Origin of the sequence: Dickeya zeae NCPPB 2538, assembly GCF_000406165.1 — a bacterium.
GTDB classification, from domain to species: Bacteria; Pseudomonadota; Gammaproteobacteria; order Enterobacterales; family Enterobacteriaceae; genus Dickeya; species Dickeya zeae.
This window is the reverse complement of sequence record NZ_CM001977.1, coordinates 2,588,486-2,646,156: the sequence shown is the minus strand read 5'-3', so window position 1 is coordinate 2,646,156 and position 57,671 is coordinate 2,588,486. Positions and strand designations below refer to the sequence as shown.

General features: G+C 53.9%; 55 protein-coding genes, 2 tRNA genes and 1 riboswitch (2 of these 58 running past the window's edge). Of the genes, 29 read left to right on the top strand and 28 right to left on the bottom strand.

Going from position 1 to position 57,671, the window contains the following annotated elements; translation table 11 throughout:
• Positions 1–367, top strand: the 3' portion of a protein-coding gene (locus DZE2538_RS11600) for a phage terminase small subunit (protein ID WP_038916407.1). 59 nt of this gene lie to the left of the window's left edge; 367 of the gene's 426 nt are visible here — the last part of the coding sequence; its start codon lies off the left edge, out of view; its stop codon occupies positions 365–367.
• A 48-nt stretch (positions 368–415) separates the two neighbouring features.
• Here DZE2538_RS11600 and DZE2538_RS11595 read toward each other — a convergent pair whose 3' ends face one another.
• Positions 416–1,333 carry a DMT family transporter gene (locus DZE2538_RS11595; RefSeq protein ID WP_038916406.1) on the bottom strand — a complete coding sequence of 306 codons (918 nt, stop codon included), beginning with the start codon at positions 1,331–1,333 and terminating at the stop codon, positions 416–418.
• 289 nt (positions 1,334–1,622) lie between these two features.
• Between DZE2538_RS11595 and DZE2538_RS11590 the strand changes: the two genes are divergently transcribed.
• The 4 genes from DZE2538_RS11590 to DZE2538_RS11575 are packed head-to-tail and all read left to right on the top strand — an operon-like array spanning position 1,623 to position 4,910.
• On the top strand, positions 1,623–2,459 hold the full coding sequence (locus DZE2538_RS11590) for a transporter substrate-binding domain-containing protein (RefSeq protein WP_038916405.1): 837 nt from the start codon (positions 1,623–1,625) through the stop codon (positions 2,457–2,459).
• Between the two features lie 7 nt (positions 2,460–2,466).
• Positions 2,467–3,156, top strand: coding sequence for a 5-oxoprolinase subunit PxpB (gene pxpB, locus DZE2538_RS11585; protein ID WP_019846061.1), 690 nt, complete (start codon positions 2,467–2,469; stop codon positions 3,154–3,156).
• Positions 3,153–4,133 (top strand): 5-oxoprolinase subunit C family protein, encoded by a 981-nt coding sequence (locus DZE2538_RS11580; protein ID WP_019846062.1) that lies wholly within the window; start codon positions 3,153–3,155, stop codon positions 4,131–4,133. Before pxpB ends, DZE2538_RS11580 begins: the two co-directional genes overlap by 4 nt.
• Positions 4,134–4,142: 9 nt before the next feature.
• Entirely contained in the window at positions 4,143–4,910 is a 768-nt protein-coding gene (locus tag DZE2538_RS11575) for a 5-oxoprolinase subunit PxpA (RefSeq protein ID WP_038917169.1), read from the top strand.
• A gap of 281 nt (positions 4,911–5,191) precedes the next feature.
• Here DZE2538_RS11575 and DZE2538_RS11570 read toward each other — a convergent pair whose 3' ends face one another.
• Positions 5,192–6,394, bottom strand: a complete 1,203-nt coding sequence (locus tag DZE2538_RS11570; protein WP_019846064.1) for a pyridoxal phosphate-dependent aminotransferase — start codon at positions 6,392–6,394, stop codon at positions 5,192–5,194.
• A gap of 343 nt (positions 6,395–6,737) precedes the next feature.
• Here DZE2538_RS11570 and nac point away from each other — a divergent pair, with 343 nt between their 5' ends.
• From nac to DZE2538_RS11540, 6 genes are all read left to right on the top strand, one after another.
• Positions 6,738–7,661, top strand: coding sequence for a nitrogen assimilation transcriptional regulator NAC (gene nac / locus DZE2538_RS11565; RefSeq protein ID WP_038916404.1), 924 nt, complete (start codon positions 6,738–6,740; stop codon positions 7,659–7,661).
• A 108-nt stretch (positions 7,662–7,769) separates the two neighbouring features.
• Positions 7,770–8,198, top strand: coding sequence for an acetyl-CoA carboxylase biotin carboxyl carrier protein (locus DZE2538_RS11560; RefSeq protein WP_038916403.1), 429 nt, complete (start codon positions 7,770–7,772; stop codon positions 8,196–8,198).
• Between the two features lie 125 nt (positions 8,199–8,323).
• Positions 8,324–9,076, top strand: a complete 753-nt coding sequence (locus DZE2538_RS11555; RefSeq protein ID WP_019846067.1) for an SDR family oxidoreductase — start codon at positions 8,324–8,326, stop codon at positions 9,074–9,076.
• Between the two features lie 22 nt (positions 9,077–9,098).
• A complete protein-coding gene (locus tag DZE2538_RS11550; protein WP_026358059.1) occupies positions 9,099–9,794 on the top strand; it encodes an amino acid ABC transporter permease in 696 nt (231 codons plus the stop codon).
• A 5-nt stretch (positions 9,795–9,799) separates the two neighbouring features.
• Positions 9,800–10,570, top strand: coding sequence for an amino acid ABC transporter permease (locus tag DZE2538_RS11545; protein WP_019846069.1), 771 nt, complete (start codon positions 9,800–9,802; stop codon positions 10,568–10,570).
• Positions 10,567–11,301 carry an amino acid ABC transporter ATP-binding protein gene (locus DZE2538_RS11540; protein WP_012770276.1) on the top strand — a complete coding sequence of 245 codons (735 nt, stop codon included), beginning with the start codon at positions 10,567–10,569 and terminating at the stop codon, positions 11,299–11,301. The genes DZE2538_RS11545 and DZE2538_RS11540 overlap by 4 nt, the downstream gene beginning before the upstream one ends.
• 422 nt (positions 11,302–11,723) lie before the next feature.
• On the opposite strand, the gene DZE2538_RS11535 is transcribed toward DZE2538_RS11540, so the two are convergent.
• Positions 11,724–12,710 (bottom strand): NAD-dependent epimerase/dehydratase family protein, encoded by a 987-nt coding sequence (locus tag DZE2538_RS11535; protein ID WP_038916402.1) that lies wholly within the window; start codon positions 12,708–12,710, stop codon positions 11,724–11,726.
• 96 nt (positions 12,711–12,806) lie between these two features.
• Between DZE2538_RS11535 and DZE2538_RS11530 the strand changes: the two genes are divergently transcribed.
• Positions 12,807–13,718 carry a LysR family transcriptional regulator gene (locus tag DZE2538_RS11530; RefSeq protein WP_038916401.1) on the top strand — a complete coding sequence of 304 codons (912 nt, stop codon included), beginning with the start codon at positions 12,807–12,809 and terminating at the stop codon, positions 13,716–13,718.
• Positions 13,719–13,761: 43 nt separating this feature from the next.
• Here the strand turns inward: DZE2538_RS11530 and DZE2538_RS11525 are convergent, their stop codons facing one another.
• The 3 genes from DZE2538_RS11525 to DZE2538_RS11515 are packed head-to-tail and all read right to left on the bottom strand — an operon-like array spanning position 13,762 to position 16,653.
• Positions 13,762–15,054, bottom strand: coding sequence for an NAD(P)/FAD-dependent oxidoreductase (locus DZE2538_RS11525; protein WP_038916400.1), 1,293 nt, complete (start codon positions 15,052–15,054; stop codon positions 13,762–13,764).
• A gap of 21 nt (positions 15,055–15,075) precedes the next feature.
• Positions 15,076–15,498, bottom strand: a complete 423-nt coding sequence (locus DZE2538_RS11520) for a RidA family protein (protein ID WP_038916399.1) — start codon at positions 15,496–15,498, stop codon at positions 15,076–15,078.
• Positions 15,499–15,513: 15 nt separating this feature from the next.
• Complete coding sequence (locus DZE2538_RS11515; RefSeq protein ID WP_019846074.1) at positions 15,514–16,653, bottom strand: tyramine oxidase subunit B; 1,140 nt, start codon at positions 16,651–16,653, stop codon at positions 15,514–15,516.
• A gap of 178 nt (positions 16,654–16,831) precedes the next feature.
• Between DZE2538_RS11515 and DZE2538_RS11510 the strand changes: the two genes are divergently transcribed.
• On the top strand, positions 16,832–17,665 hold the full coding sequence (locus DZE2538_RS11510; protein WP_038916398.1) for a helix-turn-helix domain-containing protein: 834 nt from the start codon (positions 16,832–16,834) through the stop codon (positions 17,663–17,665).
• A gap of 144 nt (positions 17,666–17,809) precedes the next feature.
• On the top strand, positions 17,810–19,192 hold the full coding sequence (locus DZE2538_RS11505) for an APC family permease (protein WP_038916397.1): 1,383 nt from the start codon (positions 17,810–17,812) through the stop codon (positions 19,190–19,192).
• A 95-nt stretch (positions 19,193–19,287) separates the two neighbouring features.
• Here DZE2538_RS11505 and DZE2538_RS11500 read toward each other — a convergent pair whose 3' ends face one another.
• The 3 genes from DZE2538_RS11500 to mtfA form a co-directional block, all read right to left on the bottom strand.
• On the bottom strand, positions 19,288–19,653 hold the full coding sequence (locus DZE2538_RS11500; RefSeq protein ID WP_236616962.1) for an amidase family protein: 366 nt from the start codon (positions 19,651–19,653) through the stop codon (positions 19,288–19,290).
• Between the two features lie 157 nt (positions 19,654–19,810).
• Positions 19,811–19,886: transfer RNA gene (locus DZE2538_RS11495), tRNA-Asn, on the bottom strand.
• Between the two features lie 124 nt (positions 19,887–20,010).
• Positions 20,011–20,787: a DgsA anti-repressor MtfA gene (mtfA, locus tag DZE2538_RS11490; RefSeq protein ID WP_038916395.1), complete on the bottom strand. Its 777-nt coding sequence runs from the start codon at positions 20,785–20,787 to the stop codon at positions 20,011–20,013.
• A 94-nt stretch (positions 20,788–20,881) separates the two neighbouring features.
• Between mtfA and DZE2538_RS11485 the strand changes: the two genes are divergently transcribed.
• The 3 genes from DZE2538_RS11485 (at position 20,882) to DZE2538_RS11475 (ending at position 23,883) form a co-directional block, all read left to right on the top strand.
• Positions 20,882–20,971: transfer RNA gene (locus DZE2538_RS11485), tRNA-Ser, on the top strand.
• Positions 20,972–21,360: 389 nt separating this feature from the next.
• Positions 21,361–21,708: a DUF3168 domain-containing protein gene (locus tag DZE2538_RS11480; protein ID WP_012885165.1), complete on the top strand. Its 348-nt coding sequence runs from the start codon at positions 21,361–21,363 to the stop codon at positions 21,706–21,708.
• A gap of 87 nt (positions 21,709–21,795) precedes the next feature.
• Entirely contained in the window at positions 21,796–23,883 is a 2,088-nt protein-coding gene (locus DZE2538_RS11475; RefSeq protein ID WP_038916394.1) for a discoidin domain-containing protein, read from the top strand.
• Positions 23,884–24,022: 139 nt separating this feature from the next.
• Here DZE2538_RS11475 and DZE2538_RS11470 read toward each other — a convergent pair whose 3' ends face one another.
• The 18 genes from DZE2538_RS11470 to bioA all read right to left on the bottom strand — a co-directional run bounded on the left by DZE2538_RS11470 (position 24,023) and on the right by bioA (position 44,147).
• Positions 24,023–24,577: a flavodoxin family protein gene (locus DZE2538_RS11470; RefSeq protein ID WP_012885163.1), complete on the bottom strand. Its 555-nt coding sequence runs from the start codon at positions 24,575–24,577 to the stop codon at positions 24,023–24,025.
• 262 nt (positions 24,578–24,839) lie between these two features.
• Positions 24,840–25,892 carry a glycosyltransferase gene (locus DZE2538_RS11465; protein WP_012885162.1) on the bottom strand — a complete coding sequence of 351 codons (1,053 nt, stop codon included), beginning with the start codon at positions 25,890–25,892 and terminating at the stop codon, positions 24,840–24,842.
• 109 nt (positions 25,893–26,001) lie between these two features.
• Positions 26,002–26,397, bottom strand: a complete 396-nt coding sequence (locus DZE2538_RS11460; protein ID WP_038916393.1) for an acyl-CoA thioesterase — start codon at positions 26,395–26,397, stop codon at positions 26,002–26,004.
• A 194-nt stretch (positions 26,398–26,591) separates the two neighbouring features.
• Positions 26,592–27,350 carry a molybdopterin-synthase adenylyltransferase MoeB gene (moeB, locus tag DZE2538_RS11455; RefSeq protein WP_038916392.1) on the bottom strand — a complete coding sequence of 253 codons (759 nt, stop codon included), beginning with the start codon at positions 27,348–27,350 and terminating at the stop codon, positions 26,592–26,594.
• Entirely contained in the window at positions 27,350–28,585 is a 1,236-nt protein-coding gene (gene moeA / locus DZE2538_RS11450) for a molybdopterin molybdotransferase MoeA (protein ID WP_038916391.1), read from the bottom strand. Before moeA ends, moeB begins: the two co-directional genes overlap by 1 nt.
• A gap of 200 nt (positions 28,586–28,785) precedes the next feature.
• Positions 28,786–30,483: an NAD-dependent malic enzyme gene (locus tag DZE2538_RS11445; protein ID WP_038916390.1), complete on the bottom strand. Its 1,698-nt coding sequence runs from the start codon at positions 30,481–30,483 to the stop codon at positions 28,786–28,788.
• Positions 30,484–30,735: 252 nt separating this feature from the next.
• Positions 30,736–31,623: a cytidine deaminase gene (gene cdd, locus DZE2538_RS11440; protein WP_038916389.1), complete on the bottom strand. Its 888-nt coding sequence runs from the start codon at positions 31,621–31,623 to the stop codon at positions 30,736–30,738.
• A gap of 178 nt (positions 31,624–31,801) precedes the next feature.
• Complete coding sequence (locus tag DZE2538_RS11435; RefSeq protein WP_023639972.1) at positions 31,802–32,500, bottom strand: CidB/LrgB family autolysis modulator; 699 nt, start codon at positions 32,498–32,500, stop codon at positions 31,802–31,804.
• Complete coding sequence (locus DZE2538_RS11430; RefSeq protein ID WP_023639971.1) at positions 32,500–32,910, bottom strand: CidA/LrgA family protein; 411 nt, start codon at positions 32,908–32,910, stop codon at positions 32,500–32,502. Before DZE2538_RS11430 ends, DZE2538_RS11435 begins: the two co-directional genes overlap by 1 nt.
• A 297-nt stretch (positions 32,911–33,207) precedes the next feature.
• Positions 33,208–35,172: a glycoside hydrolase family 3 protein gene (locus DZE2538_RS11425; RefSeq protein ID WP_038916388.1), complete on the bottom strand. Its 1,965-nt coding sequence runs from the start codon at positions 35,170–35,172 to the stop codon at positions 33,208–33,210.
• A 311-nt stretch (positions 35,173–35,483) separates the two neighbouring features.
• Entirely contained in the window at positions 35,484–35,969 is a 486-nt protein-coding gene (locus DZE2538_RS11420; protein WP_019845659.1) for a hypothetical protein, read from the bottom strand.
• Positions 35,970–36,181: 212 nt separating this feature from the next.
• Positions 36,182–36,961 (bottom strand): helix-turn-helix domain-containing protein, encoded by a 780-nt coding sequence (locus DZE2538_RS11415; protein WP_038916387.1) that lies wholly within the window; start codon positions 36,959–36,961, stop codon positions 36,182–36,184.
• A gap of 29 nt (positions 36,962–36,990) precedes the next feature.
• Complete coding sequence (locus DZE2538_RS11410) at positions 36,991–38,358, bottom strand: MFS transporter (RefSeq protein WP_019845657.1); 1,368 nt, start codon at positions 38,356–38,358, stop codon at positions 36,991–36,993.
• Entirely contained in the window at positions 38,355–39,281 is a 927-nt protein-coding gene (locus tag DZE2538_RS11405; RefSeq protein ID WP_023639967.1) for a hypothetical protein, read from the bottom strand. The genes DZE2538_RS11410 and DZE2538_RS11405 overlap by 4 nt, the downstream gene beginning before the upstream one ends.
• A gap of 57 nt (positions 39,282–39,338) precedes the next feature.
• A complete protein-coding gene (locus DZE2538_RS11400; RefSeq protein ID WP_033581286.1) occupies positions 39,339–40,229 on the bottom strand; it encodes a TauD/TfdA family dioxygenase in 891 nt (296 codons plus the stop codon).
• 11 nt (positions 40,230–40,240) lie between these two features.
• Positions 40,241–41,803: an AMP-binding protein gene (locus tag DZE2538_RS11395; protein ID WP_038916386.1), complete on the bottom strand. Its 1,563-nt coding sequence runs from the start codon at positions 41,801–41,803 to the stop codon at positions 40,241–40,243.
• Positions 41,800–42,471 (bottom strand): thermostable hemolysin, encoded by a 672-nt coding sequence (locus tag DZE2538_RS11390; RefSeq protein ID WP_038916385.1) that lies wholly within the window; start codon positions 42,469–42,471, stop codon positions 41,800–41,802. Before DZE2538_RS11390 ends, DZE2538_RS11395 begins: the two co-directional genes overlap by 4 nt.
• A 383-nt stretch (positions 42,472–42,854) precedes the next feature.
• Positions 42,855–44,147 (bottom strand): adenosylmethionine--8-amino-7-oxononanoate transaminase, encoded by a 1,293-nt coding sequence (gene bioA, locus DZE2538_RS11385; protein ID WP_038916384.1) that lies wholly within the window; start codon positions 44,145–44,147, stop codon positions 42,855–42,857.
• Between the two features lie 89 nt (positions 44,148–44,236).
• Between bioA and bioB the strand changes: the two genes are divergently transcribed.
• The 6 genes from bioB to DZE2538_RS11355 all read left to right on the top strand — a co-directional run bounded on the left by bioB (position 44,237) and on the right by DZE2538_RS11355 (position 51,142).
• Positions 44,237–45,274 carry a biotin synthase BioB gene (gene bioB / locus DZE2538_RS11380; RefSeq protein WP_038916383.1) on the top strand — a complete coding sequence of 346 codons (1,038 nt, stop codon included), beginning with the start codon at positions 44,237–44,239 and terminating at the stop codon, positions 45,272–45,274.
• Complete coding sequence (gene bioF, locus DZE2538_RS11375; RefSeq protein ID WP_038916382.1) at positions 45,275–46,429, top strand: 8-amino-7-oxononanoate synthase; 1,155 nt, start codon at positions 45,275–45,277, stop codon at positions 46,427–46,429.
• Positions 46,416–47,198, top strand: a complete 783-nt coding sequence (bioC, locus tag DZE2538_RS11370; RefSeq protein WP_038916381.1) for a malonyl-ACP O-methyltransferase BioC — start codon at positions 46,416–46,418, stop codon at positions 47,196–47,198. Before bioF ends, bioC begins: the two co-directional genes overlap by 14 nt.
• Complete coding sequence (gene bioD / locus DZE2538_RS11365) at positions 47,191–47,871, top strand: dethiobiotin synthase (RefSeq protein WP_038916379.1); 681 nt, start codon at positions 47,191–47,193, stop codon at positions 47,869–47,871. Before bioC ends, bioD begins: the two co-directional genes overlap by 8 nt.
• A gap of 733 nt (positions 47,872–48,604) precedes the next feature.
• Positions 48,605–50,617, top strand: a complete 2,013-nt coding sequence (gene uvrB / locus DZE2538_RS11360) for an excinuclease ABC subunit UvrB (RefSeq protein ID WP_012885141.1) — start codon at positions 48,605–48,607, stop codon at positions 50,615–50,617.
• A gap of 72 nt (positions 50,618–50,689) precedes the next feature.
• Positions 50,690–51,142, top strand: a complete 453-nt coding sequence (locus DZE2538_RS11355; protein WP_038916378.1) for a VOC family protein — start codon at positions 50,690–50,692, stop codon at positions 51,140–51,142.
• Here the strand turns inward: DZE2538_RS11355 and DZE2538_RS11350 are convergent.
• Positions 51,139–52,059, bottom strand: a complete 921-nt coding sequence (locus DZE2538_RS11350) for a gluconeogenesis factor YvcK family protein (RefSeq protein ID WP_012885139.1) — start codon at positions 52,057–52,059, stop codon at positions 51,139–51,141. The genes DZE2538_RS11355 and DZE2538_RS11350 overlap by 4 nt on opposite strands.
• A gap of 569 nt (positions 52,060–52,628) precedes the next feature.
• Here DZE2538_RS11350 and DZE2538_RS11345 point away from each other — a divergent pair.
• The 6 genes from DZE2538_RS11345 to moaC form a co-directional block, all read left to right on the top strand.
• Positions 52,629–54,044, top strand: a complete 1,416-nt coding sequence (locus DZE2538_RS11345; RefSeq protein ID WP_038916377.1) for a cytochrome ubiquinol oxidase subunit I — start codon at positions 52,629–52,631, stop codon at positions 54,042–54,044.
• A 1-nt stretch (position 54,045) separates the two neighbouring features.
• Positions 54,046–55,053, top strand: a complete 1,008-nt coding sequence (gene cydB / locus DZE2538_RS11340; protein WP_038916376.1) for a cytochrome d ubiquinol oxidase subunit II — start codon at positions 54,046–54,048, stop codon at positions 55,051–55,053.
• A complete protein-coding gene (locus DZE2538_RS20380; RefSeq protein ID WP_019845645.1) occupies positions 55,053–55,193 on the top strand; it encodes a DUF2474 domain-containing protein in 141 nt (46 codons plus the stop codon). Before cydB ends, DZE2538_RS20380 begins: the two co-directional genes overlap by 1 nt.
• Positions 55,194–55,513: 320 nt before the next feature.
• Positions 55,514–55,659, top strand: a riboswitch (molybdenum cofactor riboswitch).
• On the top strand, positions 55,647–56,636 hold the full coding sequence (gene moaA / locus DZE2538_RS11335; protein ID WP_038916375.1) for a GTP 3',8-cyclase MoaA: 990 nt from the start codon (positions 55,647–55,649) through the stop codon (positions 56,634–56,636). It overlaps the preceding riboswitch by 13 nt.
• 44 nt (positions 56,637–56,680) lie before the next feature.
• Entirely contained in the window at positions 56,681–57,193 is a 513-nt protein-coding gene (gene moaB, locus DZE2538_RS11330) for a molybdenum cofactor biosynthesis protein B (RefSeq protein ID WP_019845643.1), read from the top strand.
• 6 nt (positions 57,194–57,199) lie between these two features.
• Positions 57,200–57,671, top strand: the 5' portion of a protein-coding gene (gene moaC / locus DZE2538_RS11325; RefSeq protein WP_012885132.1) for a cyclic pyranopterin monophosphate synthase MoaC. The gene runs 11 nt beyond the window's last position; the window shows 472 of its 483 coding nt (coding positions 1–472); it begins with the start codon at positions 57,200–57,202; its stop codon lies off the right edge, out of view.

Below are 57,671 nucleotides of genomic sequence, written 5' to 3'. Positions count from 1 at the left end.
TTTGCCACTGGGGTATCAGGCCATTGCTCATCGGTTTTTTCGCCACACCATTCCATCTGCTTATGAAGTCGAGATGGCGATTGCCACCATTGAAGATGTGCTTCAGGCAACGCCGGCACTACGCCAGGTGGCACAACAGGCTTCATGCGCCGACCCTTACCTTAAAGAGATTGCTCGCATCACGGGTAGCCATGACATGCTGACCCAGCTGCAGATCGAGGATGTGTTCAACCGGGTAGCGGATGTAATTTCTGGCAGCCCCAAACGCGACGGTGAATTCCCGGATGACGTCGGGTTCGTCAGCTATCTGGTCATCATGCGCGAGCTATCACACCATCTTAATATCCGGCAGATCACGCTGATATAGCGCGGCTCGCTCGGTAAAAAGCGCTGTATCAATGACGAGGCATCATGGTTATAGCGCGCGGATTATCGGCCTTTTGCGTTGACGCTGATCGCACCACAGCGTGAAGATCCCGGCCATGACGATAATCGATGCTCCAAGCAAGGTGGCGTTGCCGGGTAAGCTGTCGAGAAACAAATAACCTATCACCATCGACCACACTAGCGTGGTGTAATCAAACGGTGCGAGTAGTGACGCGTCGGCATAGCGCAGGCTGAGCGTGACCAGAATTTGCGCCAGCCCGCCAAATACGCCGCAGCCAATCAGCAACGCCCATTGCCCGCCAACAGGACGTGCCCAGCCCCAAAATGTGGTCGAGAGGCCAATCAGCGTCGTCATCAGCGAAAAATAGAAAACGATCGCCCCCGGCGTTTCGACGCCATTCAGGAAGCGGATTTGTACATTTGATGTGGCGGAGCAGACTGCCGCAAGCAAGGCAAAGAGCGTTCCCAGCGCGGCGTCGTCAAAGGTAAAGCCGGATGCCCATACCCTGTGACCGAGCGTGAGGTTTGACGACAGCATAACCACAATGCCGCTAAAGCCGACCAGAACCGCCAGCCAACGATAAAAGCGTACTGTCTCTTTCAACAATATCGCGGCCATGAGAACGGTAAATAACGGTACGGCGTAACTGATGGCCGTGGCGTCGGCCAGCGAGATATAAATCAGCGCCAGATAGTTGAAATACATGCCGCCAGTACCGGATACACCGCGAATAACATGGCCGAAAATATTGTGCGTTTTGATGCTTGCTGTAATGCTGCCTTGTAGTTTTAACCACAACAACAGTGGAAATAGGGCGACAAATGAGCGGAAAAAAATGACTTCTCCGGTGGGAATGGCGCCGTGTAAGCCTTTGACGCAGGCCAGCATTAATGTCGCACACAGCGCTGACATTATTTTCAGCAATATCCCAAGTTTGGCATTCATTGTCTTACCTTTTACAACCTACCGGTGTAGATGAGTCCTCACCTTAAAACGCCGGTAAAGTGCACTGATAAGATAATTTCCCTCTGTCCGAATAATCTTTTCTTATTACCGATTTCCGCCTGTGGGGCATGATAGTGGTCATATAAATTGTGTATCTCGCGACAGGGTTTCCCTCTTATGCCGTTAATCGCAAAGTCCGTATATTCCAGAGAATACGGGCTGCCGTACTGGGCCGCTCCGGTAATAAAAAGTCGTGTATTCAAAGCATTAACACTTTGGGGGAAACATCATGACAGTAAAAAAATTATCTGCCGTTTTGGCATCGTCAGTTTTATTCACCAGCATTGGCGCGCAGGCGGACCTGCTGGCCGATATGACTACCCGGGGGGAGTTGAAGTGTGCGGTTTATTCTGATGTTCCCCCGTTTTCATCACCGGATGCGAATACACGTCAATTGGTGGGAATGGATGTTGACCTGTGCAATGCGCTGGCGAAGCAAATGGGGCTGAAGCTGACGCTGGTGCCGACATCGGTAGAAGCCCGCATTGCCGTGATTGTTACCGGACGCGCCGATGTGCTGATCGCCAATCTGGCCTACACGAAAACCCGCGGTAACCAAATCCAGTTCAGCGATCCGTACTACGTGGCTAAAGAGATGTTGCTGGTGAAGAAAGAGAATGCAGATAAAACCCTTGAGTATTTCAAAGGCAAACGCATCAGCGCGACAAAAGGAACCACGTCTGAGCAGTCGATCAACCTTAAAGGCGGTAAAGCGGTCACCTTCCAGGATTCAGCGTCCGCATTTCTCGCACTGGAACAAAACAAAGCGGTGGGATTCGTCACCAATATGATGACCGGCATCAAGATGGTCTCACAGGCGAAAAAAGATGGTATTGAACTGGCGATGATCAAAGAACCGATGGCGCTGGAACCGATTGGCGTGGGCATGAAACGTGACGAACCGGCACTGCTGGCAGCCGTCAACACTAGCCTGAAAACCCTGGATGACAACGGAACCATCGACAAAATCTGGGAGAGCTGGATTGGGCCGAACACCGAATACCAAATGGTGCGCGAAGAGCGTGTGCAGCCGTTGTCGAGCCTGAAATTTGAACCGCTGGAATAAGTAAGTTATGGGCTGGTTAGCGCAACACGCGGCTGTTTTTCAGGAGGCGGATGTCACTCTCTCGGCCATGGGGAGCCGGGCCTGGCTGGTGGAAGCGCCTGGGGAGTTTAGCCTGGCTGCCCAGCGGCGTATCTGGTCACTGGCGCAAATACTCGCTCACTGTGATGATGTCGAAACGCTGATTCCCGGTGTCACCAATTTACTGGTATTGCTCAAACGTACCCCGGAAGAGGAGGCGGCTTTCCCGCAGCGGCTGCGTGAATACTGGCGGCAGGTACGGGAAGTGAGTCCGCAAGGACGGCTGATCGAAATTCCGGTTCACTATGGCGGTGTGTTGGCAAGCGATCTGGCAGCGGTTTGCCACCATACCGGTTTGAGCGAAAAAGAGGTCATTCGTCGCCATTATCAGGGGAGCTACACGGTTGTTGCGCTGGGTAGCGCCCCCGGTTTTGGTTATCTGCATGGGTTGGATCCGCAGCTCGCGACGCCGCGTAAAAAAGTACCGTCGCTCAATATGCCCAAGGGCACGGTCACCATTGGCGGAGCACAGACGGGGGTGTCGGTGTTGACCGGTCCCAACGGCTGGAACGCCATCGGCTATGCGGATTTGCAGGTCTTTGACCCTTACGCCGCCAGCCCCGCGTTGATGGCGCCCGGCGATAACATCCGTTTTTTACCCGAAAGGATCGAACTGTGATTGAAATCGAGCGCACGGGTGCGCTGAACACGGTGCAGGATTTGGGGCGCTTCGGCTTTCGTCATCTGGGGGTGTCGGTGAGCGGCGTGATGGACCCACTGGCTCTGCGGGCGGGCAATGCGTTACTGGGTAATGACGATAACGCCGCCGCCGTTGAGGTGCAAATGTTCCCCTTTCGTGTGCGTTTCCAACAAGATATGGCGATCGCCCTGACGGGGGCGGATTGCCGTGCGCGGCTTGATGACGACGACCTGCCGCCCTGGTGGGGCTGCCGGGTTGCCAAAGGGCAGGTGTTGGAGATGCGCTATCCGCGTTCCGGTACGCGTGGTTACCTCTGTGTATCAGGCGGAATTACGGTTCCCGAGGTGTTAGGCTCGCGCAGTACGGCGCTGCGTGGCGGGTTTGGCGGCGTTGACGGACGCCCGCTGCAGGCTGGCGATAGATTACCGACAGGTGTCGGCCGAATCACCTTACCGCCGGGAGGGTTAGGCATTGAACCCCCGGAACTGGCGCTGTGCGACGTGTTCCCGGCGGCGAATCAGGGCGTGGTGCCGGTGCGTGCTATTCCATCCGGTGAGTATGCCCTGTTCGCAACCGATCATGCGCGTTTCTGGCGGCAACCCTGGCAGATTTCCAGACAAAGTAACCGTACCGGTTACCGGCTTTCCGGCGAACCGATTTACCCTTCCCACACCATTGAAATGCGCTCTTATGGCCTGATCCCCGGCATTGTGCAGGTTCCTCCCGCCGGGGAACCGATCATTCAGTTAAGCGATGCCAATACGGCAGGGGGATACCCCAAAATTGCCTGTGTGATTGAGGAGGATTTATGGCGGCTCGGGCAGCTACAGGCCGGGCAGTCGATTCAATTCATGCAAGGCGATGGGAAGCAGGCCATCGCGGCGCGGCGGGCGATTGAGGGCTGGCTGGCGCAACTGCGGGATTTTTCCCGCTGCTTTAACCACATGAACGGATGATGACAGATGATGAAAATAGATGTGAATGCCGATATGGGCGAAGGGTTTGGTGTCTATCAACTGTGCGATGACGCAGCCCTGATGCAAGTGGTTTCATCGGCGAATATCGCCTGTGGCTTTCATGCGGGAGATCCGTCCATCATGACAAAAATGGTTCGGCTGGCAAAACATCGAGGGGTGGGCATCGGTGCACATCCCGGCTTACCAGACAGATTAGGATTCGGGCGTAAAGAGATGGCTTTTAGCCACGATGAGATTTGTCAGCAGGTGATTTATCAGATAGGCGCGCTGCAGGCGATAGCCAGAACTGAGGGCGTAAGCGTGTCGCACGTCAGTTTTCACGCGGCGATGGGCAATATGATTAATCGGGATGAGACACTGGCGCAGCAAGTGATGCTGGCGATTTACCGTCTTGACCCCGCGCTGATCATTTTTTGTCAGGCGGATACTATTATTGAACGGGCAGCCCAACGTGTAGGTTTACCCAGTTTGCCTCTGTTTCTGGCTGACCGTGCCTGCGACGCGACGGGGCGTCTGGTGCCGCGCGGTGCGCCGGGTGCAGTGATTACAGAAGAAGATGCGGTGCGTAGCCGGGTGCGCCAGTTCCTGCAACAAGGCACGATAACCACCGTTGAGGGACACTCGCTTGCCGTGCGCGCCCAGTCCATTCTGGTGCATAGCGATACACCGGGTTCGCTGAGGCTTGCACAGATTGTCCGCAGCGAGATTGAAGCCTGCGGCGCAGTGGTGGCCCCGGCTACCCACGTGTTGCAGTAGCGTGTCTGTGATTTGATTTGTCGGGGAGCGAGGTGACGCTTCCCCGACATGCCGATACGGTTTTCAAAACCATTCTATCCAGACTGAACATGACCTGCGTCAGCATCCTCGGTCGGCGCTCTTATCCGGCTTTTTTCTTCCGTCTTCCATATGCTTAAACCGCGCGACCCCAACATGACGAAGGCGCTCTGAACGGCGTTTAACAGGGCGTGGTAATCTTGCAAGGAGGTGTGGGTGTCGCCCCGGCAGGCACCCGTGCCGTGCTACCGGGGAGAGGGCGTTTACCCGCAGCCTTTGCAAAATGCGGCTAGGCGTTCGCAACCGGTTTGCAGGCGCTCGATACTGGTGGCGTACGAGAGGCGAATATAGGGACTGATACCATAGGCCGCGCCCTGAACAGTCACCACATGCTGCTCTTCAATTAATGCCATCACAAAATCTGTATCGCTGGCAATCAATCGCCCGGCGGCGCTGGTTTTTCCGATAAACGCGGCGATATTCACAAACAGATAAAATGCGCCCTGTGGCTTATGGCACGTCAGCCCTGGAATAGCAGCCAGTTTCTCCAGTACAAAATCGCGGCGCTCTCGATAAATCGCAGCGCGTTCTTTGAGCAAATCCTGAGGGCCATCCAGCACGGCGACAGCTGCCGCCTGCGTCAGCGTCGTAATGCCACCGGCGTTCTGGGTGTTCACATTACTCATCGCTTTGATAAGCGGTGCGGGGCCGCCGCAAAAGCCCAGACGCCAGCCGGTCATGGAATAGGCTTTCGACACACCATTGACGGTCAACACACGGTCGTACAGCCGCGGTTCTACCTGCGCCAGCGTCAGGAATACGCAGTCGTCGTAAATCAGGTGTTCATAGATATCGTCGCTCAGGATCCAGACATGCGGATTATCGAGCATCACATCGGCGATACCCTGTAATTCCTCACGGCTGGCGACGGCTCCGGTGGGATTACTGGGGTAGTTCAGCACCAGCCATTTGGTTTTCGCGGTTACCACCGCGGCGATATCCGCAGGCAGCGGCTTAAAACCATGTTCTTCATGGCAGGGGACGGGGATGGGGGTCGCACCAGCGAATTTTACAATGTCCGCATAGCTAATCCATGACGGCGTGGGGATCACCACTTCATCACCGGGATTCAGCGTTGCCATCATGGCATTGAAGATGATCTGCCGGGCACCGCCTGCGGTGATGATTTGGCTCAGGTCATAATCCAGCCCGTTGTCGCGTTTGAATTTGCGTTGGATGGCCATCCGCAACGCCGGCGTGCCGTCGATGGGGGGATAGCGTGTGTCTCCGGCGAGTGCGGCGGCATGGGCCGCTTCGATCGCATGTACGGGCGTGGGGAAATCCGGTTCGCCGGTGGAAAGCCCAACAACATCAATACCCTGCGCGGCGAGATCCCGCGCCTTTTGCGTCATCGCAACGGACGCTGAAATGGCTATGTTTTTAAGTCGATCGGCAATTTCTGGCATATCACAGGTGTTCCAGTTGGTTCAGCGGGGACCGCGCTTGTGCACGGTGGAGGGTGATGCGTGTTTGAGGATAGGGAACAGCGTTGGGGAGCGGATAATACTGCTTTATTGTGGCGACATAATACAAAGCAATGACAGAGACCTTTGGAGCCCCCGCAACGATGCAATGCGGTGTTGATTTGCACCGCTGCGGTGCGGCGTACCCGTGGTGGAATGCGGGCTGAGTGATAATTGTATAGATTATGAGCGAATTACATCATAAGTAACCGGTGTGGTTTCGCCATCATCATAACTGGCATATCCGTTGCTTAAGTGATGAGAAAGCCCTCACTGGAGAAACGCCATGAATCTACGTCGCCTGAAATATTTTATCAAAATTGTTGATGTGGGCAGCTTAACCCAGGCGGCGGATATTCTGCATATCGCCCAGCCCGCACTCAGCCAGCAACTGGCAACGCTGGAAGGGGAAGTGAATCAGCAACTGTTAATCCGCACCAAGCGCGGGGTGACGCCAACCACCGCTGGCAACATTCTTTATACCCATGCACAGGCGATTTTGCGCCAGTGCGCACAGGCGCAAAGTGCTATCGACCGTTCAGGACTGGAATTATGCGGCAATGTTTCCGTCGGCCTGGCTCCCGGCACGGCAGCACAGCAGCTTGCCATTCCACTGATGAAGGAGGTGCAGCGCCAACATCCCGGCATCGTGCTCTACTTTAACGAAAATTTCGGCACGACCTTAAGTGAGCTGATTATGAACGGGCGGATGGATATGGCGGTGATCTACGATAACCGTGCCATCCACGGGCTGCGCTTTATTCCTTTAATGAGGGAGCACCTGTGTTTTGTCTGTCCGAACAGTCTGGGTACGCCGGTAAAAGAGATAGCGCTTGCTGAGGTGGCGCACTACGACCTGTTCGTGCCGCGCATTTACAACATCATGCGTAAGTGTGTGGATGACGCTTTTGCTAAGAAAGGGTTGGATTACCGGGTCGCTTGTGAAATTGAGTCGCAGACTACGCTCAATGCGGCGCTGGCGGAGGGGCTGGGTTGTACGATCATGCCGGAGTCCGCTGCACGCGCGATGCTGAAGCCATCCAATGCGTGGATGGCGAAAATTATCGAACCGGATGTTCATGCTTCGCTCTCGTTTTGCATCTCCGACCATTTACCGCTCTCGGAACCGGCAGAGGCCGTGAAGTCTATTTTGTTGTCATTGGTGTCGAACCGAACGCCGGATAACCGCCCGCTGATGCTGGTGAGTTAATAAGCCGCCCTTATTACCGTAAAACCAAACCCTCTTACTGGTCAGCCGTGCGTACAGGATAAAGTGAAGACCTTCACTGAAAATAGTTACCGGTAACCGGGTTCGGATATGGGAAAAACGATCACACTGAAGGTGTTACAGCAACTGGCCCGAAGCCTGCGCGCCACGTCGATTTCGCATGTCGCGCTAAAGGGCGAGACATGGTCGATTCGTCTTACCACCGTTCCACACGTTGCATTGCCTGCCGCGCCCGCGAAACCGTTTTGCGTAACGGTGCCGTCAATATCGCTGTGTGCCCCCGCTCCGGGACGCGTGTTACTCCGTCATCCGCTGCTCGACGGCAATTTCGCGGTGCCGGGCGCGATGGTTAACCAACACGAGATGTTGGCGATGCTGAAGGTGGGCTCCCTTTATTTACCTGTCCGAAGCACGGTATCAGGGCGGCTGATTACCTTCACCGTCAGTGATGGCGATGTGGTGGAGTTCGGCCAGGAAATTTTGAAAATTCAAGATGATGTGACTATGGCATCAGAATGATAAGACCCCCTTATCGCCTCAAACCATTTATGTCTTATACCACCGAGGCATAACTGAATAGAGTCAAAAATACGCAATAAATACGCTGCGGCATTGATGACCGCAGTCATGACAGGAGAGGCAAAATGCCATTTTCAGATTACAACGTCGCTCTGGTAACGGGGGCATCCGCCGGTATGGGGGAAGCCATCGTCGAACGTTTATGCCAGGAAGGTCTCACTGTGCATGCGGTTGCCCGCAGGCAGGAACAACTGGCCGTACTGGCTGAACGTACCGGCTGTATTCCCCATACGCTGGACGTAGCTGATCTCGATGCGTTGACCCGCCTGTGCAGTGATTTGCAGGTTGATATTCTGGTGAATAACGCTGGCGTCTCGCACCCCGGTTCTATCCTGAATGCCAGTGAAGAGGTTATTGAAACCCAGTTGAGCGTCAACCTGCGCGCGGTACTGCATTTGTGTCGCCTGCTGGTTCCGGGCATGGTGGCGCGTGACTGCGGCCACGTCATCAACATTACCTCTATCGCCGCTATTTATAACTTTAACGGCAACTCGGTTTATCACGCGACCAAAGCCGGGGTACATGCTTTATCGCGGCAACTGCGTGTTGACTGTTATGGCAAACGTGTTCGCATCACGGAAATTTGTCCGGGGCGGGTCGCGACCGATATTTTCGGCAACGTATCCGGCGATCATGAGGATGCCCGCCGACGGTTTATTGATGGCTTTGAGCTGCCCCAGGCAAAAGATATTGCCGATTGTGTGGCCTTTGCCATTGGCGCGCCGGTGGCGGTGAACATCGGCAATATAGAAATTACGCCGACGCTTCAGGTTCCCGGCGGGCTGTCTACGATGCGGCCCGGCGAAAACGTCGTTTGACCGGGTGTACAGGAGGCTCATTATGGCGCTCGACTTTAGTACTGTATTAACAGGCCATTATGGCGCGATGGTCGTGCAAGGCGCGACTGTTACGCTGGAACTGGCGCTGGGTGCCTGGCTGCTGGCCATGTTTATCGCACTGTTGCTGTTGGTTATCCGTCTGACTGAACACCGCGTCGCCACGTGGCTGGTGGCGGCATACATCTCCTATCACCGCAATGTGCCCACGCTTATCCAATTGATGATGTGGTATTTCGCCATTCCGACGCTGCTGCCGGAATCGGTACAAGGTTGGATCAACGCGTTCAATGCCGAGTTTCTTTTCTCGATGTTCGCATTGGGATTATGTCAGGCGGCCTATTTCTCCGAAGACATTCGCAGCGGCCTGCGCGCCATCCCAGATGGACAAAATGAGGCCGCGCGCGCACTGGGAATGAGTTATATGCGGGCGATGCGAGAGGTGATTTTGCCGCAGGGGATCCGTAATGCGCTGCCTGCGTTGATTAACCACTCGGTGTTGTTGTTTAAAAATACCAGTCTGGCGATGGTCATCGGCGTGGCTGAATTGACGTATGTCACACGCGATATTGAAAATCAGACCTTCCACACCTTCGAAGCGTATGTGATTGGCACGCTGGGATATCTGGCATTTTCACTGTTGTTGATGGGGCTGGGGGCGCTGCTGGGGAGTCACTTTCAACGCGTGTATGCGAGGTAAACGCTATGTTTGACGTTTTCACTATTCTGCACGACCACAGTATGCTGCTTCTGATGGGGCAATATCCGAACGGGCCGCTGGGCGGTGTGCTTTGCACCCTTTTAATCTCGCTGCTGGCCGTGGTGCTCTCCTTTCCGCTTGGCGTGTTGGTCGGGCTCGCGCGTCTGTCGCCGTGGCGCGGATTACGCTGGGCCGCCACCGCGTGGGTCTACACGCTGCGTGGTATTCCGTTAATGATGGTGGTGTTTTGGACGTACTTTTGCGTGCCTATGCTGATTGGGCAGAATATCAGTGGTTTTTCCACCATGCTTTGCACGCTGGTTATCTATGAAAGCGCCTACATCGCCGAGATTGTCCGCGGCGGCATTCAGGCGTTGCCGCATGGCCAGTATGAAGCCTCGCGGGCACTGGGGATGAGTTACCTGAAAACCCTACGATTGGTCGTTTTACCGCAGGCTTTGTTCAATTCTCTGCCAAGCCTGGTGAGCCAACTGGTGTCGATCATCAAAGACAGTACGCTTGGCTACGTCATCAACGTGCCGGAACTGACTTATGCCGCCAATCAGGTGAGTAATCAACTGTTGACCAAACCATTTCAGGTGTTTTCGATTGTCGCCCTGAGTTATTACATCATCTGTTTTAGTCTGACATGGCTGGCGAATAAGCTTGAAAGCTATATTGCCAACAAACGGCGGGGCGAGCTGCCATCACAAGGAGAAGGGCAGAACAGCCCCCTTTTTTTAGCTAACCGCAATCTGAATAAGGAAGCATCATGATCCCGATGATTTTGTTTAATCAGGTTAACAAGTGGTATGGAGACTACCATGCGCTGACTGACCTTAGCGCCGAAGTCAACATGGGGGAAGTGGTGGTGGTTTGCGGCCCATCAGGCTCAGGTAAGTCCACACTGATTCGTACGGTCAACCGCCTTGAACCTATTGAGCAAGGGCAGATTCTGTTTGATGGCATGGATATTCACGGCAGCAGTACGCGATTGAATCAACTACGCACACGGATTGGTTTTGTTTTCCAGAATTTCAATCTGTTCCCGCATGTATCGGTGATGGACAACATCATGATGTCTCCAGTGAAAGTACTGGGGATCAAGCGTTCCGAAGCACGTAAACATGCCGGTGAATTGCTGGAGCGCGTTGGATTGTCGCACAAAGCCAACGCCTATCCGGCGCAGCTTTCAGGTGGCCAGCAACAGCGAGTCGCTATTGCTCGTGCGTTGGCGATGAAGCCGCCGGTCATGTTGTTTGATGAGCCCACATCAGCGCTGGATCCTGAAATGGTGGGCGAGGTGTTAAACGTGATGCGTTCGCTGGCACAGGAAGGCATGACCATGATGTGTGTGACGCATGAGATGCATTTTGCCCGCGATGTGGCCGATACCATCTGGTTTATGGATCAAGGGGAAATTCTCGAAAAGGCCAAGCCGGAACAGTTCTTTAGCGCGCCGCAGCACCCTCGCGCACAGCGTTTCCTGAGTGATTTATTGAATTGATGACAAGACCATCAGTCCGTTTCCACCAGGGTAATCCTGGTGGCGATTATGTCAGAGCAGAGTACCCGCGGTGGGGGGGCGCATCGTGCACTGTCAATTATCGTGCTGCCATCAGGGGGGAAGGATATGCCTGTCAGGATTTTGCATCCTTGTCGATGAGGAGTTCTAAATAGCTTTTCAGATTACCGCTCCACTTTGTGGTTTTTATGGATGATACGCAAACACGTATGGCACTAAAAAAGCAACACACTGATTTTCTGAGAGTGGTGTTCTCAGTAGAACACCATTTTTATATTCATAACTGAGGTGTGAAGTCGTGATGTATTTAATACTTATTAGGCTTGTGATGGTTTTTTATAATTTTCTGGAAAATTAAAGTATTCGGCATAACCGATATATAGCAATTCATTTTTTGGGCGCTATTATGCGCCAACCTCAGATGGCTTATCACCAATGCAACCCAGGCCTCGCAGTGTCATGTGAACCGCTTCATCAAGAGGGGTATGTGGCTCTACACCTAAAAACTTAACGAGTTTGGCATTGTGCAGGCGTACTGGCTGGCGCCACAGGTAGCGCATTTCTAACAGCTCACGCAAGGTCACATTGAAAAGGGCTGCCATATAAATGAACCACCAAGGAAATGGCTGTATTTTGGCAACGCCACCATCGCTGGCGGTGACCCGCTGAATCGCGGTTACCATGTCGGTACCGTCGTGATCCCAATGACCTTGCATGTGGAAGCAGGCAAACGGCTCAAGCTCCGTCCGGCGAGCCAGTAGCGCAGCAATCGTTTCGGCAATATCAGGCAAATAGGCCCACTGATGGCCGATTCCGGGCGAACCGGGATTGTTAATCACATCCGGACGTTTACCCGGCTTGATCAGCCCTTGCGAAAACCAGTTATTACCGGCCTGCGGGCCAAAAAAGTCCCCCGTACGGACGATTAACACCCGTCCACCACGCTGTGAGTAGGCCAGCAGCTCTTTCTCCATTTGAACTCTGATAGCGCCTTTTTTTGTCACCGGCATCTGGCTGTCGTCTTCGCGTAATAGCGGAAAGGCATCAGGTCCATAGTTGTAAACGGAGCCAGGGAGCACAATTAAGGCTCCGTTTTGTTCTGCTGCGTTTATCGTGTTACGCAGCATGGGCAATACCAGATTTTTCCAGTTGCGGTAGCCGGGCGGGTTGACGGCGTGAACGATCACACTGCATCCCGCTGCGGCTGTCGCGACCTGTTGTGCGTCAAGAGCATCCCCCGTCACCCACTGGATGCCATCATTCTGCGTGCTGGCCGGTAAACCACGTTTCAGTGCCCGTACGCTCCACTTTTCCTGAATGAGCCGCCGCGTCACCTCACCGCCAAGGCCGCCAGTCGCCCCCAGTATGAGCACATTGCCTTTGGTTTCCATGTCCTTCGCCTCTTAATCGATTGATGCTTGACAGCGTACTCCTGGTCCATGTCCAATGAAATTGCATATCTTTATTGAGCGACTATACATTTTTGTATGACAACATCTATTCCGTGGGAGTGGTACCGAACATTTCTGGCCGTGCTGAGGGAAGGGTCGTTATCGGGTGCATCACGTACGCTTGATATTACGCAGCCAACGGCGGGGCGCCACGTTGCCGGGCTGGAGTCAGCCCTCGGTCAGGTGTTATTCACACGTTCCCAGACCGGCTTGCTGGCGACTGATGCTGCGCTGGCGCTACAGGCACATGCAGAAACCATGGAGAGCACCGCTAACGCCCTTTTGCGAACCGCGGCCAACCTGAATATAGACAGCGCAGCTACATGTGGGGTGGTGCGCGTTTCTGCCAGTGAAGTGATGGGGGCTGAGGTACTACCGCCACTCATTACCCGGATCAGGCAGGCCTACCCGAAAATAGTGATTGAGTTAGTGCTGTCAAACCGGTTCCAGGATGTTCTTCACCGGGAAGCCGATATTGCTGTACGCATGGCACCACCACTACAGAAGCAGCTTGTCGCACGTCGCCTGGGCAGGATCGAAGTCGGTCTGCACGCGTCTGCGGCATATCTTGCACGACAGGGAATACCCGAAAGTATCGATGATTTGCTGACGCATGCACTGATTGGTTTTGATCAGAGCACACCCCTTATCCGCAAGGCATTAAAACCGTACCCTCAGTTTCAGCGCGATGTTTTTTCTATGCGTACAGACAGCGACCTGGCACAGCTGAATCTGATTCGCGCCAGTGCAGGTATCGGTATCTGTCAGGTACAACTTGCTGATGGGGGGATTCCACTTCAGCGGGTACTCCCTGATTTTTTTTCGCTGCACCTGGATACATGGGTAGTGATGCACGAAGACCTGCGCCATAGCCCGTGCTGCAAACGGGTTTTCGATATGCTGGCAGAGGGATTACAGGAATACATCCATCGGGTGCATAAACGGTAAACTTTTCCTTTAACGGGCAGTGCGCGATAAATCGCGCACGCTGTCAGAAACGAGCAAAGCGATACGGCTTCGGGTCAATCAGCGGCGTATGACCGGATACCAGGTCAGCAGCCAACTGCCCTGCGGCAGGCGATGTACCGAAACCATGGCCGGAGAAACCTGTCGCTAGCGTCAAGCCTTTCAGTGCCGCGACTTCCCCTATCACCGGGTTGGAATCTGGTGTTACATCGATCACGCCAGCCCACGCTTGTGCCACTTCCGCCTGCTCAAATACCGGCCAGGCTGCACGCAGGTTACGCATCGCTTCCTGATTCAGCGCTGTATTCGCGGCAGGATTAAGCGTGCGAATGCGCTCAAACGGTGAGCGATGATCTCTGGGCCAGCGGCGGGCCAACGCCAAATCTTTAACAAAATAGGTGCCAAGTGAAATGCGCAGGTTGTCACGCGCCTGGCGCAGTTGCGGTAGATAACGCATACCAATCAGCAGGTGGTCGAGCGTCAGCGGTGCATCCAGTGCGCCACGCTGGGTAATAATAAAACCGCCATCCTGATGTTGACGAAATGAGAAGTCTGGTGCACCGACAGCGATGGTGGTTGGCCCTTCCAGCGGTTTGGTGCGCATCACCGAACAAATCAGCGGCAGCGTGGGTAACGCAATACCCAGATTACCAAGAAAACGCCGCGACCAGGCACCTGCCGCCAGTAGCACTTGCTCGCAGCGAATTTCACCTCGCTCGGTGACGACACCACTCACCTTGCCACCACTTGTCTCCAGCGTGCGCACGGCACACTGTTCAACGATGATCGCGCCTTTGGCGATAGCTGCACGAGCAATCGCGCTGGCTGCCAGTGTCGGCTCCGCACGGCCATCGGAAGCGGTAAAAATCCCCCCAGCCCATGTACCTTTTCCACCCGGTACTCGCTCAGCAATGTCTGCTTTACTCAGCAGTAGGGTATCCAGCGCAAGCGGTGCGACCGCTTTATACCAACTTTCGTGTAGCGCCATTTGTGCTTCACTGCGGGCAATGAACATAATGCCTGCCTGACGATAACCCACATCGCAGCCAACGCGTGCCGCCATTTCAGCCCACAGGCGGTCAGCGGCCTGCGCCAGTGGAATGTCATCGGCGGCACGACTGGTTTTACGAATCCAGCCTAAATTGCGCGATGACTGCTCACCCGCAATACGTCCTTTCTCTAGCACCACCACTGGAATATTGCGCTCTGCCAGCGTCAGCGCGGCGGTTAAACCGACGATGCCGCCGCCAATAATGACGACAGTGGTGGATTCAGGAAAATCAGATGATGTGGTAACGGGGGTAATTTCTGGTGACATCGTGCGCCTCCTTATTGCGCCTTACGGCGCAACGGTGATTTCCTGAACGTCAGCACTGGCAGCCCCACGGTACGCCGTGACCTCCAATTCCACTTTGTAAACCGTCGAGCCCAACGGTGGACAGGTCACCGTGGTGGCAGGATTGATACCCCGAAACTTATCCCCGATGATGGCCATGACTGTTGGTACATCGTCTGGATCCTGAATAAACACCCGCGAGAACACGACATCTTTCAGCGAGGCATCAATGGCTGCGAGTGCTGCTTCAATGTTGGCGAACACTTGCAACGTCTGTTCACTCACATCAGTTGGGATTTCCTGACTGACCGGATTACGACCCGCGGTATTCGAGACATAAATCCAGTTATCCACCGCGACAAGGCGTGAGTAGCTGCCCACTTCTTCAAATTTCGAGCCAGTTTTTACTTTAATGATACGTGTCATGCTGGTTGCCCTTAATTAGCTCAGTACCGGGGTTTCCCACAGGTTTAATTTCACGCCGATGTCGTTAGCCAGCGCATTGCGATATATCACGGTTCCCCAGGCCACATCTTCCACTGGCATGCCACCCACCGACATGATGATAATTTCGTCGTCGTTCTGACGCCCCGGCGCATCACCGGCCACAATCTTACCGATGTCTTCCAGTTGCTCTGTCGTCAGTTTCCCTTCGGCAATCATGTCCATAAAGCGCACGCCAATCACCGGAATCGTTTTATGTGCAGGTTTGGGGACCTCTTCAAACCAGGCCTGATAGAGGCCGGTGTTATCCAGTACTTTACGCACGTCACTTTGTTCCATTCCGGCGTCGATGTTGCACAGCGCAGGCATAGCAAGGAAGGCACCGGGTTTTACCCATTCGCGTTTCACCAGTGGATAGCTATCAGGCTCGCCGACTTCGCCCGAGCTGCAATAGGTGACAATATCTGAATCGCGCACCACGGCCTCCAGCGTGTCGACGATTTCGATATGCTTGATTTGCGGGTAAGTGGTGTTTACCCAGGTGATGAAGTTATCGAGGCTACGCTGACCACGCCCCTTCACTTTGATGGTGTCAATCTGCGGGCAGACGGCGATAAACGCCGACACGGCCGTTTTCCCCATCACGCCAGGCCCTAGCAAGCCAATCACCCGTGAATCTTTGCGCGCCAGATGACGTGCCCCAACGCCGGGTACCGCACCCGTTCGATAAGCAGAGAGCAGGTTGGCAGACATATGCGCCAACGGTGCGCCGGTATCGGCATCGCTGAGCGTGAACATCAGAATGGAGCGCGGTAACCCCTTTTCGCGGTTGGCGATATTCGAGCCATACCACTTCACCCCGGCGGTGCCAAAACTGCCGCCAAGATAGGCGGGCATCGCCATTAAACGGCGATCGGCCGTCGGTTTCGGCATGGTTGGGAACGGCGAGTTTTCCGGGAAGGTCACCATCGCGCCATGTGAATCGTTATTCGCGCCAGCCATGCGGTAGTCCCCCCGATAAAGCAAACCAAACATCTCCTCCATGGTGTCGACGCAAGCGGGCATGTCGGTAACCCCCGCACGGATCATGTCCTGCTCCGACAGGTAGATAAAATCAATCCGGGTTGAATCAGTCATGGTCTGGCCCCTTTCTGTTTTATTTTCAGTATTGCCGTCGACACAGTGCGACCGGCATGCAGGTGAATGACCATAGAAATACGTGACGGTAGTCGGCCTGTATTGAATATTTGCGACATCGGCGTGGCACAGGGTTTGCATTATCCAGCGATAGGCTTAGTCGATATCGGAGCGTGTTATGTCTGAAAATTCCCTTTGTCGCCCTGCGGGAAGTTTTCTCCCGGAACAGCCGTGGTTTGTGCTCAATGCTGCGCAGCATTACTCGGTGACCGCCTCAGAAAACCCGGCAATTTCACATTTTTACAGCTTCGATGTGGCGCAAACGGCAGAGATGACGCTGGCGGTGCCTGACGGCTGTGTGGATATCGTTTTTGATTGCGATCCGCTCAATCCCAAAGGCCGTGTGTGCGGGACCACGCTGGAAGCACGTGGTGCTGACATGCTGCACAACCATCATTATTTCGGCGTACGTTTCGCGCCGGGCGTCATTCCTGATTTTCTTGATGTGATGGCCGAGGAGGTCGCCAACCGTGAATTCAGCTTTCTTGAGGTGGTGCCAGATGCCCGGTTGGCGTTTGAGCAAATTGTGCAGGAGCGTAATTTTTCGCGGCAAATCTCATTATTTAATGCCCATTTCATGCCAAGGCTGGTGCGTAAGTCCTCATCGGTAACCACCTCAATTATTCGGGCGATGGTGCAGCAGAAAGGGAATATCCGTATCGATCAACTGGAAACGTTGACCGGCTATACGTGCCGGACTATTCAGCGGCAGTTCCGCCAGGACACCGGGTTATCACCGAAAGCATTTAGTCGTATTCTGCGCGGCCAGTCCGCACTGCACCGCATTCACTCACAAGAAGATATTTCCTTTAGCAACCTGGCGTTCGACCTTGGTTTTAGCGACCAGTCGCACTTTCTGCGCGAATTTAAGAAGTTCGTCAGTATCACACCGTGCGATTACCAACGGCACATTGCAGACGATGCGTTACTCCATCGCCTGCGCTACCACTAGGCACCACAACGGTGCAAGCCTGCACCGTTGCCCTGTCCGATTTTTTCTATCCGCGTATACGGGGAAATGATTCAGTGAAGTTACCTGCTTCAGGCAACGCAGATTGTCTGAAAAATTTCACTCTCTTTCACGGAGACGCTAACGATGAATAACGATCATGGTTTACGCAAAAATACGTTGGGCTTATTTTCCCTGGTCTTTTTTGTGGTCGCTGCCGCATCGCCTTTGACTGGCGTGGTCGGTGGCCTGCCGATAGCGATTATTTCCGGCAACGGCGGCGGCATTCCGGTGTTTTATATTCTGTCGTGCATTATTTTGATGACGTTTGCGGTGGGTTTTATCGCCATGAGCCGCTACGTCAATAATGCCGGTGCGTTCTACACCTACATCTCAAAAGGGTTAGGCGACCACTGGGGAGCATCAGCCTCTGTACTGGCGCTGATGGCCTATGCTTCCATCCAGGTGGCGATTGTTGCCATGCTCGGCTTTTTTACCCAGCTGTTTTTGGAAGAGCATGTCAGCCTGCATCTTCCCTGGTGGACGCTGAGCATGGTATTTACGGTGATTGCCTGGGTGCTGGGCATCAAGAGGGTTGAGGTGGGGGGCAAGCTGCTGGGCGTGCTGATGCTGGCTGAAGTGGCCATCGTACTGTTGACTGATGTCATGCTGCTGGTAAAGAAAGCCGGTTCCTACACCGTCGAGTCGTTTGAACCTTCGGTGTTCATGCACGGTAACCTCGGTATCGCCTTTATTTTTACTATTGCCTCCTTTATCGGTTTCGAATCAACAGCCATTTACGCTGAAGAGTGCCGTGACCCGCAGAAAACCGTACCGCGCGCCACCCTCTGTGCCTTGCTGCTGATCACCGCCTTTTTCTGTTTCACCAGTTGGTCACTGGTGCAGGCGTATGGCTTCGATGACATTGTCGCCATTGCCAGCAAAGACCCCGGTAATTTTGTTTTCAATATTACTCGCCAGTATGTCGGGCAGTGGGCGGTCGATAGTATGTCAGTGCTGTTGATCACCAGCCTGTTCGCGGCTTCTCTGGCTTTTCACAACAACATTTCGCGTTATATTTTTAGCATCAGCCGTGATGGCCTGATCTGGAAAGCACTGAGCAAAACCCACCTGACCAACGGCACCCCGCATAATGCCAGCCATTTGCACAGCGTTATCCTGTTGATATTGCTGCTTGGAATCGGGATGGCGGGCTTGGATCCGATGGTGCATATTTTTGCTATCGGTTCAGCCGTCGCGACCCTGTGCATTCTTATTCTGCAATTGGGCGTATCGGCTGCGGTGGTGATGTTCTTCCGTCGCATGTCCACCGACGATAGCCGCCTGCAGGTCTTCTGGGCCCCACTGCTGTCGGTTATTTTCATGTCCATCACCATTATTCTGGTCGTCAACAATTTGCAGTCCTTGAGCGGCAGTGATTCCGTGGTGGTGAAGACGATTCCGTGGGTTATTGCGGCCTGTGCGCTAGCGGGGTATTACATGTCATCACTGCGTACTGTGAGAATCTAAGACAGAAGGCGTTTTGTCTTAGCAACAAAAAAGGCGCACCCTCACATTATGTGGGGTGCGCCTTTTACTGTTTTTTTAGACGCCAACTGGATGGATTAACTCAGCGCGTTAATCGGGGGGATGTATTTCGCCCACGGTTTCAGGCGCTCTAGCTCGGCGGCGAGTGACAACAGCGTTTGCTCATCACCAAAACGGGCGGCAAAGTGTGAACCAAGAGGTAACCCTTCCGGCGTCCAGTAAAGCGGGACAGACATGGCGGGTTGACCAGTAGCGTTAAATAATGCGGTAAACGGACAATAATGATGAAACCCTTCAATAACATCGCGCAGGCTCAGCGTATCATCGAAGGCATCCAGTTGGCCGATAAGCGGCGGGGCCTGTGTCAGCGTCGGTGTGAGAATCAGGTCGTATTGTGTCATGAAATGGGCGAAGCGACGTCCCAGTGTGTGTATGGCATTCACGGCCATCACATAGTCAGTGCCGGGTATTTGACCACTCTCAAGCCTGGGGGGATTACTCTGGGGGAATGTTACGTGGGGAGGAGCATGACTTTCACGCTATTACGCTAAATAAAAAGCAAAAAAGCAGATGTCTTGCGACACCTGCTTTTTCTGAATTTGGCTCCTCTGACTGGACTCGAACCAGTGACATACGGATTAACAGTCCGCCGTTCTACCGACTGAACTACAGAGGAATCGTTTGAACGGGGCGAATCTTATCTGTGGTACCTTGCGCTGTCAACGGGCAAAACCGACATTCCGTACTGACTGCTTGGCTTCTGTACAATCCGCAGAATTCAGCATCATTATGGTGATAAATCAGTCGGCTGGCGGTATTGCCTGCCAGCGTTGCAGGCGCGCCAACGGGTCCTGACGATAAAAGCTGCAAAAATTCCGGTATATCTCCGGGAAACGTTCCACCAGCAAGTCAGGCGCGCTGAAGAAATATTCAGACAGCACAGCGAAACACTCGGCGGGGTTGGTGGCGGCGTAAGGATCCATGCTGGCAGCGTCTTCTCCTACCAGCTCGATTTCTTCGCGCAATGCCTCCATGGCGGCGTGCAGGGTTTGTTCCCAATGCGCGATGTCGCGTAGCGGCATCGCCGGTACGCCAGAAGGGCGTTCATTGCCGCGTTTGTCTAGCTTGTGCGCCACTTCATGGATAATTAGATTGAACCCGGAAAGATCAAACGAGTCCTGAATCTCCAGCCAGTTCAGCACGATTGGTCCCTGATCCCAGCTTTGGCCGGACTGAACATTGGGGCCACTATGCACCAGACCGAACTCATCCATCCATTCGCCATCTACTGTGAAAGGTGCGGGGTGGATCAGCACATCATGAAAGCCATCAAGCCATTCAATACCGAGTTCGAGCACTGGTAGGGAAAATAATAATGCGATGCGTTGCGCCATCAGCTCGGTGAGCGTCAGCCCCTGTAACGGTACCAGGCGTTTTTGACGTAAAAATTGTCTGGCCACCATCGCTATCTGTTGCCGCTCAGGTTCGGCCAGCGGCGTTAACAGCGGGATTGATAGCGCCTGTTGCCAGTCTGAAAACGCATCGGGTGTAGGGGATTTCCATTGCCACTTCATCATGGTGTTGCTCGCTAAGTCATCACTTGAATTCAAAGGCGTCGGTTTGTTCTTGTTAACATGCCATAAAACAGGGCATTATAGGCACCAATTTCGTGGAGAGATGCCGGAGCGGCTGAACGGACCGGTCTCGAAAACCGGAGTAGGGGCAACTCTACCGGGGGTTCAAATCCCCCTCTCTCCGCCATACATTTCTTTTCGCTGTTCACGCTATCCTGCATTTTTTCGTCGATGTATCCCTCATCAGCGCATGGCGTAGCCTAACATCCGATGGTGGCTGTTTCTGGCAGAGCCGTCATGAAATTACCATTCTTATACCATAAGTTATTGTCATTGATATCCAGGTTCAGGGCTCGTGGCGCTATCGTTATGCTGTCTCATTTTATTGCTTGTTAATAATGAAGGTGCAGCATCCAACGCTGTTGTTTCTGGTTGATGGCACAACAGTGAGAGCGGGAAGTGTGGTGCCTAATACATTTATGATAATGACCGAAAAGAGACATTTTCGAAGAAACCTGTTTTCTGCTGTTTTGGTGAAAATAGATTTTATTCATTATCTAAATAAGGCTGATTGAAATGACTGAAGAAGATATCTATCCACTGTTGGGTAAATTGGCGTATGGCCGTGTTTATGCTTATGCCGTGCCCTGCTGTGACTATCATGCGCCACACCAGAAACATCCATTTATTCTTTTTTCACTGAGTCAGGAAAATAATTATAACGGCTCTCAGCAGTTGGCCAGCCAGAAGGTCACGGTCAGTGCAGACTGTTATGCGCATACCGTAGCTGAAGCCCGCGCGTTGCGTGAACAGGTACGAACGGCGCTGTCAGTATTGCAGCCGAATAAAACTATCGAATATAACGACTTTGATGTGGAGTACGAAAAATTCCGTATGACACTGGAAGTTGATATCTCTCGTTAATTATTCGGATTTAGATTTATCGTCAACACTCACTTTGTGTTTTGTTGGCCCGCTTTTGACCGTTTCATGCAATAAAGGAATGATGTTATGTGGTATAAATCAGGTAGTTTGTCTTTATTTTCTGGCAGCAAAGTTGTATTGGGTGAAAATACTCTGTGGGCGGATAAGAATAATGGTGTTATTGCTGGCGGCATGTTGCTGATTTTTGCTGATTGCAGCATTAAGATTTATGAAATTGCCTCCGTCGTGTCGGACACCGAGCTGATGCTGGCCAGTGAATATAGCGGTTGTACCGCTAATGGTGTGCATTACGCTATTCCTGTGTTTGGCAGTAACGACACCTTCGATCACGCTGCTTATGTGGCGCAGATTGCGGCGATGCTGGCAGGTTACCAGTCCCAACTGACTCAGTGGAAACAAGTGCTGACCGAGCACGGCCAGGTGACGCTAACGGATAATAGTGGTCAGAGTGTAGTGGTGAAAACGCTGCCAGATTTGACTGATGCCGTGAGCCGCATGATGGATAAAACCCTCAATGGTGCGGATATTCCGGATAAAGCGCAGTTTGTCGCTAATCTGGGATTAAGTGACGTAGTGCATAAGTCCGATCTGGCAAACCACACCCATACCGCCTCGCAAATTACCGACTTCACTGACGCGGTGCGTAAAGTTCTGGTGGCGACCCTGGCAGCCGGACAGGGTGTTTCACTGAATTACGATACAACCAACAATCAGTTGGTTGTCAGTGCGACAGGTAGTAATAGCGGGGGCGGAAACAATGGCGGTAGTGGTTATACCGTAGTAACGCGTAGTGGTGCGACGGCGAATCAGGTATTCACCTTTCCGTTCAGCACTACCGGTTCTATGGATTACAGTTTCGAGGCTTTTGCGTTAAAAGAGGAAGCGGCGGCTGCCAGTCCGGTTGTTGTGAACAGTTTTGATAATGGCACTGGCATGATTGCAACTGATGGTTTGGTGTTTAATGGCGTCATGAAGCCATACATTGGTGGTGATATAACACTCAATTCCGTGGGTGAAATTTACGAGGCATCACTCCCTGAAATTCCTGTCAGTGACATACAGATTTCTACCTACGCATCGATTATTCCTATTTTAACATCAAACACTTCAGCATCAGGGATAACTGTGTCTGCAAGCAGCGTCCATGAAATTAACTACCCATGGAAGGCATTTGATGGCAATGCGGGGACTTGCTGGAAACCGCCCATCGGCCCAGCAAACATTAGTGTAGCGTTTCAAAACAAAACTACTATCGATAGCTTTTATCTCAATGCTAGCTTTGTTGGAACGTGGAGCTTCCAGGGTAGTAATGATAATGGTACATGGGATACGTTAGATACTGGCAACGGTGGTGAATTTAAATTAACAAGAACACTACAATCTTCAGTTTCATATTCTTATTATCGTCTACTCTCGAATGCCGGATGTAATATATATGAGTTACGCCTTATCAAAAATAGTCAATACGTACTAATTCAGGCCAGCGATAACAATTACTACACTGCTTCTGGAGGTGCTCTTAAACAGGTTTCAGTACCATCAGTTGCATCTGATATCTCTGCGACTGGTTTCGCTACGTCTGGAAAAATAACGAATGTTATTGTAAAAAAACTAATCTCAAATCAGGATGGAAAATTAAATGTTGTTGTGTCACCAGCGCCACAGATTGCTAAAACAGCAAGCCTGAAAAATATTAAATCCTATAGCTTATTATCCACAGTGACAGCTACAGTAACGCAAACAGGTGCAGGTGCAGTAAAAATGGCTGTGTCGCGAGATGGGAATGAATGGTTTACATGGAATGGTAGTGCGTTTATTTCTATTGGCACATTAACTATTGACCGTAACGGCGCAGATAAATTAAATACCCAAGGTGTGTCAGTTTCAGCACTGAATGCTTTAACTAGTACTCAATGGGCACTGTTATATGCGAATACACAGGGGGTACCTGATAATATTGCTTTTGCGTTTGGTTTCTCTGTGCCTAATGGTGCTACTGATGATGCACAGGTAGACCAGATTATACTATCAGCGGTGTCTTCTGCCTGGAAAAAACAAACTGAAGCTGAAGTGGAAATACGGTGGTATCCCGATAAAGTGACGTTTAAAACCGTTGCGGCGGGTAACTACAAGCTGGCCTATCAGCAACCGTAATCTCTGACCTATACGCATCAATAGACTGGCGGGCTGATACTCTCAGCCCGCCTTTTATCTATAGAACGTCCAGAGAAGGATCTATAGACAAAAAAATGCCCGGTTAAACCGGGCATATGAATAGCTAAAGTAAACACTATTAACCGTGCAGGCGGCGGGTAATCTCCGCAACACGTGCGCCGTACAGTTTAGCGGTTTCCAGGTCGCCTGCCGGGATGGCATCCGCACCAGCGTCAGACGGAGACTGAATCAGTGCACCGGCAGAACCACCGAGGTTGTTGGCATCGTTACGGGTGGAAGCCAGCGCGTTAGCTGGAGCTTGTCCCAGGCTAACCCAGATACCGCCGTGCTGTGCCGCCAGCGTCTGCAGATAAATCAGGGTAACTTGCTTGTCGCCGTTCAGGCTGGCGCTGTTGGCGAAACCGCCAAATACTTTGTCCTGCCAGCCACGGGTAAACCAGATTTTGGAGCTGGCATCAGCAAATTTTTTGAACTGCCACGGTACGTTGCCCATGTAGGTCGGCGCACCGAAAATGATGCCATTTGCGGCGTTCAGTGTTTCCCAGTCGGCGTCGGTGATATCGCCGTTGCTATCAATAGCGATCAGGCTTGCCTGTGCACTCTCTGCAACCAGTTCAGCGATATGTTTGGTGTGGCCGTAGCCGGAATAGTAGACAACCGCGAGCTTACTCATAGTATTTCCTCATGTATGGACGCATAAAAGCGTTGGTAAAACCATAAACCCTATTCAACGATGTCGGCATATTATCGCGTCCCATTTTTATAAACAATGAATTACCCGAAAGTACCTAAGTTACCCTGTGGTAACCCGAGGTTGATAATTTGAATGAAAATAATCAAATACGAACTAATAGCGTATTTCTTTTCTATGATATGAATAAAATGAATAAGACAGATATCCACCAGACATGCTGAGGATATCTGTACCCGACGCTTTAATGAACCAGCCGCTGGATGCCGTCACGCGCTAACGCGTAACTACCGCATTTTTGGTAAAATTCCAGGGCCTGCTGCTTCATGCCGACACATTCCAAAATAACGCCGATATTGTAGTTGGCTTTATAGGAGTTGACGCCTTCTTTATTCCCTATCGGCATGTTTGTACATTGTACGAATAAATCGACGGCATTCTGCAACTGGCCATTATTCATCAGAATAAGCGCTTTTAAAAAAATAAAATCCGTCGATGAAAAGTGGGATTCATAATGAATGATATCCATCGCTTCTGCATATTTTCCGGCATTGATTAGCGCATAGCCATAAGTTTCAATCAGGTCTTCGGTGTATTCGTAAGTAAAATTGGTCTCGAAGCGTATTGCCTGTTGAAAATAGTGAATGGCTGTCGGATAGTCGCGTTTCAGATAATAACTTTTGCCTAGTTGGAACAGCAGGTATGGGTCATCTTTCTGCGTTGTGAGCGCCTGCTTCAGTAACGTGATATTGCGTGAAACCTTATCGGTATCCTGTAAGACTTCCTTTCTATACCCCACATGATTGAGCCGGATTGGCGCCATAAATGGCTGCGCCAGGGGCGTAGTGGTGTCTCGAGGTGTCACTTGCTCGTGAATAATACCGCTGTAGTGATACCTATCTTTGCGGAATAGTCGATTGATGGATTCACGAACGGTGGTGGTATCGTTTCCTTCGTCCAGGTAATTGATGCGTTCTACGCGGCCTATCGAGTGCGGATGCGCTTTTATCAGAGCGTGCAATGCGTCAATATCAACCGAGTCGACCTCTTCATCGGCATCAACCACAAGAACCCAATCGTAACGCGCATAATCCAGAGACGCATTACGGGCTGCGGAGAAATCGGCGACCCAGGCGAAGTCATAAACATGAGGGGTGAACTGGCGGGCAATGGCTTTGGAATCATCGGTAGAACCTGTATCGACAACGATAATATCGTCAAAATGCGCCGCGATAGAGGCCAGTGTGCTGGCAAGATGCCTGGCTTCGTTTTTCATTATCATACAGACGGAAATCATTATATTTACCCGCCAGAGGAAAAGAGTTCGCCGATATCCTGTCACCAGAAGACATCATTGGTGCAATTATCGTGCACTATTATGCATCGCAACACCGATGCGTCCGCCATCAGAATAGCGGAACTGGGCGTCCTTCGTCATTGACTGCCACAAAATTGAACTGACCGGTAATCACTTTGGTGCGACCTTCGGCGTACATCTGCTCCAGATAGACCGATACATCTACGGTCAGGCTGGTGCGTCCGACCCGGCTGACCTGCCCAACCAGCTCCACAATCGTGCCTGATGGAATGGGCGTCGTGAAATTGATCTTTTCAGTGGAAACGGTGACCAGGGGTTTATGGCAAAAACGGGTGGCAGTAATAAAAGAGATCTCATCCATCCATGCCAGTGCAGTGCCGCCAAACAACGTGGAATGGTGGTTGATAGTGGTAGGGAAGACGACTTTGGCGACCCGGGTGATGGATTGCTGAATACGCTCTTCCGCGGTTAATGTTTGTGTCATGATACGACGACCTTATGGGTAACAGGAACGAGGCTATCTTACACTAATTCCGTTACAGCAGGTCTGGCCGTTGGTCGATTAAAGTCGTCTAACGGCCGTTTAGGGAAGATGTCTGAGGCTGTGGCGACCGTGTCGTGTTCTTTCGTCAGGATTCGCACCACGCCAGCCGTTTCTGTTTCTGCTGGGGCCGACGGTCAGGTCGCCTGTCCACAGGTGTCGCAGTCCGGATTCTTCGATAAGCGCATTTCGCGAAATTGCATCGTCATCGCGTCAAACAGCAGCAATTTACCCGCCAACGGCTGGCCGTAGTGCGCCAGCAACTTGATGGTTTCCAGCGCCTGTAATGACCCTATCACACCAACCAACGGTGCCATCACACCCGCTTCGACACAGGTGAGCGCACTGTCGCCAAACAAACGGCTGAGACAGCGGTAGCAAGGCTCCTGCGGTTGGTAGGTAAAAACGCTGATTTGCCCTTCCATTCTGATCGCTGCTCCGGAAACCAATGGTATTTTCTGCAGAAAACAGAGATGGTTAAGCCGCTCACGAATGGAAACGTTATCAGTGCAATCCACCACGACATCGTGTTGTGTCACGACAGCCTGTAGGGCGTCATCGTCCAGATTATCCTGAATCGGTGTTATCTGAACGTGTGGGTTGATGCGCTGCAAGGTCTGCCGAGCAGACTCGACTTTGGGCATGCCAATGCGATCATCACGATGTAGCACCTGACGTTGCAGGTTGGACAGTGAAACGGTATCAAAATCCAGCAGGGTGAGTTGGCCGACACCGGCTGATGCCAGGTACTGCGAGGCGGCACAACCCAATCCACCTAACCCGACAATTAATACCCGAGCGGCTTTCAATCGCTCTTGTGCGTCAAAATCAAACCCGCGCAGGACGATTTGCCGGTTATAGCGCAGGGTTTCTTCATCGGTCAGTTCAGGCAGCATCAGCAGTGGCTCTGTAGCAGTGAGTTAAAGGGCTCGACTTCCACCCATTCGCCCGCGTCAACACGGCCGCGCTCTGCTTCTAATACGATGAAACAGTTACCGAGACTGAAAGAACTGAACACATGCGAGCCTTGATGCCCGGTGGTCCGCACTTCCAGGTCTCCCTGTTCATTGCGGGTTAGCACGCCGCGTTGGAAATCCAGTCGGCCGGGCGATTTTTTCAGTGGCGTTGCTGTTTTTACCCGGAAACGCGCCGGTAACGACCACCCGCTATGGCCGGACAACTGTGCCAGCAGAGGCTGTACGAGCTGGTAAAACGTCACCGCGGCGGAGACCGGATTACCCGGCAATCCGCAGAACCAGGCGTGGCTCAGCTTGCCGAAGGCAAACGGCTTGCCGGGTTTGATGGCCAGTTTCCAGAAGCGGATATCCCCCAGCGTTTCCAGCATCTGTTTGGTGTAATCCGCTTCTCCTACGGATACGCCACCGCTGCTGATCACCACATCGGCAGACTGATCCGCCTGCTGGAAGACTTCACGCAGCGCTGTGGGGTCATCGCGCACGATGCCAAGGTCTAGCACCTCATGGCCCAGTTGTTCGAGCATCAGTCGTACCGCAAAGCGGTTGGTATCGTAAATTTGCCCTGATTGCAACGGTTCGCCAACGGGTTGCAGCTCGTCGCCGGTGGAAAATAACGCCACTCGCAGGCGACGTATTACCGATATGCTGGCAATACCCAGTGATGCCAGCAACGGTAATTCGGCCGCACCCAGTCGCGTACCCGCGGGTAGAACCTGCGCCTGCTGCTGGATGTCCTCACCGATACGGCGAATATTCTGGCCCGGTTTCACTGCATGGGTGAAACGAATTCGGCCATCGGCCTCGCTTTGTGTTTCTTCCTGCATGACCACCGCGTCGGCACCGGCGGGAATCGCTGCACCGGTCATAATGCGGATACAACTGCCCGCAGGCCAGTCCGCGTCAAACGGTGCGCCGGCAAATGCTTTACCTGCTACTGGCAACGGCTGGCCGGTGAGTTCATGGCACCGTACGGCATAGCCGTCCATCGCCGAGTTGTCGAATGGCGGCACATTGATAGGCGAGGTCACCGCAGTGGCGGTAATACGACCGGCAGCCTGATAGATAGAAACGGTTTCTGTGGTGGTAAGTGCGGAAACTTGCGTCAGCATGGCGTGCCGCGCTTGTTCCAGAGAGAGTAAACCCGAAGTATCCATGGCAGCTCCACACACCCGTTCGTTGCATGGCAGGGCAGGCAAAACAGGTATGACATTGATGTATCGATAGCGTGCCATTATGGCAGAAATCGACGGGGGGGAGAATGATGAGAATCAGAAGGGAAAAGGATAAAAAAACGCGGCTGAAGCCGCGTCTGAAAACGTGATTGCCCTGCAATCAGGGCAATCGGCACGTACTATCAGAACGAGGTGCGCTTGTAGGTACGGTACTGCGGATGCCAGAAGTTATGCGCAATCGCTTTGACCAGCGCATCTTCAGACGTCACTTCCGCCACACCCTGCAACTGGGCGGCTTTAGCCACTTCCAGCGCGATGTGTTTGGATACTTCCTGAATGGTGCCGACATCTGGCAGCAGTGCGCCTTCACCCTGATTCGCCAGCGGAGAGCAGTCAGCCAGCGCACGGCTGGATGCCATCAGCATGCCATCAGTAATACGTTTCGCGCCACTGGCCAACACACCCAGACCAATACCTGGGAAAATGTAGGAGTTGTTGCACTGCGCGATCGGGTAAACCTTGTCTTTGTGTTTTACCGGGGAGAACGGGCTACCGGTCGCGACCAGTGCGGCACCGTCGGTCCAGCGGATGATATCTTCCGGACGCGCTTCCACACGAGATGTCGGGTTAGACAACGGCATCACGATCGGGCGAGCGCAATTGCGGTGCATTTCACGGATGATTTCTTCCGTGAACAGGCCCGGCTGACCTGATACGCCGATCAGGATGGTCGGCTTAGCGTTACGCATCACATCCATCAACGAGATGGCGTCACGGGTGACGTCCCACTGAGCCAGTTTGTCGCTTTTCTGCACCAGCTTGCTCTGGAAATCGAGCAGGTTAGGCAGTTTGTCGGTCAACAGGCCAAAACGGTCTACCATGAATACGCGGGCGCGGGCTTCTTCGTCGCTCAGACCTTCAGACTTCATCTGTGCGATGATCTGCTCGGCGATACCGCAACCAGCGGAACCGGCACCCAGGAAAGCCACGGTCTGATCACGCAACTGGCTGCCTGCAGCACGGCTGGCGGCGATCAGGCTGCCCAGTGCCACGGCGGCAGTGCCTTGAATGTCGTCGTTGAAGCTACAGATTTCATCACGGTAGCGGTTCAGCAACGGCATGGCGTTGTTCTGTGCGAAGTCTTCGAACTGCAGCAGGACGTTCGGCCAGCGACGTTTCACCGCCTGAATGAATTCGTTCACGAATTCATAGTATTCGTCACCGGTAATACGCGGGTGACGCCAGCCCATGTACAGCGGGTCGTTGAGCAGTTGCGGGTTGTTGGTACCGACATCCAGTACTACCGGCAGGGTATATGCCGGGCTGATGCCGCCGCACGCGGTGTACAATGACAGCTTACCGATCGGAATCCCCATACCGCCGATACCCTGGTCGCCCAGACCCAGAATACGCTCGCCGTCCGTCACCACGATGACTTTTACGTTCTGTTTGGTGGCGTTTTGCAGCATATCGTCGATATGCTCGCGGTTAGGATAGGAGATGAACAGACCACGGGCACGACGATAAATGTCGGAGAAGTGCTCACAAGCGGCACCGACCGTCGGCGTGTAAATGATCGGCATCATTTCACTCAGGTGGTTTTCCAGCAGGCGGTAGAACAGGGTTTCGTTCGTGTCCTGGATATTACGCAGGTACACGTGTTTTTCCATATCGTTCTTGAATTCCTGATACTGCCGCCAGGCGCGTTCTGCTTGTTCTTCAATAGTTTCTACCGCTTCAGGCAGCAGACCGTGCAGGTTGAAGTGACCACGTTCTTCTTCGGTAAAGGCGCTGCCTTTGTTCAGAAGGGGAAACTCGAGCAGGAGAGGACCAGCATAAGGGATGTAGAGCGGACGTTTACTTTCGTATTCCAATTCCATGACTTTTTCGACTCTTTGGTAGCTGAAATCGGTTCGGGAGAACCAGCGGGAAGCGATCGATACCGGGATCTTAAAGTACCCAGCAAATATGTACAGGGATTGTTAATTAAAATAATTACAGATGACTTGCATATAAAAAATATGTGGGGGAAGTCACATAGCTGCGGCTTTTAGCGGCAACAAAGGCCACAGAAGGGTGGGGATGCCGTCATCTCATTATTCCTATAAATAATAAGACGACGGCGTAATGCTTCAATCGGCCAGCGCGCGATGCAGCGAAGTGCACCCCAACGAGGCCAGCAACGGTTGAGCCAGACTCCACTGACTGAGTGCGGCATGGCTTGACTCCACCAGAACCGCCCGCTGAATATCGCTGAATGCTTCACCCGCCAGATTGACCAGATTTAGCGCGGCCTGTAACGGGGGCAGGCTGGGGTTGAACGCAGCGTTTTCCGCGTAGCGACCGGTATAGCGGTGGCCTTGCTGCGTCTCCAGCGCGATGCCACTAAACGCTTTACTGTACGGTGCATGGCTGCGGTTGGCGGCGGCTAGCGCTAACTGGCACAGCGTGTCATCCGTTGCCAGTGTTAATCCATTATCAATGGTATCCATCAGCAGGGTGTTGATCGCTAAATCACGTGGGCCAAAGGCATCCGGCAGGTAATGGCCGAGCGGGGCGGCCGCCCGTCCCGGCAGACAAATACGCAATTCAGGCGCACTGTTCAGTTCATTCATGAACTGGCGACAGTGGCCACAAGGCGTGTAATTGACGGTTACCGCGCGCAGCGCGGGTTCATCACGCAACCAGGCGTGGCTAATCGCGCTTTGTTCGGCATGGACCGTCTGCTGTAACGGCAGGCCGTCAAACTCCATATTAGCGCCCCAGTAGAATGCGCCACTGACACCTTGTGCGATGGCACCGACGTGAAAATCAGACACTGGCGTCAGCGCGCAGGCGGCAGCCAGCGGCAGCAGGGCAAAGGCCAGCTCATTGGCGTCGAGCTGGCAGTGGGCGCAAATCTGGCGGACGTCGTCAGCGGTTAGCATGGCGGCGAAATCGTCACGCGCCAGTATGGGGGCCAACGCGGTTTGTAGCGTTGCAGGCAATTGCGTGAAGGCGTCATGAAAGCGTGCTTGCATGGTGGTTTCTCTTTCCCGGTTTACAAGGCGTACTGACCCAAGTGTGGACAGTGATACAGCTAATATTTGTGATTATTATCACTTTTAGAATGAAATGAATGAAAAAGAAATCACAAATGCGAGATGTCTCGCAGGTTTTAGGCCGGTTGCAAGCAGGAAAAAACGGCGGAAAGGGGCATTATGCCCCCATCAGGCGGACGATCACCGGAAAGAGAAATGGCGCGATCAACGAGGTAATGATGCCGCAGATAACGAGCGCCAGCGAGCTAAAGGCACCCTCCTGAAAATCGACTTCCGCGCAACGGGCTGTACCCAGTGCGTGTGACGCGGTTCCCATCGCCAGCCCGCGGGCGGATTTGGCGCGAATATTCAGCCGATTTAATAACGCGTGGCCCATGACTGCGCCGACGATACCAACAAGAATCACGCACAGGGCGCTGATGGCCGGAATGCCGCCGATAGCGCTGGCAACGGCCATAGCGATTGGCGTGGTGACCGACTTTGGCAGCACGGAGGCGGCGATTTCCCGCGAGGCACCGAGCCACAAGGCAATCACGGTGCCGGAAATAATGGCGGTAACACTGCCGATAAAACAAACGCTGATGATGGATTTCCAGCGCGCGCGGATTTGGTGTAGCTGTTCATACAACGGGAAGGCCAGCGCCACCACCGCAGGTTGCAGCAGACTGTTGAGGATGGCGCTGCCGCTAAAATAATGATTGTAAGGGATATCCAGAACCAGCAGCAGTGGGATGATCACCAGCATCGAGACCAGCAACGGGTTCAGTAATGGCATTTTCAACGTTAGCGCCACGTGGCGGGCACCAAAGAAAACCACCAGCGTCAGCGGTAGTGACCACCACAGATAATTCAGCATTATTTCTCTTCCTTCGTGTCTGTGGTGTTGCGGCCCGATGCTACCCGATCACGGTGCACCATCTGGGTGGTGTAGCCAACGACGATCATGACCACAAATGTGCTGACCAGACAGGAAACGACGATCGGGCCGAACTGGTCGCGCACAATGCCATAATAATTCATCACCCCCACCCCGATAGGCACGAACAGTAGTGCCATGTAGCGGATCAGCAATTGGCACCCCGGTTTGACCCAGCGCGACGGCAGAATTTGTGATGCCAGCAAGGCAAATAACACCAGCATGCCGAGAATGCTGCCGGGGATGGTAATCGGGAGTAACGCGGATATCGCATTGCCAATAAACAGGCACAGATAAATCAATGCGAAAGCGCGTAAATACTGCCAGCACCGTGTGATGGTATTGCGCATAGGGGATAATCCTGAAGAACCGTTAAGATGATGATAACGCTAATGTCGCTAGTGTGCTACGAATCACAAAAATGAAGGGGGCGTTTCATCTCTGCCGTTCGGCTTTTCATGAATTGCCGCTGATTAACTGGGCGATAAAGGCCGTCTGGGTAGGAGGAGGGGAGAACACCGCCCCATAACTCCGGGGCGACTTTTATGCCATTACGCCATCACGTCTGTTACGTTCGCTCCATCATATTGGTTCCATGCCATTGGCTAAATGGCATGGATTACATGATATTGAACCGTGACGGCGGCTCAGTGAGGCAGACCATAACCGAATGGGAACAGCGGTTTTGCGCTGTCATAAGGCAGATCGGGCTGCTGGTTGCGCACCGCCGACATAGACGACGGCAGTTCAAACGGCAATTTTGCCGTATAAGCCGCGCCGGACATCAGCCGGTTGAGCAATACGCTATCGCTAACGCCAAAGTTGGCGACCACCGCACGGGTTTTATCCACCACATTGGTCAGGATGGCGGGGCGTTCCATATAGACGGTCACCAGAGTCGGCACCTTAGCGCTGGCGCGCACGATCGCCTGGTAGTCCGGGTTATCGTTGCGAAACGCCAGCGACCCTTCATGATGGCGGCTGCCGAAGAAAAAATTCTTGTGTGGTTGTTCGTATGGCGTGTGGGTGCGGATTAGCGCTACGTCGGCCTGTTCTGGAGTATTCACGACGATAAAGCCAGCCTCCTGCGCCGCGTTTGCCGCAATGCCATGCAGCCAGACCCGGCTGCCTTTACGCAGCGGTAACAGATTATTGTTTTGCAACAGGACCAGCGAGCGAGCCTGGGTATCATCTGCCAGTTGTTGCCAGTCTGCCCGGCCGACGATGTTGTTGGCTTGTGTGGCATTAACGTAGGGACGCTCGAATAATCCGGTCTGGAATTTCTGTTTCAGAATGCGGTTGACGGAGGTATCAAGGCGAGCTTCGCTCAGTTTGCCGTCCTGCACCGCTTGCACCAGTAGTGCTGAGTCGGTGACGCCGCCGAACTGATCGACCCCGGCATTCACGGCTTTGACGAAGCGCTCGGCGGGTGTCAGTTTCTCCACTCCCCATGGCATACCACGCGGCACCGGTTTTTCCCCCGGTTTCACGCCGGTCAGACAATCGCCTTTGCAGTCGTTGGTGATAAGCCAGTCGCTGAGGATGACGCCATCAAAACCATACTGACCGCGCAGCAGGTCAGTGAGCAGGAAGCGATTGAACCCGGCCCCAACCTGTTCGATGGGTTTGCCGTGCCAGCTAGCGTTTCGCAATATGGAGTAAGTAGGCATGATGCCTGCCGCATGGGCTTCAAACGCGCCGGTGAACGGGTCAATGTGCCACTGCAGGTTGTTTTGCCGGAATTGCGCGTACTTGCCGTAAACATTGTGACTGTCCCAGCCGTCTTTCGCCGCACCGTAACCGACCCAGTGTTTTACTATCGAGATGACGCTTTGTGCGTTGAGACCATTTTTACCGTTCTGCATACCAGTGACATAACCGCGCACCATTTTTTTCGTCAGGTCGGGGTCCTCACCAAAGGTGCCGTCGATACGCGGCCAGCGTGGTTCGGTAGCGAGGTCTGCCTGAGGTGACAACGCTTCGGTAATGCCGACGGCGCGGTATTCCTGACGCACAATATCGGCAAAGCGCCTGACCAGTTCTTCGTCGCCAATTGCCGCCAGCCCAAGCGTTTCAGGCCATTTGCTGAATTTACCCACCGACACGCTGACGCCGACCAGTGACTGGAACGAACTGCGCGGGTCGGTACTGATAGTGAGAGGGATCCCCAGCCGGGTGGCTTCGGCTAGTTGCTGTAATTTATTGTTTTCCTCGGCCATCTGGGCCGGATTATCGCCGGAAAGCCGGGTAATAAAGCTGTTGACGTAGCGGTCGGCAATCATGGTCTTTGCCGCATTGAGATCATACTGAGTACCGGCACCGGTGACGCTGCCTGCCGTTGGCGCGGAACCGTGCATCATCACCCCGGCTTTTTCCGCCAGCGTCATGCGTGAGACCAGGTCCGCCGCCCGCTCTGCCGCAGGTAAACGCCAGTCTTCATACGGGTTGAGTTTTCCGTCGCGGTTCAGGTCTTTAAATGTCAGCCCGCTGACCTTGATCAACGGTGCGCCACGGGTATCGAGCACGGCCTGTTGTACTGCGCTTGCCAGAGGGGAAAACAGTAAGGGCAGCGCGATGAGAAGCGCCTGTGGTCGTATCGCACTTTTTTCCATGTGTAGATTTCTCGTTATTTGAGGTGGTACAGCGGTCGCAGACAACAGCAATGCCACTTCACAGCGCATGCGGGAGAGCGCTCGCTGTTGTCCTGCCAGAGAGGTCGTTCAATTATCAATTTACATTAGCAATTCACATTGATAGTTCACATCAACACTAGTGCAGCTTTCAGGTGGCATTCAAGTTAGCGGGATAGAATTCTGGATAGAGTTCAAAGAAATAGTGGTGACCAGTGCGCTGCCACCGGGGGAGGTGGCAGCAGTGATTGCGCTATGTGTAATAAAAGGGGAAGGAATGAATCTGGCCGGATTTAGTGGATAAATGAGGTGATGCTCAGCAGACTCATCGTCAACTGGTTATGCAATAACATCGCCAGCAAAATCAGACTGGTTGACCCCATTTGGGTCAACACCGCACGGTGCAGTCGGGAGGTATGCAGTAGCCAGCCGGGTTCGCCAGGGGCGGTGGTGTCGAGTGCGGTCGTGGCCGGGTCACGCCATTTTTTTTCGGCGATAGAGTCGATGACGAAAAAGGCCACGCTCAGGACAAACCATAACTGGAATAAGCGGTGCCAGTCATCCAGCCACAACATGACGGCCCCGCTTATCATCAGCAGCCAGCCTGCCACGTTGTAAAATCTGTCAGTAATGGTTAATCCACTCAGCAACAGTTGCTTTTCAGGGGGCTGTTGGCAGGATTGCAACCGCCATGAAAGCCAGGGGGCAAACAGTAACGGGCCAGTGGCAGCCACTGCCGCCAGCGCATGCATCAATTTCATCAGGTTATATTCCAGCATGGGTCATTTCCTTTTTATCGTGAATCGTGTTTTATCGTAAATCGCAGTGCGCTTACGGTAACGCAGCACAATCCAAGCGGGAATGCTCGATAAAGTCATGATATCGAATGAAAGTGACAATTCGCGGGAGTGAGCGATACGGTCACCGGTGTTCTGGTCGCGCAGAACACCGATGTCAGCGTCGTGGAAATGGGTGGCGAGAGTTTGTAGACTCAGGGCGTGGGGGCATTTTGTGTATTGAGGTGTCGGCGAGCATGGCTGGGGCTGTTGCCAGTCATGCGGCGAAACCAGTGCCCAAAGGAGTCGCTGGATGAAAACCCTAGCTGGATGGCCAGCTCATCGTTGGATTTATTGTCGGCCAGTCCGCGCCAGGCTTCGGATAATAACAGGCGGTTATGCCATTCGGTGAAGCGTAGCCCGGTATGGCGCACAAACAGTCTGGCTAGCGTACGTTCCGTCGCCCCCACCAGTTTTCCCCATTCGGCGAGACTACGGCGTAATGCGGGGGTGGCGATGAGACAGTCGGTGATTTTTTTCAGGCGGTGATCGCCGGGTAAGGGCAGGGAGAGGTTGCTGGAGGGCATTTCCTCAATTTCTTCGAAGAGCAATTGCAGGATGCGATCGCGGCGTTCGTCGCTCAGTGCGGTGTGTGCAAAGGCCAGACGTTCGCACAAGCCGACGATAAACGCGGACGCATCCAACAATTTTATCTCACTGGACGAGCAGTGGCACAGCGATGGAGCGACATACAGTACGGTTAAATCAACCCGATGTAAGGCATGCCCCCAGTGCACCACATTCGGCGGGATCCACACCGCCATGCCCGGTTTAATCAGCCAGTTTCGAAATGCCGTGTGACCGTACAGTATTCCCTGACGCACCAGAACAAACTGTCCCTGCGTGTGCTGGTGCGGTACATTTTCAGATACGGAAACCGAATCAAGAATACGTTCTGTAAAAAAAGCGTCATGCTGGTGGATCACGTCGTCCATTATGTATCCGTCAGTGTTGCCCGTTACTGTCAGGATTTTTGATAGTAATTGGGGACAAGGAAACAAAAAATTAGGCCTACCAGCATACTTCCCCCCAATAACGCGAAACAAGTCTGATATGCATTTCCTGTTTGAATATGCTGTTGCAGCGTAGCCAACAGGTTGACGCCAACGGCTGCGCCAATATTGCGTAAAAACTGGATGGTTGAGGTCCAGGCACCCAGACGCTCTGGCGGTGCGCTGTTTTGGGCCAGTACCAGTGTGGTGGTGGCGGTAAAGCCCATCCCCAGACCAATCATGACCAGAGCCAACGCGATAACCAACGTGTTATTAAGCGTCAGTGCAGCATTCATCACCATACAGCCGATAGCCAGTAACGCCATACCGGCACCCGCCATGGTTCGATACCCCCGTTTGGCGAGCAGGTTGCCGCATACGGCAGAGCCGACGACCCAGCCTAACGCGGCCAGCATAATCAGCAGCCCACCCGATAACAGCGTACCGCCAGACTGACTGAGTGCCAGAGGCAGTAAAGTGACGGAGGCATAGAGCCCCGCGCTGGAGAGCATGACCAGTACAATGACCGAGAACAGCGCGCCGTGGCGGAAAAACTCGACAGGAATCGGGCTGCTGAGCGGTTGTTTTTGCAGACGCAAGGCCAGGAGCGCGGCACTGATCAGCACCAGCGCGACAGGGACAAACCAGGGCACCATCAGGCGTGATGAGCTGGTCATCAGCCACATCAGCACACTGGCCAGCACGATGAGCGCTAACTGTGCGGTCATATCGAGGCGAACTGTGTTTTGTCGTTTACCCACCGTCGGCGTAAACACCAGCAACAGTAACGCACCCAGCCCGACGGGCAGGTTGAACCAGAAGATTGACCGCCATCCGAACCAATGGGTTAACACACTGCCGCACAGTGGGCCAATGATAGCGGCAAGCCCCCAGACAGCGCTGAGCATGCCTTGCATTTTGCCTCGCTGGCTGGCGTCAAACAGACTGGCGAGCAACGCGTAGGTCAATACAATCAAGCCGCCAGCGCTACAGCCTTGCAAGACACGTGCGGCAATCAGCCAGCCCATCGTCGGGCTGACGGCAGCCAGAACCGAGGCGGCCAGAAAGATAATCAGGCAGGTTTTTAACGTGATGGAAACGCCAAGACGGTCAGCGCAGGCACCGGCCAGCGGAGCAATCAATGCCACGGGCAGTAAAAAGCCGGACATGATCCAGGGCCAGAGTTCGGCGTGACCCAACTCATCACGCATGGCCGGTAGCGCCGTGCTGACAATGGTGCTATCCACTGCGGCAAGAAACAGGGTGGCGACAATCGCCACCACACCTAAACGTGTTTTAGGTTGCGGCATTGCTGCCGCATTCAGAGCGTGTTCTTTCATGCGAAAGGACCCCAGCTATGTATATGAGAAGATTTGGAGAAATTAACGACCAGTGCCTGTGTCTCTTCGTCCATATGATCATCCACTTTGCGGATCATCTCGCCGGACTGCACGATGTCCCGAAAACGCAACGTCATGGCCAACTGCGTTTCCGCTGCATCATTGCCTTCGGTGTAATCGATATCGAACGCGGATTTCACCGTCTCGGCCGATGCTTTAGCCAGTTCGGTATTCAGCCGTTCGGTTTCGGTCACCAACTGGTGCATGCGGGTGCGCTGTTGGGCGGTGAAACTCGGGATCAGGTGGTCGAAAATAGCGTGATCACACTGAATATGGCGCGCTTCATCCAGACCATGAAAATGCAGCAGTCGGGTCAGAAAGCCATGCTGCATCGGGTCCAGCACTTTCAGTCGGCGTTCAAACACGGTAATCACGGTTTCACCGACATACGCGGTGGCGCATAGCGCCGCCAGTTTGATCAGCGGGTCGTCATTATCGTTATAGAGCGCAATACGCTGCTGGTGCAGGTTATTGCTCAGCTTGATATCACGGCCGGAGAGATGGCGTACATACTGATAGAAGCTGTTGGCATGATTGACTTCTTCAGAAGCAAAACATGACAACGCATGATAAAGGCCATCGCCCGCCAGTACGCTGGGGTTATCCGACTGCAGTTCGCACAAAATGCGCGTCATCACTGTGGAAACATGCATTTCGATTTCGGCTAATTGCGACAGCTCCTTATACAGATAGGCGATGGCTTTTGGCTGCTGTTCATGTTGCCCAACCAGTGCCCACGACAGAAAGGCTAACTCCTTGTCGGTGGCCGCCTCTTCCCAGGGCATCCGGTTGGGATGCAGGTTATTAAGATGAGCGTATTGGTTAATAGATTTGAACGCATCCATCACGTTTTCGGTACGCATCAATTCCCTTACTCCTTGATTCCTGAATAGTGAGATGATTCCGGCTGCGCAGTGTCGTTATACGTAAGACAGGGCATTGAAGATGGTTCTGTCTTTGTCTTCGATGCGACGGCGACCATGCATGACACGGGTATTGTCAATCAGCACGATATCGCCTTGCTGCCAGCCCACATCAAAGGTCAGGCTTTCGCACAAGTCATCCATTTCTGCCAGCAGCGTATCCGGAATAGGGTTGCCGTCAGCGAAGGTAATAACCGGTGTTTCATAATTATTCGACGGCCCGAAAATGCTGTTGGCGAAGTTATGTGTCTCCTTCGTATTCAGGCGGCTGCCAATAATGGCCGGAGTCTGGAACGAATAACGGATCGCACCATCATCAAGTTTGTCAATGCGCATACCCACATCGCTTTGCGCGACGGAGTACAGGTGCTCCAGCGTGATGTCGTCAATTGAGGTCGGCGCGCCCGGTTGACCGGCCAGCGCGTGCAGCGCATAGGTTTTCCACTTCTTCTCATCCACACGTCGTGAATAGACAATATCCTGTGATGTGAAGGCGGCACGCTGGGCAGCATTCATGTTTTCATACACGGCTTTACCATCACAGACGGTAGTTTGTGACCCCTGCGTCGGTGCCTTCTGGCAATAGAACCAGCACAGATCCGGCCAGAAAGGGCTATTCCCGTTTTCACAATGCAGGCCGACCTTGTCATAACCTGCGTCTACCTTCTGTGCGGTGTCGCCATCAAAACTGCGGGCTGGGTCCAGGCTGATGCGGCTGCTGGTACTGCGCACGCGCTCGGAGAAATCGGCAATACTGTGGCGAAAACCTCTCAGGATCAGATAGCCGTGGGTACGGAGCTGATTGAGTAAGTAGTCTGATGTCAGTGCGGTAACATCGCCTTCGTCCAGTGAAGTAATAACTAACCCAGCATGGGATGTATGAGCCATTTCCTTGATATTCATTCGACATTAACCTCATTGTGTGCAAGAAAGTCAGCAACGGCATTACGGCGTGGCCGACCGGTAACGGTGAACAGTTGTTCCATGATGTCTGGATGGTGCGGGAGCAGAATCGGGTTGCTGATGTGCTCCAGTTCATTCAAATGCTGGCGGGCATAGTCCCCAATCGCCTGACGGATCGTGTCCGCGTTGTTGATGTCATTAACGATAAATATGCCGCCGAGAAATTGCCGCTTGTCGCCAAACACAATCGCCGCTAAAACCCCAGGCACCGAGCGATAAGCCGTTTCCAGCCATTCGGGGGAAATATTTCTGCCGTTGGCGGTGATGATCATGGTTTTTTTACGACCGATGATGGAGATAAAACCGTCATCATCCAGCCGGGCGATGTCTCCGGTGTGCAGCCAGCCGTCTTCATCAACATGGCAACTGCTGGGGTCTTCGCCTGCATAGCCAGCAAATAATGAGGAACTGCGTAGGCACAACTCGCCATCGTCGGCCAGACGGACTTCTACATGCGACAGCGGTTGACCAACGGTGCCGATGCGATGTGCGCCACGGCAATTCCAACTGGCTACCGAGCTGTTTTCACTCAGGCCGTATCCTTCGTAAACCGGAATACCAAGCTGATTAAGACCGTGCAGGATGTCGCTGTCTACCGGGGCGCCACCGACTGCCAGCAACGGCAGATGGTCGTGCCCAAAGAGTGTCTGCAACCGGTTTTCCGGCATACATCCCCAGGCTTTTTCGGCCAGTGCTTCCACCAGCGCCGGGGTCAGTGTCATGGCGGTCGGGCGGGCTGAGGCAATCAGCGGTAAACGGTCGACTGCCTGTACCCCAGGGCTCCCTAATGGCGGTAACGTAACCGGCGGCAACACGATGGCACCGCCAGAAGTTAGCGGCATATAGATCGCGGTGACCTGTTCTATCAACAGACTCAGTGGGACCAGACATAAGTAGCGGTGGTAATCACCCTGGGCGGCGCGTTGCCATAACGCATCGACCAACGCATCCAGACCATGACGGCGGATTTGCACCCCTTTCGGCTGGCTGGTTGTGCCGGAGGTATGGATGACCTTGATGATCGTATCCTGCGTTGCGTCAGGCAGATCACCGGCGTTTGCAGACAAACCCGGCAGATCGGAAAGTGAAATCGGGATCAGCCTGGCATCCAGCGATAACCCGCGTTGACGCCACACATCCAGTTGTTGCTGGCCGATTTCATCCATCAAAATGACATCGCAGTCGCGCAACAACCAGGCGGCTTGTTCTGCTGAGAACGCCAGCGGTACGGGGACTTCGACCCGGTTGGCATACAGCAGGGCTAAATCCGCCACCACCCATTCTGCGCTGTTGCCCATAATCAGGCCGACGGGCTTTGGCTGTGCGTCGCCAGGTTGTGAGGTTTCATGAGCGAGAATATTTGCCGCCAGCTTACGGACGTCGCGCAGTAGGGACGAATAACTGTAGTGGGCTTCATCGCCCGCGTTTTGCAACTGGATGATGGCTGGGGCATCCGGAGTATGGCTGGCCTGCTCGACAATGCGATTAAGGATATTCATGCCGCCACCTTTGATTCGCGAATCAGGTTATTAAAATCCGCCATCATCAGACGGCCAGAGAAATGCTCGAACAGGTGGCCGCACTGAGAAAGCCGAATAATGCCGGTCTGGGGTGATTGGTCGTAATAGCTCCCCCAGATTTGCCGCTCCTGCTCTGACAGCGCTAACGGAGAAGCATCGGTGATCGGCTCGAAGGGAATATGGTAATAACTCAGTAATTTTCTTAACCGCCGGGTGGATGTACACAAAATAGCCGTTGCGCCCATGAACCAGGAAATAATCGGCAGGGTACGAATAAGGTCAGCAGACGCATTCGGGTTATCGGAAGCCAGCGCGCCTATCTCAACCAATTGATGGCGGTATATCGGCTGGGTGGCGTTCCGATTTATCAATGCTTCCAGTGAGTCGGGTAAATAACGCTCGGAAAATAACGTGTCATGTTGTGCGGCGAACGTGATACCCGCACTGGCGACAATTTTTTTGTCTCTGGCATTTCGGCTACAAATAATGATGTCAGGTGAGGGCGAAATTGTCGCTTTATACGTTCTGAGATAAATGTCGGCGATGTATTTTTTTACCTCAATAGCCGCGTCATCAGTAGGGTAAATAATATCGAGTTGTGTATCAGGGCCGCAAACATCCATGTTTTTGTGGATCAGACGGGTCATCTTGGTCTCCTCCTTAAGGTTTGTGTATGGCACGAATACTAGAGGAGTTAACGTTGGTGAAGAATGACTATTCAGGACATGATGTCGATTAGAACAGACATAAATATGACGAAATGGTAAAAGCCAATAACAAGGTTTGTTACTGTTCTATTACGGAAAAACATTTGTCTTTTTTGTCTTTTAATTAATAACCGGGTGGGAATGCTATGCCCATAATTACTTTTAACTCTATGGATATATCAAAGGTAATGTAGTCCCTGTCGTGAGTGAAAAATAAACAGAAAAATACCTTGCTGATACACGGATAATTATTCCTTAGGGGGATTGCCTGGCGTTTAAATAGCCAGGCAGGAATGCAGAAAGGATTACGCAGAGAAGATTAATCAGTGGAAAAACGAGGGATGCGCACCACTCACGGCATCCGCGATAGCGTGGGTTAATTGTGCCAATGCCTGCGGTTCAATGATAAACGGCGGCATTAGATAAATCAGTTTGCCAAAGGGGCGAATCCAGACTCCCCGTTCGACAAAAAAACGTTGCAGGTTCGCCATATTGACGGGGTGACGGGTTTCCACTACGCCGATAGCGCCCAATACCCGCACATCGGCAACCGCCGGTGCATCACTGAGCGGCAGCAATGCCTGACGCAGTTGCTCTTCGATGGCTGCCACCTGCGCCTGCCAGTGATTTTCCGCCAGCAGCGTCAGGCTGGCGTAGGCCACAGCGCATGCCAGCGGGTTCCCCATAAAGGTCGGGCCGTGCATGAAGCATCCGGCCTCGCCGTTGCTGATGGTCTCGGCGACTGCGCGGGTGGTCAGTGTAGCGGACAGTGTCATGTAGCCACCGGTTAGCGCCTTGCCAAGACACAGGATATCCGGCGTGACGTCGGCGTGTTCGCAGGCAAACAGACGCCCGGTGCGGCCAAATCCGGTGGCGATTTCATCGGCGATCAACAAGATGCCATGCTTATCGCATAACTGACGGACTTGTCGCAGGTACTCGGGATGATAAAAGCGCATACCGCCCGCACCCTGCACGATAGGTTCCAGAATGACGGCGGCGATTTCACGCTGATGCTGTTGCAGCAGGGTGCTGAACGCCGAGATATCTTCCTGTTGCCACGGTTGGTCAAACCCGCCGCGCGGCGCATCGGCAAACAGATGCGGTGGCAGATATCCCTGATACAGACTGTGCATCGAGTTGTCCGGGTCGCACACCGACATCGCGCCAAAAGTATCGCCGTGATAGCCGTGGCGCAGCGTCAGAAAACGCTGACGGCGTTCTCCGCGAGCCTGCCAGTATTGCAACGCCATCTTCATTGCCACTTCTACCGCCACCGAGCCAGAGTCGGCCAAAAACACACACTCCAGTGCCGCAGGGGTGATCGCCACTAACTGGCGACACAGCGCCACCGCCGCCGGATGGGTGATGCCGCCAAACATGACATGGGACATCTGCGCCAGTTGTGCTTGCAGCGCCTTATTCAAGCGTGGGTGATTGTAGCCATGAATCGCCGCCCACCAGGACGACATGCCATCCACTAACTGGCGGCCATCAGCCAGTTGCAACTGGTAGCCGCTGGCGGCGGTAACCGGATAACAAGGCAGTGGGGACGTCATAGAGGTGTAAGGGTGCCAGATATGGCGCAGGTCGAACTCCAGGTCATCCTGATTCATACTGTTGTCAACTAATCTGATCTCAATTTGGTTGACAGTATACCCACATAAATTACACTGGCGAGACTTTTTTACCCGGAGCAATGACGATGACCGAACGCGTAAACTGGACCCTGGAACAGGCGCAAGCCTTGTTTGATAAGCCGTTTCTGGAACTGATGTTTGAGGCACAGCAGGTGCATCGCCAGCACTTTGATCCTCGTCAGGTGCAGGTCAGCACACTGTTATCCATCAAAACCGGCGCGTGTCCGGAAGATTGCAAATATTGTCCGCAAAGCGCCCGTTACCGCACCGGCATTGAAACCGAAAGGCTGATGCAGGTTGAGCAGGTACTGGCGTCCGCCCGTCAGGCAAAAGCCGCCGGCTCAACCCGATTCTGTATGGGCGCGGCGTGGAAAAATCCTCACGAGCGCGATATGCCGTATCTGGAGTCGATGGTGCGCGGCGTGAAAGAGATGGGTATGGAAACTTGCATGACGCTGGGTACGCTGCATGGCGATCAGGCGCAGCGACTGGCGGCGGCCGGGCTTGATTTCTATAACCACAACCTGGATACCTCGCCGGAGTTTTACGGCAATATCATCACTACCCGTACCTATCAGGAGCGGCTGGATACGCTGGATAAAGTCCGTGGTGCAGGCATCAAAGTTTGCTCCGGCGGGATTGTCGGGCTCGGCGAAACGGTGCGTGACCGTGCTGGCCTGTTGGTGCAACTGGCCAATCTGCCGACGCCGCCGGAGAGTGTCCCCATCAACATGCTGGTGAAAGTGAAGGGCACGCCGCTGGCGGAAAACGACGATGTGGACCCGTTCGATTTTATCCGCACCATTGCGGTGGCACGCATCATGATGCCGACATCTCATGTGCGGCTGTCCGCCGGTCGCGAACAGATGAGCGAACAGACACAGGCGATGTGTTTTATGGCGGGTGCCAATTCCATTTTTTATGGCTGCAAGCTGCTGACGACGCCAAATCCGAAAGAAGATAAGGACCTGTTGCTGTTTCGCAAACTGGGGCTTAACCCGCAGCAAACCCAAACCGAATACGGCGACAACCAGCAACAGCAGCATCTGACCGAGCAATTGCTGCATACCGATACTGAGCAATATTACAACGCGGCGGTATAAATGAGCTGGCAGCAACGGATCGATCAGGCGCTGGCACAGCGGCAGGCGCAAGACGCCTACCGGGTGCGTCTTGCCAATGACGGTGGCAGCGGTCGCTGGCTGGTGCGCGAGCAACAACGTTATCTCAATTTTTCCTGTAATGATTACCTGGGGTTGAGTCAGCACCCGGCGATAGTGCGCGCCTGGCAGCAAGGGGCGCAGCAGTTCGGCGTGGGCAGCGGTGGCTCCGGTCACGTAACCGGTTATACCACCGCACACCAACAACTGGAGCAACAGTTGGCGGACTGGCTGGGATATGACCGGGCAGTGCTGATGATCTCCGGTTTTGCCGCGAATCAGGCGGTGATAACCGCACTGATGGCAGAAGGCGACCGCATTCTGGCGGATCGCCTCAGTCATGCCTCGTTACTGGAGGCCGCCAGCCTGTCACCTGCGACACTACGCCGCTTTCACCATAACCAGCCAGAATCGTTGCAATCATTGCTGGAAAAACCGGTTGGCGGCCAGACGCTGGTAGTCACCGAAGGGGTATTCAGCATGGATGGTGATACGGCACCGTTGGCGGCATTGCACCAGTGCAGTCGCGAGCATAGCGCCTGGCTGATGGTGGATGATGCCCACGGTATCGGCACGCTGGGGGAGCACGGTCGCGGCTGTTGCGCGCAACAAGGGGTGAAACCCGAATTGCTGATCGTCACCTTCGGCAAGGCCTTTGGCGTCAGTGGCGCGGCGGTGCTGTGCAGTCAGTCGATTGCAGAATACTTGCTACAGTTTGCCCGCCATCTGATATACAGCACTGCCATGCCACCGGCGCAAGCCTGTGCGCTGTCAGCGGCGCTGATGATTATTCGTGGCGATGATGGCGAGGCCCGGCGTGACGCGCTGGCGCAGAATGTCCGACGTTTTCGCAAGGGGGCTGCTGGCCTGCCGTTTCGCCTGCTGGCATCAGAAAGCGCCATTCAACCGTTGATTGTCGGTGATAACGCCTGGTCGCTGGCGCTGTCGCAACAATTGCGTTCCGCGGGGCTGTGGGTCAACGCCATACGGCCGCCCACCGTGCCACCCGGTACAGCACGCTTGCGCATTACCCTGACAGCCAGTCATCAGCCTGACGATATCGACAGACTGCTGGAGGTGTTGCATGACGCAGGTTGACGGGGTGTTGAACGCGTCGTCCCCCCATAAACAGGCGATCGCCCGTGCTTTCGGCCGGGCGGCTTCGCAGTATGACCGCTTTGCCGCACTACAGCGTGAAAGCGGCGAACACCTGATGACTCTGGTTGGTGAACATCGCGGCGGCGAACTGCTGGATGCCGGTTGTGGTACCGGCTATTTCAGTGCGCGCTGGCAGGCGTGCGGAAAACGGGTGACGGCGCTGGATCTGTCCGTGGATATGCTGGCGATGGCGCGTCAGCGTCAGGCGGCGACCCATTACCTGTTGGGAGATATCGAGCACTTGCCGCTGGCGGATGGCAGCGTGGATATCAGTTTCAGCAATATGGCGATGCAATGGTGTGATGACTTTGCCGCCGGTCTGGCCGAGCTTTATCGGGTCACCCGGTCTGGCGGGGTAATTGCCTTTTGTACGCTGGCGCAGGGGACGCTGGCCGAGCTGGATGACGCCTGGCAGCAACTGGATGGCTCCCGGCGTATTAATCGATTCTTGTCGCTGGAAGCCATTGTTTCAGCCTGTCGTCGTTACCATGCGGATATCTCGCCGGCCCCCGCGACATGCTATTTCCCCGATGTACTTGAGCTGATGCGCTCCGTCAAAGGTGTGGGGGCGACCTGGCTGCGGGAAGGGCGGGAGCCGCGCGGCCTGAACCGTCGGCAACTGACGGCGCTGGCTACGCATTATAGCCGTCATCCACAAGGCTATCCGCTCACCTATCAACGCATTTTTGGAGTGATTCACCGTGACTGAGCGCTGGTTTGTCACCGGAACCGATACCGAAGTGGGGAAAACCGTTGCCAGCGTGGCGCTGTTGCAGGCTGCCCGCCGGGCCGGATACCGTACGGCAGGTTATAAGCCTGTAGCATCCGGGTGTGAGCTCACCCCACACGGCGTCCGCAATAGCGATGCCTTGCAGCTACAGGCTAACAGCACGCTGGCACTGCCGTACGATGCGGTTAATCCGCTGGCGTTTATGGAACCGACATCGCCCCATATCGTCAGTGCAGAGGAAAATCGACCGATTGCCTTTTCTAGCCTCAGTGACGGCCTGCGCCAGCTTGAGCGTCAGGCGAACTGGGTCCTGGTTGAAGGGGCGGGCGGCTGGTTTACGCCGCTTTGTGCCCAGCAAACCTTTGCTGATTGGGTACAGGAAGAGGCGTTAGCGGTGATTTTAGTCGTCGGCGTCAAACTGGGGTGCATCAATCACGCCATGCTCACCGCGCAGGCCGTACAGCACGCGGGTGTCAGGCTGGCGGGGTGGATTGCCAATGTTGTGCAGCCGCCAGGGCGTTATCACCGTGCCTATTTGCAGACGTTACAAGATAACCTTCCGGCACCGCTGTTAGGCGAAATCCCGTATTTATCCAAGCCGTTTCAGCAGGATATCGGCGATTACTTAAACATCACTTTACTAAGAGGTTAACGAAGTTGGGTGAATGTTGCGTGGGTGGTGGTTTTATCCCTGTTCCTAATTGAAATTGATAGAGAAAACCATCTTGAAAACTGCTGATCGAACCACTGGGTCAGCAGTTTTTCTTTTTGCTAAGTCTGTGTCATTTAGCACTTTTTTTTATAATAAGCGGCACGTCAAACACGGAAATTTTGTTTAAAAGTCGTTTGCCGGTCTCTAACGGACCAAGGTAACGAAAGACGCCAATACAGGAGGCGCGGGCGCTTGTGGGAGTTATCCACTATTTCTGTGGATAACTGTGTGTATTAGGGTTAGAAAAAACGCGCCAGCCAAGAGCTGGCGCGGGTTGCACCGGGTTTGGTGCTAAACTCCGCTTTTTTATGAAGTACTTTAAAATCAGTAAATTAATTAAAATCAAGTCACTTTTATGTCAGAGCGGCAGACCTGAATAAATTACCGGCACTGGTCGTAGCAGATAATTTGAGAAACAGTATTTCTGGGGATAAATGCGAGATTTTTTGCTGGATAGCAACATCACTCTGTGCTAGTCAACGAGGGCACGTGCTGGTGTGTGGTCAATGGTTAAGAATTACTTGATGCTGTTTTTATATCCAGTAATATGAGGCTGGCAAATCTGGCTGGGGGTTTTCATACTAGACGTATCCCTTTCCTGTCGATGATGCGGGTCATGCCGACTCGTCTCTGATGCGTGATTCCAACCGTTTTTTATCCGGGTGTCTTGTTCATGAGTAAAGCGTTCAAACTGCATTCTGCCTTTAAGCCCGCAGGCGACCAACCTGAAGCGATACGTCGTCTGAAAGAGGGGCTGGAAGACGGGCTGGCGCATCAGACATTGCTGGGGGTAACGGGTTCCGGCAAGACGTTTACCATCGCTAACGTGATTGCGGACCTCAACCGGCCGACCATGGTGCTGGCGCCGAATAAAACCTTGGCCGCGCAGTTGTATGGCGAAATGAAGGAGTTTTTTCCGGACAACGCGGTGGAGTATTTCGTGTCTTACTACGATTACTACCAGCCTGAAGCCTACGTGCCGAGCTCCGATACCTTTATCGAGAAGGATGCTTCGGTTAACGAACATATCGAGCAAATGCGGTTGTCTGCGACCAAGGCTTTGCTGGAGCGGCGTGACGTGGTGGTGGTGGCGTCGGTCTCCGCCATTTACGGTCTGGGCGACCCGGACCTCTACCTGAAGATGATGCTGCACCTGACGCAAGGCATGCTGATTGATCAGCGAGCTATTTTGCGTCGTCTGGCGGAGTTGCAGTATTCCCGTAACGATCAGGCCTTTAGCCGTGGCACCTTCCGGGTTCGCGGTGAGGTCATCGATATTTTTCCGGCGGAATCCGATGAGATAGCGCTGCGGGTCGAGTTGTTTGACGAAGAAGTGGAGCGGCTGTCGCTGTTTGACCCGCTCACCGGCCACATCGTGCAAACCGTACCGCGTTACACCATTTACCCGAAAACCCACTATGTGACGCCACGCGAACGCATTTTGCAGGCGATGGAAGAGATCAAAGTCGAACTGGCAGAACGCCGTCAGGTGTTGCTGGCCAACAATAAACTGTTGGAAGAGCAGCGGCTGGCACAGCGCACCACCTTCGATTTGGAAATGATGAATGAGCTGGGGTATTGCTCCGGCATTGAAAACTACTCCCGCTTTCTGTCTGGACGCGGCCCCGGCGAACCGCCGCCAACCTTGTTTGACTATTTGCCTGCTGATGGGCTGCTGGTGATTGACGAATCCCACGTCACTATCCCGCAACTGGGTGGGATGTATCGTGGCGACCGGGCGCGTAAAGAAACGCTGGTGGAGTACGGCTTTCGCTTGCCCTCGGCGCTGGATAACCGGCCGATGAAGTTTGAGGAATTCGAAGCGCTGGCACCGCAGACCATTTATGTCTCAGCGACGCCGGGTAATTACGAACTGGAAAAATCTGGTGGCGAGATAATTGATCAGGTGGTGCGGCCGACCGGCCTGCTGGACCCGGTGCTGGAAGTGCGCCCGGTCACCACGCAGGTGGACGATTTACTGTCGGAAATCCGCAAGCGGGCGGTCATTAACGAGCGAGTACTGGTTACCACCCTGACCAAACGTATGGCGGAGGACCTGACCGAGTATCTGGAAGAGCACGGCGAGCGGGTACGCTACCTGCACTCGGATATCGATACCGTGGAGCGGGTAGAAATCATCCGTGATTTGCGACTGGGCGAGTTCGACGTGTTGGTGGGGATCAACCTGCTGCGTGAAGGGCTGGACATGCCGGAAGTGTCGCTGGTAGCGATTCTGGACGCCGACAAAGAAGGCTTCCTGCGCTCGGAGCGGTCGCTGATTCAGACCATTGGCCGTGCGGCACGTAACCTTAACGGCAAGGCGATTTTGTACGCCGACAGGATTACGCCGTCGATGGAGCGCGCCATCAATGAAACCCAACGCCGCCGTGAGAAACAGCAGGCCTACAATGAGCAGCATGGCATTGTGCCGCAGGGGCTGAACAAGAAGATTGGCGACATTTTGCAGATTGGTCAGTCTGTCAACGGCAAGGGCAAAGGTCGCGGCAAGAAAGCGGCGGAACCGGCGGCCCGGTATCAGCAACTGTCGCCGAAAGCGTTGGATCAGAAAATCCGTGAGCTGGAAAGCCAGATGCTGACTCATGCACAGAATCTGGAGTTTGAAGAGGCCGCCCGTCTGCGCGACGAAATCCATGCGCTGCGCGAACAGTTTATTGCGGCATCCTGACTGCGTTGGTGCTGTTGGCATGCGTTGCCAGCGGCGTGACGCGATACTGCTGAATACAAGAGTGATAGCGTGATGAAAAATACGATCCCCGATGTGCCGCTTTCTGGTGTCGATGTCCTGTTCGTCGCTGGCTTTGGGCCGATAACGGTGTCGGTGCCGACCAGCCAGACGTTCTATCAGACCTTGTTGAATCTGCCGATAAAACCGATGGAAGGTAATTACGCCTACCTGACCTGCGATACGTTGGACGGTGTGAAGCACTTTGCATTATGGCCGCTGGCACAGGCGAGCCAGTCCTGCTTTGGTACCGACAGCTGGCCGTCAACCTATCCGATTCCGCAAGGCTGGATGGAACTGGAAGTGGCGGATATCGGGGCGGCGACCGAGGCAATCAAACAACAGGGTTACCCATTACTGGTGGATAACCGACTGGAACCCTGGGGGCAGACGGTCACCCGCTTCCTCAGCCCTGAGGGGCTGCTAGTGGGGGTGACCCATACGCCGTGGCTGAGGGTTGAACCTTAAGCCGGGCACAGCCCCAACGCTTGCACGGCCTGCTCTAACGCGGCCTGCAGCAATTGGCGATCGTGGTGGTGAGGGACATCGTGTGCCCCCAGCGGCTGTCGGATAATCAGGCGGTCGTTCACGCCGTGGGTATCGGTTTGGGGAGCGACAACAACGGCATCGATGATACGCCGGTTGATCTTGCTTTCGATGAGTTGCAGCTTTTGGGCCAGTGTCAGACGGGTGGCTATCTGGCTTTGTTCAGTCCCCAGATTACCGATATAGACCACCGGCGCACGTGCGTTGTGCAGCGATTGAGCCAGATCGGTCAGCAGTAAAGGCGGCATCAGGCTGGTGAGAAAGCTGCCTGGCCCAATCAGGATCAGGTCTGCTTCGGCTATCGCTGTCAACGCCTCTTGTGTGGCCGGTGCGCTTGGGTAGAGCATCAAATCTTGCGGCAGTGCGGCGAGTTGATCGACCGCCACTTCGCCGTACACCGGGTTGCCTTGCGCATCAATCGCCATCAGGTCAACCGGCTGCTCTGACATTGGGATCAAGAGCGCGTCGACGTTAAGCAGATTGCGTATCAGGTTGATGGCTTCCAGTGGACGCACGCTGAGGTGATCCATCGCTTTGAGCATCAAATTACCCAGGTTGTGGCCGGACAGCTCGCCGTTGCCGTTGAAGCGGTATTCAAACATGGCGGAGGCGACACTGGGGGTGGTGATCAACTGATTAAGGCAGTTACGGGTGTCGCCCCAGGCAATACCGCCTTCCGAGCGGCGAATGCGCCCGGTAGAGCCGCCATTGTCGGTGGTGGTGACAATGCCTGTCAGCCGCGAGCCGAGAAAAGAGAGCGATGACATCACGCGCCCCAGTCCATGGCCGCCACCCAGCGCGACCACGCTACCCAGCTCCGCCAACGTGCGATTGCCCATACCTGCCCTTATATTTCGGTTATCTACCCTAAAAAGTAGCGGTTATATACCACATCTTTGCCCAAAGCTGCATAAGCGCCAACAGAAAATTTCAGCGCTGGTTATCAACAGGGTAAAGGGCATCTGCCCGACTCGCGGCAAACCGTACCGCGAATACTGCAACGTCTGGTGGTGAACAGGCTGGCTGGATATCAGACAGGCAACGATACCGAGGGGGGAATATATTTTTTCCTGATTTAATTTGTAATAAATTATTCTGTTATATCTCTATCGATATTTACCATTAATTTGTTTTCAAAGGACTTTTAAAATTATCATTTGATTTTATTGTTGATTGATAATGAATTTATTAAATGATGTCCAAACTGTTATAGTCTAAATAACGCAGACTGTTTATACCCATTCACTCCTGCCCATTTTAAGATCAGTGCCGGTGGTATCTCGCCTCGGCGCGATATTTCCCGCGCGTTATGTCATCGGCGCACGTCGGCGCTGTTTCCTGATTCTGGCCTGCGTGCCAGCCGACAAGTAAAACGATAGCAGGGCTGATAACAGTCCAGGGGTAAGGCATGTTTGGACTCGATGCATTTCATCTGGCAAGGATACAGTTTGCGTTCACGGTATCCTTCCATATCATTTTTCCCGCCATCACTATTGGGCTGGCCAGTTTTCTGGCTGTGCTGGAAGGGTTGTGGCTGAAAACCAGAAACCGCGACTACCGTGATCTCTACCATTTCTGGTCGAAAATCTTTGCCGTTAACTTTGGTATGGGTGTGGTGTCCGGTCTGGTGATGGCCTACCAGTTTGGTACCAACTGGAGCGGTTTTTCGCAGTTTGCTGGCAGCATTACCGGCCCATTGTTGACCTACGAGGTGCTGACCGCATTCTTTTTGGAAGCCGGTTTTCTCGGTGTCATGTTGTTTGGCTGGCAGCGGGTCGGGCCGGGGTTGCACTTTTTCGCGACGTGCATGGTGGCACTCGGTACGATCATGTCCACGTTCTGGATCCTCGCCTCCAACAGTTGGATGCAGACCCCGCAGGGGCACGAAATTCATAACGGTGTGGTGGTGCCGGTAGACTGGCTGGCGGTTATCTTCAATCCCTCTTTCCCGTACCGACTGATGCATATGGCGACGGCGGCATTTCTTGCCAGCGCCTTTTTTGTCGGTGCGTCTGCCGCCTGGCATTTGCTTCGGCGCAACGATACCCCGGCAATTCGCAAAATGTTGTCGATGGCGCTTTGGATGGCGTTGATTGTCGCCCCCATTCAGGCGTTGCTGGGCGATATGCATGGTCTGAACACGCTGAAATACCAGCCCGCTAAAATTGCCGCGATTGAAGGCCACTGGGATAACCCACCCGGCGAACCGACACCGTTGATTTTGGTGGGCTGGCCGGATATGGAGCGTGAAACCACCCGCTATGCGTTGGAAATTCCTTATCTGGGGAGCCTGATCCTGACCCACAGTCTGGATAAACAGGTTCCGGCATTGAAGAGCTTCCCTAAAGACGAACGGCCCAACTCGCCGGTGGTGTTTTGGTCGTTTCGCATCATGGTCGGTTTGGGAATGCTGATGATCCTGCTAGGGGTTTTGGGGTTGTGGCTGCGCTGGCGTCAGCGTTTGTATCAGTCGCGGCCATTTTTGTGGTTCACCCTGCTGATGGGGCCGTCGGGGTTGGTCGCCATTCTGGCCGGTTGGTTCACCACCGAAGTCGGCCGTCAGCCGTGGGTGGTTTACGGCCTGCAACGCACCCGTGAGGCGGTATCGGCACACGGTGACCTACAGATGAGCGTGAGTTTGCTGCTATTTATTGCGGTGTACCTGTCGGTATTTGGCGTGGGGTATGCCTATCTGGTGCGCTTGATTAAAAAAGGACCGCGACCGGGTGAGGGGGAGGGTGCGCCCAACGGCGAACCGGGACTGGCGCAGACACCAGCGCGACCGTTATCGGCGGCGCAGGACGTGTTGGGAGAGGGGAAATAACATGGGTATTGAGCTTTCTGTTGTCTGGTTCACCATCATTATTTTCGCCACCCTGATGTATATCGTGATGGACGGTTTTGATCTGGGTATTGGCATTTTATTTCTGACTCATCAGCACCCGGCCGACCGGGATGTGATGGTGAATACCGTCGCCCCGGTGTGGGATGGCAACGAAACCTGGCTGGTGCTCGGCGGGGCCGGGTTGTTTGGTGCCTTTCCGCTGGCTTACGCGGTGATCGTCGATGCGCTGACCATCCCGCTGACGTTGATGCTGGTGGGGCTGATTTTTCGCGGTGTGGCCTTCGAGTTTCGCTTCAAAGCGACGCCGTCACACCGTCCGTTTTGGGACCGTGCCTTCCTGTGGGGATCGGTGGTGGCGACCTTTTTTCAGGGGGTGACCGTCGGGGCGGTGCTCAATGGTTTTGAGGTGACCGATCGCCATTTCTCCGGCCCGGTATTCGGCTGGCTGACACCGTTTTCGCTGTTTTGCGGTGTTGGGCTGGTGGTGGCGTATGCGCTGCTGGGCTGTACCTGGCTTATCATGAAAACCGGACAGTCGCTGCATAGCCGTATGTCGGCGCTGGCACCGTCGCTGGTGGCGTTGTTGTTGGTGGTCATTGGCGTCATCAGCGTGTGGACGCCGCTGGCTCACCCCGTCATTGGGCAGCGCTGGTTTTCGCTGCCCAATCTGTTTTGGTTCCTGCCGGTTCCGATTCTGGTGGTGCTGTGTGCGGCAGGTATTGTGCGTAGTGTTCGCCGCCAGGCGCATTACGCGCCTTTCCTGTTGACGCTGGGGCTTATCTTCCTGGGCTTTACCGGGCTGGGTATCAGCCTGTGGCCGATGATCATTCCACCGCGATTGACCCTGTGGGACGCCGCTGCGCCACCGCAGAGCCAGGGATTTATGCTGTTTGGTGCCTTGCTGATTATCCCGGTTATTCTGGGGTATACCTTCTGGAGTTACTACGTTTTCCGGGGAAAAGTAAGGCCTGAGGAGGGATACCACTGATGGCGGGGACAAACGCGCCATCGCTATGGCGACGGCTGTTATGGATGGTCATGTTATGGGGAGCCAGTGTGCTTGCACTCGGTGTGGTCGCAACGGTATTTCGCCTGCTGATGACGGCTGCCGGGCTGAAAACCCACTAACCATGAGTCACATCGCTTAATTGGCATCAATCAGCCTCTGCATGAGCACGAACCGCCCGCTGTAGCATCGCGGGCGGTTTGTGTTAACTGTACAACCTGTCGCCATTGGGAGCGGTTTACTCCGATGGGAGTAGAGGATATCGGTCATACCATGATACAGGTCAGAAAAATTGATCGGATTTCCGCTATGCTGAACGTGAAAATAGTGAATGAAATCCGCTATATACAAGATTATATACCGCATTTTCAGTGACGGATGGCTTGATTTGGCGATAGACTTCATGAAGTAATCACGGTTATCCGACATCGGTGTTCGATGCCGGGAAATCAAACTCCTAGCCTTGGAACCTACGTTCGAGAGTCAGCGCGAATAGGGTTTCCTGGCCGTGACCTGAGGGGTCACCAGGGTGCAGGGTAGAAATGCCCGCATCTCCCGTATTTGGAAAGGTGTTTATGGTGAGTCAACTGACCGATGCGTTTGCGCGCAAGTTTTACTATTTGCGTCTGTCGATAACGGATGTTTGTAATTTCCGCTGCACTTATTGTCTGCCGGACGGCTATCAGCCCAATGGCGCGACCCCTCATCGTTTTTTGTCGTTGAATGAAATCCGCCGTGTTGGCCGGGCGTTTGCCGAACTGGGCACGGAAAAGGTGCGTCTGACCGGTGGCGAACCCTCTTTACGACGGGATTTTGTCGACATTATCGCTGCGATTCGTGAAAATCCGGCTATCCGTACGCTGGCGGTGACCACTAATGGCTACCGGCTGGCGCGGGATGTGGCGAGCTGGCGCGACGCCGGGTTGACGGCGCTCAATGTCAGTGTCGACAGTCTGGATGCCCGGGCGTTTCACGCCATTACCGGGCAGGACAAATTCCGTCAGGTGATGGACGGCATCGATGCCGCTTTCGCTAACGGATTCCAGCGGGTGAAAGTCAACACCGTACTGATGCGTGATGTTAACGACAACAGCCTGCACACCTTTCTGGAATGGATCCGCACCCGGCCTATCCAACTGCGCTTTATCGAACTGATGGAAACCGGCGAAGGGCGCGAGATGTTCCGCCGCCATCATGTTTCCGGGCAGGTGATTCGCGAGCGTCTGTTACAGCAAGGCTGGCAACAGCAGGTTCGTTCGCGCAGCGATGGCCCGGCGCAGGTATTCTCGCACCCGGACTATCAGGGTGAGGTGGGGCTAATCATGCCGTATGAAAAAGACTTTTGTCAGAGCTGCAATCGCCTGCGGGTCTCGGCCATCGGCAATTTGCATCTGTGCCTGTTTGGCGAGCAGGGCATTCCTCTGCGCGATTTGCTGATGGATGACGAGCAACTGGACGCGCTGAAATTGCGTATTTCCGGTGGCCTTGGCAGCAAACGAGAGTCGCATTTTCTGCATGATGGCGACAGCGGCATTACCCCGAATCTTTCCTTTATTGGCGGCTAAGCGGCCGCGCAATACGGTATTACGCATACCGTTACGGAGTGTTTATGAGCAAGGTCAGCAGTGAATTTGTTCCTCTGCGTGTGGCGGTAATGACGATATCCTCCCGCCGTACGGCCGACGACGACACGTCTGGTGATTATCTGCGCGAAGCATTGCAGCATGATGGGCACCATCTGGCGGGCAGCGCGATTGTTAGTGAAAACCTCTACCACATCCGTGCACAGGTATCTGCCTGGATAGCCCGCGAGGATGTGCAGGTGATTCTGATTAACGGTGGTACCGGCTTTACCGCTGGCGATCTCGCACCGGAAGCTATCCGGGTATTGTTTGATCGCGAAATCGAAGGATTTGGCGAACTGTTCCGCATGGTGTCCTATGAAGAGATAGGCACTGCTACTATCCAGTCGCGCGCCATTGCCGGTATGGCTAACCAAACGGCGATTTTTGCGATGCCGGGCTCGACCAAAGCCTGTCGTACCGCCTGGGAGCGGATTATTCGCGAGCAACTGGATGCGCGCCAGAAACCCTGTAACCTCTATCCTCACCTGAAAAAGTAAGCTGTTATGTCACAACTGACCCACATTAATGCCGCCGGTGAAGCGGCGATGGTGGATGTTTCCGACAAGGCAGAGACCGTGCGTGAAGCACGTGCCGAAGCCTTTGTGGAAATGGCACCGCATACCCTGTCGATGATTATCGACGGCAAGCATCATAAAGGCGATGTGTTCGCCACCGCCCGTATCGCCGGCATTCAGGCCGCCAAACGCACCTGGGAGTTAATCCCGCTGTGCCACCCGCTATTGCTCAGTAAAGTTGCCGTTGAATTGGAAGCGCAACCGGAACATAACCGGGTGCGCATCGAATCCCTGTGTCGGTTAACCGGTAAGACCGGGGTGGAAATGGAAGCATTGACCGCCGCCTCGGTCGCGGCGTTGACCATTTATGACATGTGCAAAGCGGTGCAGAAAGACATGGTGATAGGGCCGGTACGGCTGTTGGCGAAAAGCGGGGGTAAATCCGGTGACTTTAAGGCGG

Coding starts and splice junctions, on each gene's coding strand:
- pxpB (WP_019846061.1), top strand. CDS start 2,467: ATGGGCTGGTTAGCGCAACACGCGGCTGTTTTTCAGGAGGCGGATGTC.
- DZE2538_RS11400 (WP_033581286.1), bottom strand. CDS start 40,229: ATGGCTCATACATCCCATGCTGGGTTAGTTATTACTTCACTGGACGAA.
- cydB (WP_038916376.1), top strand. CDS start 54,046: ATGGGTATTGAGCTTTCTGTTGTCTGGTTCACCATCATTATTTTCGCC.
- DZE2538_RS11555 (WP_019846067.1), top strand. CDS start 8,324: ATGCCATTTTCAGATTACAACGTCGCTCTGGTAACGGGGGCATCCGCC.
- DZE2538_RS11480 (WP_012885165.1), top strand. CDS start 21,361: ATGACTGAAGAAGATATCTATCCACTGTTGGGTAAATTGGCGTATGGC.
- DZE2538_RS11590 (WP_038916405.1), top strand. CDS start 1,623: ATGACAGTAAAAAAATTATCTGCCGTTTTGGCATCGTCAGTTTTATTC.
- DZE2538_RS11420 (WP_019845659.1), bottom strand. CDS start 35,969: ATGCTGGAATATAACCTGATGAAATTGATGCATGCGCTGGCGGCAGTG.
- moeB (WP_038916392.1), bottom strand. CDS start 27,350: ATGCTGCCTGAACTGACCGATGAAGAAACCCTGCGCTATAACCGGCAA.
- bioB (WP_038916383.1), top strand. CDS start 44,237: ATGACCGAACGCGTAAACTGGACCCTGGAACAGGCGCAAGCCTTGTTT.
- DZE2538_RS11560 (WP_038916403.1), top strand. CDS start 7,770: ATGGGAAAAACGATCACACTGAAGGTGTTACAGCAACTGGCCCGAAGC.
- cdd (WP_038916389.1), bottom strand. CDS start 31,623: ATGCAAGCACGCTTTCATGACGCCTTCACGCAATTGCCTGCAACGCTA.
- bioF (WP_038916382.1), top strand. CDS start 45,275: ATGAGCTGGCAGCAACGGATCGATCAGGCGCTGGCACAGCGGCAGGCG.
- DZE2538_RS11430 (WP_023639971.1), bottom strand. CDS start 32,910: ATGCGCAATACCATCACACGGTGCTGGCAGTATTTACGCGCTTTCGCA.
- moeA (WP_038916391.1), bottom strand. CDS start 28,585: ATGGATACTTCGGGTTTACTCTCTCTGGAACAAGCGCGGCACGCCATG.
- DZE2538_RS11540 (WP_012770276.1), top strand. CDS start 10,567: ATGATCCCGATGATTTTGTTTAATCAGGTTAACAAGTGGTATGGAGAC.
- DZE2538_RS11405 (WP_023639967.1), bottom strand. CDS start 39,281: ATGCGTACCGAAAACGTGATGGATGCGTTCAAATCTATTAACCAATAC.
- DZE2538_RS11595 (WP_038916406.1), bottom strand. CDS start 1,333: ATGAATGCCAAACTTGGGATATTGCTGAAAATAATGTCAGCGCTGTGT.
- DZE2538_RS11535 (WP_038916402.1), bottom strand. CDS start 12,710: ATGGAAACCAAAGGCAATGTGCTCATACTGGGGGCGACTGGCGGCCTT.
- DZE2538_RS11390 (WP_038916385.1), bottom strand. CDS start 42,471: ATGACCCGTCTGATCCACAAAAACATGGATGTTTGCGGCCCTGATACA.
- DZE2538_RS11475 (WP_038916394.1), top strand. CDS start 21,796: ATGTGGTATAAATCAGGTAGTTTGTCTTTATTTTCTGGCAGCAAAGTT.
- DZE2538_RS11520 (WP_038916399.1), bottom strand. CDS start 15,498: ATGACACGTATCATTAAAGTAAAAACTGGCTCGAAATTTGAAGAAGTG.
- nac (WP_038916404.1), top strand. CDS start 6,738: ATGAATCTACGTCGCCTGAAATATTTTATCAAAATTGTTGATGTGGGC.
- DZE2538_RS11575 (WP_038917169.1), top strand. CDS start 4,143: ATGAAAATAGATGTGAATGCCGATATGGGCGAAGGGTTTGGTGTCTAT.
- DZE2538_RS11545 (WP_019846069.1), top strand. CDS start 9,800: ATGTTTGACGTTTTCACTATTCTGCACGACCACAGTATGCTGCTTCTG.
- DZE2538_RS11410 (WP_019845657.1), bottom strand. CDS start 38,358: ATGAAAGAACACGCTCTGAATGCGGCAGCAATGCCGCAACCTAAAACA.
- DZE2538_RS20380 (WP_019845645.1), top strand. CDS start 55,053: ATGGCGGGGACAAACGCGCCATCGCTATGGCGACGGCTGTTATGGATG.
- DZE2538_RS11525 (WP_038916400.1), bottom strand. CDS start 15,054: ATGTCACCAGAAATTACCCCCGTTACCACATCATCTGATTTTCCTGAA.
- DZE2538_RS11395 (WP_038916386.1), bottom strand. CDS start 41,803: ATGAATATCCTTAATCGCATTGTCGAGCAGGCCAGCCATACTCCGGAT.
- DZE2538_RS11460 (WP_038916393.1), bottom strand. CDS start 26,397: ATGACACAAACATTAACCGCGGAAGAGCGTATTCAGCAATCCATCACC.
- moaB (WP_019845643.1), top strand. CDS start 56,681: ATGAGCAAGGTCAGCAGTGAATTTGTTCCTCTGCGTGTGGCGGTAATG.
- DZE2538_RS11350 (WP_012885139.1), bottom strand. CDS start 52,059: ATGGGCAATCGCACGTTGGCGGAGCTGGGTAGCGTGGTCGCGCTGGGT.
- DZE2538_RS11435 (WP_023639972.1), bottom strand. CDS start 32,500: ATGCTGAATTATCTGTGGTGGTCACTACCGCTGACGCTGGTGGTTTTC.
- DZE2538_RS11530 (WP_038916401.1), top strand. CDS start 12,807: ATGACAACATCTATTCCGTGGGAGTGGTACCGAACATTTCTGGCCGTG.
- moaA (WP_038916375.1), top strand. CDS start 55,647: ATGGTGAGTCAACTGACCGATGCGTTTGCGCGCAAGTTTTACTATTTG.
- DZE2538_RS11570 (WP_019846064.1), bottom strand. CDS start 6,394: ATGCCAGAAATTGCCGATCGACTTAAAAACATAGCCATTTCAGCGTCC.
- DZE2538_RS11445 (WP_038916390.1), bottom strand. CDS start 30,483: ATGGAATTGGAATACGAAAGTAAACGTCCGCTCTACATCCCTTATGCT.
- DZE2538_RS11415 (WP_038916387.1), bottom strand. CDS start 36,961: ATGGACGACGTGATCCACCAGCATGACGCTTTTTTTACAGAACGTATT.
- DZE2538_RS11345 (WP_038916377.1), top strand. CDS start 52,629: ATGTTTGGACTCGATGCATTTCATCTGGCAAGGATACAGTTTGCGTTC.
- mtfA (WP_038916395.1), bottom strand. CDS start 20,787: ATGATGAAGTGGCAATGGAAATCCCCTACACCCGATGCGTTTTCAGAC.
- DZE2538_RS11510 (WP_038916398.1), top strand. CDS start 16,832: ATGTCTGAAAATTCCCTTTGTCGCCCTGCGGGAAGTTTTCTCCCGGAA.
- DZE2538_RS11470 (WP_012885163.1), bottom strand. CDS start 24,577: ATGAGTAAGCTCGCGGTTGTCTACTATTCCGGCTACGGCCACACCAAA.
- DZE2538_RS11505 (WP_038916397.1), top strand. CDS start 17,810: ATGAATAACGATCATGGTTTACGCAAAAATACGTTGGGCTTATTTTCC.
- DZE2538_RS11355 (WP_038916378.1), top strand. CDS start 50,690: ATGAAAAATACGATCCCCGATGTGCCGCTTTCTGGTGTCGATGTCCTG.
- DZE2538_RS11425 (WP_038916388.1), bottom strand. CDS start 35,172: ATGGAAAAAAGTGCGATACGACCACAGGCGCTTCTCATCGCGCTGCCC.
- DZE2538_RS11465 (WP_012885162.1), bottom strand. CDS start 25,892: ATGATTTCCGTCTGTATGATAATGAAAAACGAAGCCAGGCATCTTGCC.
- bioC (WP_038916381.1), top strand. CDS start 46,416: ATGACGCAGGTTGACGGGGTGTTGAACGCGTCGTCCCCCCATAAACAG.
- uvrB (WP_012885141.1), top strand. CDS start 48,605: ATGAGTAAAGCGTTCAAACTGCATTCTGCCTTTAAGCCCGCAGGCGAC.
- bioA (WP_038916384.1), bottom strand. CDS start 44,147: ATGAATCAGGATGACCTGGAGTTCGACCTGCGCCATATCTGGCACCCT.
- DZE2538_RS11550 (WP_026358059.1), top strand. CDS start 9,099: ATGGCGCTCGACTTTAGTACTGTATTAACAGGCCATTATGGCGCGATG.
- DZE2538_RS11515 (WP_019846074.1), bottom strand. CDS start 16,653: ATGACTGATTCAACCCGGATTGATTTTATCTACCTGTCGGAGCAGGAC.